The 56,829-nt window shown below is 73.3% G+C and carries 54 protein-coding genes (2 of these 54 cut by a window edge); 26 read left to right on the forward strand and 28 right to left on the reverse strand.

The window, feature by feature from the left end; all coding sequences use genetic code 11:
• The 9 genes from ACFPCY_RS01075 to ACFPCY_RS01115 all read right to left on the reverse strand — a co-directional run.
• Positions 1 to 81 carry the beginning of a serine/threonine-protein kinase gene (locus tag ACFPCY_RS01075; RefSeq protein WP_378251633.1) on the reverse strand. The gene continues 1,632 nt to the left of window position 1, outside the view, so 81 of the gene's 1,713 nt are visible here — the first part of the coding sequence; it begins with the start codon at positions 79 to 81; its stop codon lies beyond the left edge, outside the window.
• A gap of 181 nt (positions 82 to 262) precedes the next feature.
• Positions 263 to 1,267, reverse strand: coding sequence for a ribosome small subunit-dependent GTPase A (rsgA, locus tag ACFPCY_RS01080; protein ID WP_378252545.1), 1,005 nt, complete (start codon positions 1,265 to 1,267; stop codon positions 263 to 265).
• 12 nt (positions 1,268 to 1,279) lie between these two features.
• A complete protein-coding gene (gene aroA, locus ACFPCY_RS01085) occupies positions 1,280 to 2,575 on the reverse strand; it encodes a 3-phosphoshikimate 1-carboxyvinyltransferase (RefSeq protein ID WP_378251634.1) in 1,296 nt (431 codons plus the stop codon).
• A 75-nt stretch (positions 2,576 to 2,650) separates the two neighbouring features.
• On the reverse strand, positions 2,651 to 3,379 hold the full coding sequence (locus ACFPCY_RS01090; RefSeq protein ID WP_378251635.1) for an anti-sigma factor family protein: 729 nt from the start codon (positions 3,377 to 3,379) through the stop codon (positions 2,651 to 2,653).
• Complete coding sequence (locus ACFPCY_RS01095; protein WP_378251636.1) at positions 3,376 to 3,939, reverse strand: sigma-70 family RNA polymerase sigma factor; 564 nt, start codon at positions 3,937 to 3,939, stop codon at positions 3,376 to 3,378. The genes ACFPCY_RS01090 and ACFPCY_RS01095 overlap by 4 nt, the downstream gene beginning before the upstream one ends.
• A 113-nt stretch (positions 3,940 to 4,052) precedes the next feature.
• The gene (locus ACFPCY_RS01100; RefSeq protein WP_378251637.1) at positions 4,053 to 4,283 is read right to left on the reverse strand and encodes a FeoC-like transcriptional regulator; all 231 of its coding nucleotides are present in this window, start codon (positions 4,281 to 4,283) and stop codon (positions 4,053 to 4,055) included.
• A gap of 46 nt (positions 4,284 to 4,329) precedes the next feature.
• Positions 4,330 to 6,444, reverse strand: coding sequence for a ferrous iron transport protein B (gene feoB / locus ACFPCY_RS01105; protein ID WP_378251638.1), 2,115 nt, complete (start codon positions 6,442 to 6,444; stop codon positions 4,330 to 4,332).
• Positions 6,441 to 6,665 (reverse strand): FeoA family protein, encoded by a 225-nt coding sequence (locus ACFPCY_RS01110; protein ID WP_378251639.1) that lies wholly within the window; start codon positions 6,663 to 6,665, stop codon positions 6,441 to 6,443. Before ACFPCY_RS01110 ends, feoB begins: the two co-directional genes overlap by 4 nt.
• 172 nt (positions 6,666 to 6,837) lie before the next feature.
• Positions 6,838 to 7,299: an NUDIX domain-containing protein gene (locus tag ACFPCY_RS01115; RefSeq protein WP_378251640.1), complete on the reverse strand. Its 462-nt coding sequence runs from the start codon at positions 7,297 to 7,299 to the stop codon at positions 6,838 to 6,840.
• A gap of 169 nt (positions 7,300 to 7,468) precedes the next feature.
• Here ACFPCY_RS01115 and ACFPCY_RS01120 point away from each other — a divergent pair, with 169 nt between their 5' ends.
• Positions 7,469 to 8,446, forward strand: a complete 978-nt coding sequence (locus ACFPCY_RS01120; protein ID WP_378251641.1) for a cytochrome c oxidase assembly protein — start codon at positions 7,469 to 7,471, stop codon at positions 8,444 to 8,446.
• Positions 8,447 to 8,525: 79 nt separating this feature from the next.
• Here the strand turns inward: ACFPCY_RS01120 and ACFPCY_RS01125 are convergent, their stop codons facing one another.
• On the reverse strand, positions 8,526 to 9,434 hold the full coding sequence (locus tag ACFPCY_RS01125; protein ID WP_378251642.1) for a DoxX family membrane protein: 909 nt from the start codon (positions 9,432 to 9,434) through the stop codon (positions 8,526 to 8,528).
• Positions 9,435 to 9,485: 51 nt separating this feature from the next.
• Between ACFPCY_RS01125 and ACFPCY_RS01130 the strand changes: the two genes are divergently transcribed.
• Together ACFPCY_RS01130 and ACFPCY_RS01135 are read left to right on the forward strand one after the other, a co-directional pair.
• Positions 9,486 to 10,268, forward strand: coding sequence for an SOS response-associated peptidase (locus tag ACFPCY_RS01130; protein ID WP_378251643.1), 783 nt, complete (start codon positions 9,486 to 9,488; stop codon positions 10,266 to 10,268).
• Positions 10,269 to 10,334: 66 nt separating this feature from the next.
• A complete protein-coding gene (locus ACFPCY_RS01135) occupies positions 10,335 to 10,676 on the forward strand; it encodes a TraR/DksA family transcriptional regulator (RefSeq protein WP_378251644.1) in 342 nt (113 codons plus the stop codon).
• Positions 10,677 to 10,754: 78 nt separating this feature from the next.
• Here the strand turns inward: ACFPCY_RS01135 and ACFPCY_RS01140 are convergent, their stop codons facing one another.
• Positions 10,755 to 11,894 (reverse strand): hypothetical protein, encoded by a 1,140-nt coding sequence (locus tag ACFPCY_RS01140; protein ID WP_465251210.1) that lies wholly within the window; start codon positions 11,892 to 11,894, stop codon positions 10,755 to 10,757.
• Positions 11,895 to 12,209: 315 nt separating this feature from the next.
• Here ACFPCY_RS01140 and ACFPCY_RS01145 point away from each other — a divergent pair, with 315 nt between their 5' ends.
• The 7 genes from ACFPCY_RS01145 to bsaP all read left to right on the forward strand — a co-directional run bounded on the left by ACFPCY_RS01145 (position 12,210) and on the right by bsaP (position 19,383).
• Positions 12,210 to 12,887: a sigma-70 family RNA polymerase sigma factor gene (locus ACFPCY_RS01145; RefSeq protein ID WP_465251211.1), complete on the forward strand. Its 678-nt coding sequence runs from the start codon at positions 12,210 to 12,212 to the stop codon at positions 12,885 to 12,887.
• Between the two features lie 49 nt (positions 12,888 to 12,936).
• Positions 12,937 to 13,242 (forward strand): mycothiol system anti-sigma-R factor, encoded by a 306-nt coding sequence (gene rsrA, locus ACFPCY_RS01150; RefSeq protein ID WP_378251646.1) that lies wholly within the window; start codon positions 12,937 to 12,939, stop codon positions 13,240 to 13,242.
• A gap of 161 nt (positions 13,243 to 13,403) precedes the next feature.
• Positions 13,404 to 14,327: an NAD-dependent epimerase/dehydratase family protein gene (locus ACFPCY_RS01155; protein ID WP_378251647.1), complete on the forward strand. Its 924-nt coding sequence runs from the start codon at positions 13,404 to 13,406 to the stop codon at positions 14,325 to 14,327.
• Between the two features lie 506 nt (positions 14,328 to 14,833).
• Positions 14,834 to 16,345 (forward strand): HD-GYP domain-containing protein, encoded by a 1,512-nt coding sequence (locus ACFPCY_RS01160; RefSeq protein WP_378251648.1) that lies wholly within the window; start codon positions 14,834 to 14,836, stop codon positions 16,343 to 16,345.
• Positions 16,342 to 17,718 (forward strand): HD-GYP domain-containing protein, encoded by a 1,377-nt coding sequence (locus ACFPCY_RS01165; RefSeq protein WP_378251649.1) that lies wholly within the window; start codon positions 16,342 to 16,344, stop codon positions 17,716 to 17,718. The genes ACFPCY_RS01160 and ACFPCY_RS01165 overlap by 4 nt, the downstream gene beginning before the upstream one ends.
• 57 nt (positions 17,719 to 17,775) lie before the next feature.
• On the forward strand, positions 17,776 to 19,122 hold the full coding sequence (locus ACFPCY_RS01170) for an acetyl-CoA carboxylase biotin carboxylase subunit (protein WP_378251650.1): 1,347 nt from the start codon (positions 17,776 to 17,778) through the stop codon (positions 19,120 to 19,122).
• 60 nt (positions 19,123 to 19,182) lie between these two features.
• Complete coding sequence (bsaP, locus tag ACFPCY_RS01175) at positions 19,183 to 19,383, forward strand: biotin synthase auxiliary protein BsaP (protein ID WP_378251651.1); 201 nt, start codon at positions 19,183 to 19,185, stop codon at positions 19,381 to 19,383.
• 6 nt (positions 19,384 to 19,389) lie between these two features.
• Here the strand turns inward: bsaP and ACFPCY_RS01180 are convergent, their stop codons facing one another.
• Positions 19,390 to 21,018: an acetolactate synthase gene (locus tag ACFPCY_RS01180; protein WP_378251652.1), complete on the reverse strand. Its 1,629-nt coding sequence runs from the start codon at positions 21,016 to 21,018 to the stop codon at positions 19,390 to 19,392.
• Between the two features lie 154 nt (positions 21,019 to 21,172).
• Between ACFPCY_RS01180 and ACFPCY_RS01185 the strand changes: the two genes are divergently transcribed.
• From ACFPCY_RS01185 to ACFPCY_RS01205, 5 genes are all read left to right on the forward strand, one after another.
• Positions 21,173 to 22,867: a carotenoid oxygenase family protein gene (locus ACFPCY_RS01185; protein WP_378251653.1), complete on the forward strand. Its 1,695-nt coding sequence runs from the start codon at positions 21,173 to 21,175 to the stop codon at positions 22,865 to 22,867.
• A gap of 292 nt (positions 22,868 to 23,159) precedes the next feature.
• Positions 23,160 to 24,752, forward strand: coding sequence for a chitinase (locus tag ACFPCY_RS01190; RefSeq protein ID WP_378251654.1), 1,593 nt, complete (start codon positions 23,160 to 23,162; stop codon positions 24,750 to 24,752).
• 57 nt (positions 24,753 to 24,809) lie between these two features.
• Entirely contained in the window at positions 24,810 to 25,700 is an 891-nt protein-coding gene (locus tag ACFPCY_RS01195; protein ID WP_378251655.1) for a lytic polysaccharide monooxygenase auxiliary activity family 9 protein, read from the forward strand.
• Positions 25,697 to 26,284 (forward strand): DUF305 domain-containing protein, encoded by a 588-nt coding sequence (locus ACFPCY_RS01200; protein WP_378251656.1) that lies wholly within the window; start codon positions 25,697 to 25,699, stop codon positions 26,282 to 26,284. Before ACFPCY_RS01195 ends, ACFPCY_RS01200 begins: the two co-directional genes overlap by 4 nt.
• Before the next feature lie 5 nt (positions 26,285 to 26,289).
• On the forward strand, positions 26,290 to 28,881 hold the full coding sequence (locus tag ACFPCY_RS01205) for a glycosyl hydrolase family 18 protein (RefSeq protein WP_378251657.1): 2,592 nt from the start codon (positions 26,290 to 26,292) through the stop codon (positions 28,879 to 28,881).
• 69 nt (positions 28,882 to 28,950) lie between these two features.
• Here the strand turns inward: ACFPCY_RS01205 and ACFPCY_RS01210 are convergent, their stop codons facing one another.
• On the reverse strand, positions 28,951 to 29,742 hold the full coding sequence (locus ACFPCY_RS01210) for a hypothetical protein (protein ID WP_378251658.1): 792 nt from the start codon (positions 29,740 to 29,742) through the stop codon (positions 28,951 to 28,953).
• A 208-nt stretch (positions 29,743 to 29,950) separates the two neighbouring features.
• On the opposite strand from ACFPCY_RS01210, the gene bioD reads away from it, so the two are divergent.
• Positions 29,951 to 30,682: a dethiobiotin synthase gene (gene bioD, locus ACFPCY_RS01215; protein WP_378251659.1), complete on the forward strand. Its 732-nt coding sequence runs from the start codon at positions 29,951 to 29,953 to the stop codon at positions 30,680 to 30,682.
• A complete protein-coding gene (bioB, locus tag ACFPCY_RS01220) occupies positions 30,679 to 31,674 on the forward strand; it encodes a biotin synthase BioB (RefSeq protein WP_378251660.1) in 996 nt (331 codons plus the stop codon). Before bioD ends, bioB begins: the two co-directional genes overlap by 4 nt.
• Positions 31,675 to 31,716: 42 nt before the next feature.
• On the opposite strand, the gene ACFPCY_RS01225 is transcribed toward bioB, so the two are convergent.
• Together ACFPCY_RS01225 and ACFPCY_RS01230 are read right to left on the reverse strand one after the other, a co-directional pair.
• Complete coding sequence (locus ACFPCY_RS01225) at positions 31,717 to 32,457, reverse strand: GntR family transcriptional regulator (RefSeq protein ID WP_378252547.1); 741 nt, start codon at positions 32,455 to 32,457, stop codon at positions 31,717 to 31,719.
• A 94-nt stretch (positions 32,458 to 32,551) separates the two neighbouring features.
• Entirely contained in the window at positions 32,552 to 33,769 is a 1,218-nt protein-coding gene (locus ACFPCY_RS01230; RefSeq protein ID WP_378251661.1) for an 8-amino-7-oxononanoate synthase, read from the reverse strand.
• A 64-nt stretch (positions 33,770 to 33,833) separates the two neighbouring features.
• On the opposite strand from ACFPCY_RS01230, the gene ACFPCY_RS01235 reads away from it, so the two are divergent.
• Positions 33,834 to 35,477 carry a sensor histidine kinase gene (locus tag ACFPCY_RS01235; RefSeq protein ID WP_378251662.1) on the forward strand — a complete coding sequence of 548 codons (1,644 nt, stop codon included), beginning with the start codon at positions 33,834 to 33,836 and terminating at the stop codon, positions 35,475 to 35,477.
• A 107-nt stretch (positions 35,478 to 35,584) separates the two neighbouring features.
• On the opposite strand, the gene ACFPCY_RS01240 is transcribed toward ACFPCY_RS01235, so the two are convergent.
• Positions 35,585 to 36,028: a MarR family winged helix-turn-helix transcriptional regulator gene (locus tag ACFPCY_RS01240; protein WP_378251663.1), complete on the reverse strand. Its 444-nt coding sequence runs from the start codon at positions 36,026 to 36,028 to the stop codon at positions 35,585 to 35,587.
• 89 nt (positions 36,029 to 36,117) lie between these two features.
• Between ACFPCY_RS01240 and ACFPCY_RS01245 the strand changes: the two genes are divergently transcribed.
• Complete coding sequence (locus ACFPCY_RS01245) at positions 36,118 to 37,911, forward strand: ABC transporter ATP-binding protein (protein WP_378251664.1); 1,794 nt, start codon at positions 36,118 to 36,120, stop codon at positions 37,909 to 37,911.
• A 213-nt stretch (positions 37,912 to 38,124) separates the two neighbouring features.
• Here ACFPCY_RS01245 and ACFPCY_RS01250 read toward each other — a convergent pair whose 3' ends face one another.
• Complete coding sequence (locus ACFPCY_RS01250) at positions 38,125 to 38,379, reverse strand: WhiB family transcriptional regulator (protein WP_378251665.1); 255 nt, start codon at positions 38,377 to 38,379, stop codon at positions 38,125 to 38,127.
• A gap of 289 nt (positions 38,380 to 38,668) precedes the next feature.
• Positions 38,669 to 39,610, reverse strand: coding sequence for a diacylglycerol/lipid kinase family protein (locus tag ACFPCY_RS01255; RefSeq protein WP_378252548.1), 942 nt, complete (start codon positions 39,608 to 39,610; stop codon positions 38,669 to 38,671).
• A gap of 155 nt (positions 39,611 to 39,765) precedes the next feature.
• Here ACFPCY_RS01255 and ACFPCY_RS01260 point away from each other — a divergent pair, with 155 nt between their 5' ends.
• Positions 39,766 to 40,197 (forward strand): hypothetical protein, encoded by a 432-nt coding sequence (locus ACFPCY_RS01260; protein ID WP_378251666.1) that lies wholly within the window; start codon positions 39,766 to 39,768, stop codon positions 40,195 to 40,197.
• 159 nt (positions 40,198 to 40,356) lie between these two features.
• On the opposite strand, the gene ACFPCY_RS01265 is transcribed toward ACFPCY_RS01260, so the two are convergent.
• The 5 genes from ACFPCY_RS01265 to sodN form a co-directional block, all read right to left on the reverse strand.
• Positions 40,357 to 41,115 (reverse strand): RNA polymerase sigma factor SigF, encoded by a 759-nt coding sequence (locus ACFPCY_RS01265; RefSeq protein WP_067819515.1) that lies wholly within the window; start codon positions 41,113 to 41,115, stop codon positions 40,357 to 40,359.
• Between the two features lie 68 nt (positions 41,116 to 41,183).
• On the reverse strand, positions 41,184 to 41,612 hold the full coding sequence (locus tag ACFPCY_RS01270) for an ATP-binding protein (protein ID WP_378251667.1): 429 nt from the start codon (positions 41,610 to 41,612) through the stop codon (positions 41,184 to 41,186).
• Positions 41,613 to 41,788: 176 nt separating this feature from the next.
• Entirely contained in the window at positions 41,789 to 42,268 is a 480-nt protein-coding gene (locus tag ACFPCY_RS01275) for a GNAT family N-acetyltransferase (RefSeq protein WP_378251668.1), read from the reverse strand.
• 186 nt (positions 42,269 to 42,454) lie between these two features.
• Positions 42,455 to 43,873: a M1 family metallopeptidase gene (locus ACFPCY_RS01280; protein WP_378251669.1), complete on the reverse strand. Its 1,419-nt coding sequence runs from the start codon at positions 43,871 to 43,873 to the stop codon at positions 42,455 to 42,457.
• A gap of 141 nt (positions 43,874 to 44,014) precedes the next feature.
• The gene (gene sodN, locus ACFPCY_RS01285) at positions 44,015 to 44,416 is read right to left on the reverse strand and encodes a superoxide dismutase, Ni (protein WP_465251212.1); all 402 of its coding nucleotides are present in this window, start codon (positions 44,414 to 44,416) and stop codon (positions 44,015 to 44,017) included.
• Positions 44,417 to 44,578: 162 nt separating this feature from the next.
• Between sodN and ACFPCY_RS01290 the strand changes: the two genes are divergently transcribed.
• Positions 44,579 to 44,989 (forward strand): S24 family peptidase, encoded by a 411-nt coding sequence (locus tag ACFPCY_RS01290; RefSeq protein ID WP_378251671.1) that lies wholly within the window; start codon positions 44,579 to 44,581, stop codon positions 44,987 to 44,989.
• Here ACFPCY_RS01290 and ACFPCY_RS01295 read toward each other — a convergent pair.
• Both ACFPCY_RS01295 and ACFPCY_RS01300 read right to left on the reverse strand, forming a co-directional pair.
• Positions 44,973 to 45,530 carry an ABATE domain-containing protein gene (locus ACFPCY_RS01295; protein WP_378251672.1) on the reverse strand — a complete coding sequence of 186 codons (558 nt, stop codon included), beginning with the start codon at positions 45,528 to 45,530 and terminating at the stop codon, positions 44,973 to 44,975. The two genes, ACFPCY_RS01290 and ACFPCY_RS01295, sit on opposite strands and share 17 nt — an antisense overlap.
• A 326-nt stretch (positions 45,531 to 45,856) precedes the next feature.
• Entirely contained in the window at positions 45,857 to 47,053 is a 1,197-nt protein-coding gene (locus ACFPCY_RS01300; protein ID WP_378251673.1) for an NAD(P)-dependent malic enzyme, read from the reverse strand.
• Positions 47,054 to 47,417: 364 nt separating this feature from the next.
• Between ACFPCY_RS01300 and ACFPCY_RS01305 the strand changes: the two genes are divergently transcribed.
• From ACFPCY_RS01305 to ACFPCY_RS01325, 5 genes are all read left to right on the forward strand, one after another.
• Complete coding sequence (locus ACFPCY_RS01305) at positions 47,418 to 48,380, forward strand: ABC transporter substrate-binding protein (RefSeq protein ID WP_378251674.1); 963 nt, start codon at positions 47,418 to 47,420, stop codon at positions 48,378 to 48,380.
• Between the two features lie 4 nt (positions 48,381 to 48,384).
• A complete protein-coding gene (locus ACFPCY_RS01310; RefSeq protein ID WP_378251675.1) occupies positions 48,385 to 49,308 on the forward strand; it encodes an amino acid ABC transporter permease in 924 nt (307 codons plus the stop codon).
• Positions 49,308 to 50,117: an amino acid ABC transporter ATP-binding protein gene (locus ACFPCY_RS01315; protein ID WP_378251676.1), complete on the forward strand. Its 810-nt coding sequence runs from the start codon at positions 49,308 to 49,310 to the stop codon at positions 50,115 to 50,117. Before ACFPCY_RS01310 ends, ACFPCY_RS01315 begins: the two co-directional genes overlap by 1 nt.
• Before the next feature lie 284 nt (positions 50,118 to 50,401).
• Complete coding sequence (locus tag ACFPCY_RS01320) at positions 50,402 to 53,647, forward strand: NACHT domain-containing protein (protein ID WP_378251677.1); 3,246 nt, start codon at positions 50,402 to 50,404, stop codon at positions 53,645 to 53,647.
• A gap of 22 nt (positions 53,648 to 53,669) precedes the next feature.
• On the forward strand, positions 53,670 to 54,638 hold the full coding sequence (locus ACFPCY_RS01325) for a zinc-binding dehydrogenase (protein ID WP_378251678.1): 969 nt from the start codon (positions 53,670 to 53,672) through the stop codon (positions 54,636 to 54,638).
• A 100-nt stretch (positions 54,639 to 54,738) separates the two neighbouring features.
• On the opposite strand, the gene ACFPCY_RS01330 is transcribed toward ACFPCY_RS01325, so the two are convergent.
• The 3 genes from ACFPCY_RS01330 to ACFPCY_RS01340 form a co-directional block, all read right to left on the reverse strand.
• Positions 54,739 to 55,812 (reverse strand): methyltransferase, encoded by a 1,074-nt coding sequence (locus tag ACFPCY_RS01330; protein WP_378251679.1) that lies wholly within the window; start codon positions 55,810 to 55,812, stop codon positions 54,739 to 54,741.
• Positions 55,813 to 55,972: 160 nt separating this feature from the next.
• Entirely contained in the window at positions 55,973 to 56,725 is a 753-nt protein-coding gene (locus tag ACFPCY_RS01335; protein WP_378251680.1) for a PadR family transcriptional regulator, read from the reverse strand.
• A 12-nt stretch (positions 56,726 to 56,737) separates the two neighbouring features.
• On the reverse strand, positions 56,738 to 56,829 hold the final stretch of the coding sequence (locus tag ACFPCY_RS01340; RefSeq protein ID WP_378251681.1) for a DUF4097 family beta strand repeat-containing protein. It continues 715 nt past the right edge of the window; 92 of the gene's 807 nt are visible here — the last part of the coding sequence; its start codon lies beyond the right edge, outside the window; it ends in the stop codon at positions 56,738 to 56,740.

A 56,829-nucleotide genomic window follows, 5' to 3' on the forward strand; every position in this document is an offset into this window, starting at 1 on the left:
GGCGCGCCACACGGCGCCCATGCCGCCGCGGCCGAGCACCTCCAGGAGTTCGTACCGCCCTGCGATCACCTTGGGGTGCATGGCCCCAGACGATACCGATCAGGGCGCATCGCCCCGGCCGATACCGATCAGGGCGCATCGCCCCGGCCGATACCGATCAGGGCGCATCGCCCCGGCCGATACCGATCAGGGCGCATCGCCCCGGCCGATACCGATCGCGGCGCATCGCCCGGCCGATACCGGTACGTCCCCCGGGACGCCGCTACTCGGGTTCGCCCTCGCGGCTGCGCAGCAGGCGGCGCAGCGAGTCGAGGCGGGCCTGGCCCGCGTGCCCGTCGGCGACCCACGAGTCGAGGCCGCAGTCCGGTTGCAGGTGGTCGCAGTGCGGCGGGCAGCGCTCCGCCGCGCCCTCGGCGAGGTCCTCGAAGGCGTTGATGACGTTCTCGGGCTTGACGTGCGCGAGCCCGAAGCTCCGCACGCCCGGCGTGTCGATGATCCAGCCGTCGCCGTCCGGCAGCTCCAGGGCCAGCGCGGACGAGGAGGTGTGCCGTCCGCGCCCGGTGACGGCGTTGACGTGCGAGACGGCCCGCCCGGCCGCCGGGACCAGCGCGTTCACCAGCGTGGACTTCCCGACGCCGCTGTGCCCGACCAGCACGGTCACCCGCCCCGACAGCAGCTCGCGCAGCTCGGCGAGGTCGCCGCCGCGCTCGGTCACCACGTACGGGACGCCGAGCGCCTCGTAGATCTCCAGCAGGGACGCCGGCGGCGCGAGGTCGGCCTTGGTGAGGACGAGCAGCGGGTCCATGCCCGCGTCGTAGGCGGCGACGAGCTGCCGGTCGATCAGCCGCGGGCGCGGCTCGGGGTCGGCGAGCGCGGCGACGATCGCGAGCTGGCCGGCGTTCGCGACGATGACCCGCTCGAACGGGTCGGTGTCGTCGGCGGTGCGGCGCAGCGTGGACGTGCGCGGCTCGATCCGGACGATCCGGGCGAGCGTGTCGGGCTTGCCGGAGACGTCCCCGACCAGCGCGACCCGGTCGCCGACCACGACGCTCTTGCGCCCGAGCTCGCGGGCGCGCATGGCCGTGACCTCGCGGTCGCCGTCCGCGTCGCGGACGAGGCAGCGGTAGCGGCCCCGGTCCACGGCGGTGACCAGGGCGGTGACGGCGTCCTCGTGCGCGGGGCGGATCCGCGTGCGCGGGCGCGAACCGCGCCGTCCCGGCCGGATCCGGACGTCGTCCTCGTCGTAGTCGCGCGTTCGGCGTGCCAGTGGTCCGCCCCTCTATCCGGCCGTCGCGAGCATCGCGCCCCACCGTTCGGTGAAGTCGGGAAGCGTCTTGCCCACCGTGCCCACGTTCTCCACCCGGACGTCCGGCACGGCGAGGCCGAGGACGGCGCCCGCCATGACCATCCGGTGGTCGTCGTAGGTGTGGAACACGCCGCCGTGCAGCGGGCGCGGGTCGATCTCCAGGCCGTCCGGCAGCTCCCGGACGTCGCCGCCGAGGCCGTTGATCTCGGCGACCAGCGCGGCGAGCCGGTCGGTCTCGTGCCCGCGCAGGTGCGCGATGCCGGTCAGCCGGGACGGCCCCTCGGCGAGCGCGGCGAGCGCCGCCAGCACGGGCGTCAGCTCCCCGACGTCGCGCAGGTCGGCGGTGAGCCCCCGCAGGCCGCCGGAGCCGCCGCGCACGGTCAGGCCGTCCGCGCCGAGGCTCACCTCCGCGCCCATCGCGGCGAGCAGCCCGCGCAGCGCGTCGCCGGGCTGCGTCGTCTCGGCGGGCCAGTCCGGCACGGTCACCCGGCCGCCGGTCACCAGCGCCGCGCCGAGGAACTGCGCCGCGTTCGACAGGTCCGGCTCGATGTGCCAGTCGCGGCCCTTGAGCTCGCCGGGCGCGACCCGCCAGACGTCCGGTTCCGAGTCGTCCACGTCGGCCCCGGCCTCGCGCAGCATCGCGACCGTCATCGCCAGATGCGGCGCGGACGGCACGGGCGGCCCCTCGTGCCGCACCTCCACGCCACGCTCGAACCGCGGCGCCGAGAGCAGCAGACCGGAGATGAGCTGGGACGACGCCGACGCGTCCAGCGTGACCGTGCCGCCGCGCAGCCCGCCGCGCCCGCGCACCGTGAACGGCAGCGCGCCGCGCCCGCCGTCGTCGATGTCCGCGCCGAGCGCCCGCAGCGCCCCGATGATCGGCCCCATCGGCCGCCGCCGCGCGTGCGGGTCGCCGTCGATCGCGACGTCCCCGTCGGCGAGCGCGGCGACGGGCGGCAGGAACCGCATGACCGTCCCGGCGAGGCCGACGTCGATCTCCGCGGGGCCGCGCAGCCGCTCGCCGGGATCGACGAGCCAGTCGCGCTCGTCCTCCGAGACGTCCGCGCCGAGGGCGCGCAGCGCGTGCGCCATGAGCCGCGTGTCGCGGCTGGCCAGCGGCCGTCCGACCCGCGACGACCCGGCCGCGGTCGCGGCGAGGATCAGCGCCCGGTTCGTCATCGACTTGGAACCGGGCAGCGGCACCACGGCGTCCACCGGCCCGCGCGCCACGGGCGCGGCCCAGTCGTGCCCGGATTGGGAGAGCGACATGCCCCCCAGGTTATCGGCCCCGCCCCCACCCCCTCAGCGGCACGACCCCCTTCCCCCCTCTCCTCACCATCCCGGCTAGAGCGGGATGGTGAGGAGGGTTCGGGGGGTGGGGCCGTCTACGCGGACGTCGAAGTGGCTGATCTCGGGGCGGGTCAGGGCGGTGCCGCCGTGGATGATCAGGGAGGACGGGGCGCCGGGGACGCCGTAGCCCTTCCGGGGGACCTTCCAGCCGGTGACGACGGTGCGTTCGCCGGTTTTCGAGACCGCTTCCAGGTGGCAGCGGAGGGGGCCCTTCACGCCGCGCAGTTCCAGCCCGACGTGGGTCCCCCAGCCCTTGTTCTCCAGGCCGATCGTGCCCGCGGCGCCGGTCGCCGGGTCGGACGCGGAGTGCTTCTCGCCGGTCAGGACGAGGGCGGTCGCGGGGGAGTGGTCGTGGGTGACCGCCGTGCCGTCGTCGTTCACCTGGGTGCCGACCACCACGCCGGCGGCGAGGACGGCGGCCGCGGCGGCGGAGCCGATCACGAGGGTGCCGCGGCGGTGGCGGCGGTCGGCCTCGCGCCGGCGGCGCAGGAGGTCGACGACGTTGTCCGCGGGCTCGTCGGACGGCTTCGGGGGCGGTTCCTTGGGGACCTCCGCGAGGGGCGAGATGCCCGCCAGCGCGTCGGCCATGCCGGACATCTCGGCCAGCTCGGCACGGCACGGGCCGCACCCGCGCAGGTGGGCCTCGAACGCCCGGCGATCGACGTCCTCCAGCAGTCCGAGGGCGTACGCGCCCACGTCGGTGTGCTCGACCGGACCGGTCATGGGGTGACCCCCCTCTCCTCGAGCGCGACGCGCAGGGCGCGCAGGGCGTAGTAGACGCGGGACTTGGCGGTGCCGACGGGGATGCCCAGGGAGTCGGCGGCCTGGTTGACGGTGCGGTCGCGCAGCACCGTCTCGGTGAGGATCTGGCGGTGCGCGGGGGACAGGGAGTTCAGCGCCTCCGCGACCATGACCTTGCGCAGCAAGCCGTCCACCTCGTCCGTCGCCGGGAGGTTCTCCAGCGGCCCGTCACCGACCTCCGGGGGCCGGACGTCGCGGGAGCGCCGGTGGTCGATGACGATACGCCGCGCCACCGTCGCCAGCCAGGGCATCAGGGACTCCGCGGCGGGATCGAGGCCGGCGGCGCTGCGCCAGGCCCGCACCATGGTCTCCTGGACCACGTCCTCCGCCCAGCCGCGGTCGCCGCCGGTCAGCCGCAGGACGAAGGCCAGAAGCGGACGGTGGTACTCGCGGTACAGCGCGGTGACGAGTTCGTCGCCGTCCGGCGGGGGGCCGCCCGCGTCGCGTCGCGGGCGGCGGACCAGGCCGCGCAGTGCTGCCATGCCGTGCGTCTCCGTCGGGTCGGGAACGGGCGGTCAGCATGCGGTACGTGCCCGCCGGCGGAGAGGGTTCAACGGTTTTTAGTCTGCTTTAAGGTTCTCTTCCGGTTCGCGGCTCACTTCCCGGAGCAGGAGCCGCCCTTCAGCCCGCAACCGGTGCAGGCGGACGGTCCGCAGCCGAGCGTCTCCAGGCGGATCCGGCCGCGGCGGCTGAGATGGTCGAGGATCGCCTCGACTTCCGTCCGGTCCAGGCCGGTCGTGCGGGCGATCTCGGCGGGCGTGGCCGCGCCGCCGGACACCGCGTCCAGCACGCCCCGCAGCGGGCTCGCTCCTCGTGCGGGCGTCACATCGGCTCCCCGTGCGGACGCGTCACATCGGCTCCTCGTGCGGCCGTCACATCAGCCTCCCTAGCTGGAACACCGCGAGCGCCAGAACCCAGGCGATCACGAGTTGCATGCCCATTCCGTACAGGGTCAGCCGGCGGCCGATCGTTTGCCACTGCGTTGCCACGGTCGTCATGCAGGGCGTGTAGGCGAGCAGGAACACCAGGAACGCGAGCGCCGCCGGGGTCGGGTGCCCGTGCGACGTCTTCTCGAAGGTGTCCTTGATCCGCGCGCCGAGGGCGCCCGGACGGTGCCCGTCGCCCGGCTCGGCGACCGTGTAGGTCTGCGCCATGGTCGCGACGACGGCCTCCTTCGCGACGAACCCGGTGACCATCGCCGCGGCCGGATGCCAGTCGCCGAACCCGAGCGGCTCGAACACCGGCGCGGCGGCGCGGGAGATCCCGGCCATCGCGCTGTCCTCGATCGGGCCCTTGCCGAACGCCTCGCCGTGCAGCGAGACCGACGACAGGAGCCACACCGCCGTGACCGTCCCGACGATGATCCCGGACGCGGTCCGCAGGAACCCGCGCAGCCGCACCCACGTCTGCGCCGCCGTCACCCGGACGGTCGGCACCCGGTACGGCGGCAGCTCCAGCACGAGCGGCTCGTGGGTGACGTCCCGGAAGAGGGTGCGGCGCAGCAGCAGCCCGACCGCGACGACCATCACGATCGACAGGACGTACATGCCGAACACGACCGTCCCGGCCATCGAACCGAAGAAGATCGACGCCATCAGGACGTACACGACCAGCCGCGCGCTGCACGACAGGTAGGGGATGACGAGGCCGAGCAGCAGCCGCTGCCGCGCGTTCGGCAGGATCCGCGTCGCCGACAGCGCCGGGACGTTGCAGCCGAACCCGACCAGCAGCGGCAGGAACGCCCGGCTCGGCAGGCCCATCGCGCGCATCAGCCGGTCGGCGAGGAATGCGGCGCGGGCGAGGTAGCCGGAGTCCTCCAGCAGCGTCATCAGGACGAACATGATGATCATCAGCGGCACGAACGACAGCACCTGGCCGACGCCGCCGATCAGTCCCTGCACGATCAGGCCGTCCAGCCAGCCCGGCGCCCAGGCCAGCGCGCTGTTCGCGCCGGAGGTGACCGGGCCGTCGAACAGCGCGGCCAGGCCGTCCTGGAGGGGCTTGGCGAGCGTGGTCGTCGCGGTGAAGACCGTCCACATGACGGCGAGCAGGATCGGCAGGCCGAACGCCCGCGAGGTGAGGACGCGGTCCACCCGGTCGGTGCGGGTGTCGGCGTCGGCGCCCGCCTCCCGCCGGACGGACGCCTCCAGCACCTCGTGTGCCCACGCGTACCGCTGGTCGGCGAGCGCGGCGTCGGCGTCCCACAGGTCGTCGCCGGCGTCGCCGGTCGCGGCGGCGAGCCGGTCGCCCAGCTCCGCCGCGGTCGCCCGGACGGCGTCGGGCGTGTCCTCCGGGACGTCCCCGCTGAGCAGCGCGGTCGCCACCCAGCGGCGCGGCAGGCCGGCCAGCTCCGGCACGTCCGCCACCGCCGCCTCCAGCTCCGCCAGGACCTCCTCGGCCGCGCCGAGCGCCGGCGGGACGGGCGGACGGGGATCGTCGAGCAGCCCGGACACGGCCGCGCCCAGCTCGGGAAGGCCCCGCCCGGACCGGGCGTCGATCGGCACCACCGGGACGCCCGTCCGCGCCGCGAGCGCCGCCGCGTCCACGGCCAGGCCGCGCGCTGCGGCGGTGTCGACCATGGTCAGCGCCACCGCGACCGGACGGCCCGTCTCCAGCAGCTGGGCGAGCAGGTACAGGTTGCGGGCGAGGTTCCCGGCGTCCAGCGCGACGACCACGGCGTCCACCTGGCCGGTCACGATCAGCTCGCGGGTGAGCTCCTCGTCCGGCGAGCAGGGCACCAGGCTGTAGGTGCCGGGCAGGTCCACGACCTCGGCGCGCCGGCCGCCCGGCAGCCGCCACGGCCCGCGCGCCACGTCCACGGTCTTGCCCGGCCAGTTGCCGACGTGCTGCCGCGCCCCGGTCAGCGCGTTGAACACCGTCGACTTGCCGACGTTGGGATTGCCCGCGAGGGCCACGACCGGCGTGCCGGGCGGCGACGCGACCGCCGTCGATCCGCCGTGGCAGCTCGCCGCCTTGACCCCGGTCACGACGCGGCGGCCAGCGGCTCGACGTGGATGACCCGGGCGATCTCGCGGTCCACCGCCATCCGGGCGTCCCCGATCGCGACGATCAGCCCGCCCGTGCCGCCGCGCGCGAGCACCCGCAGCACGGCGCCGGGCACGAACCCGAGTTCCCGCAGCCGGCCGTTGCGCGCGGCCACCCGGCGCAGCCGCACCACCGCGCCGGGGGAGCAGTCCGCCACCGTCATTTCGCCTCCTGCGCAATCCCTTAGGTATGGCTAACCTATGACGGATCACGCGGGCCGGGGAATCCGGGGTCGCCTGTGGTTTGCGGCACAGCGCCCGGCCCGTCCGGTCGGCTCCGGCGGTCGGCTCCGGCGGACGGCTTCGGCGGAGGGCTTCGGCGGAGGGCTTCGGCGGTCAGCTCCGGGTGGTCGCCCCGGCCAGCAGGGCGCGGTGGTTCTCCGAGAGGCCGGCCGGCAGCTCTTCGGCGGCGAACCAGCGCGCCTCCAGGATCTCGCCGGGGTCGAGCCGCAGGTCGCCGCCCGTCAGCCGGGCCGCCCAGTAGGTCTCGACGCGGTAGCGGTAGCCGCTGAAGACCGCGACCGGCGGGCCGGTGACGGCGACCTCCAGCCCGGTCTCCTCGCGGATCTCCCGGGCCGCCGCGTCCTCCAGCCGCTCACCCGCGTTGACGTACCCGCCGGGCAGGCCCCAGGGACGCGATTCGGGCCACAGCCGGTGCCTCAGGAGCAGGACCCGGCCGTCCTCGTCGCGGACGACGCCCGCCGCGTACACGAGGAACCCGTGGTGCCGCCACCGCACCAGCCGCCACTGCCACCGCCCGCTCAGCCTCCGCCAGACCCGGACTCCGATAGCTCGCACCACCCCATCCAACCGGAACCGCCCCGGAAGGCGTCCTATCGGGGGGTTTCGGGGACGTTCACCTGGCGCTTACGGTCGGCGCCCTAAGGTGCGTCTCACGTGGCGGCCGGGTTCGCGGTGCGGGTGTGAGGGAACCCGGCCGCCCGGCTCAACGCGGTGGGGAAGGTCGGTGCGGGAACTCACGGTCAGTAGCGCGCTCGCGAGCTGGACGTTCGATCCCGCCATGACCGTCCTCGTGGTCGCCTCGGGGGTCTGGTACCTCCGGCGCGCCCGCCGCGCGGACGGGTGGCCGCTGTCACGGACGCTGAACTTCGTGGGGCTCGGCCTCGGCAGCGTCCTCGCCGTCACCGTCACGTTCGTCGGCGCGTACGGCACCACGCTCTTCTGGCCGCGCGCCCTCCAGGTCATCACGCTGCTGGCGATCTCGCCGCTGTTCCTCGCCAACGGCGCGCCGTTCACGCTCCTGCTGGAGACCATGCCGGACGGCCCGCGCCGCGACCGGGTGAAGCGCGTCCTGGACAGCCGGGCCGTGGCCGTCCTGACCTCGCCTCCCGCCGGGACGGCGGCGCTCGTCGTGACGCCCTGGGTCCTCTACTTCAGCCCCCTGTACGAGCTGACGCTGCGCGACGCCGCCGCCGGCGAGGCGGTCGAGGTCGCGCTGGTGGTGATCGGGCTCGTCTACTACTGGGCGCGGCTCCAGGTCGATCCGATGCCGCGCGCCTACCCGCACCTGCTGTCGATGGGGATCACGTTCGCCGAGGCCATGTTCGACGGCGCGCTCGGCCTCACGATCATGCTGCGGCACCATCCGCTCGCCCTGGCCTACTACGAGCACGTCCACCGGACGTGGGGGCCGTCGATCCACCGCGACCAGCAGATCGGCGGCGGGCTGCTGTGGATGGTCGGGGACTTCGCCGGGATGCCGTTCCTGGTCGTCCTCGCGGTCCGGATGCTGCGCCAGGACCGCGCCGAGGCCGAACGCGTCGACCGCGAGCTCGACGCCGAGCAGGAGCGGCACGTCGCCGAACGGGCCGCGGAGGGCGTCGTCGTGGCCGAGCCGGAGATGATGCGTCCCTGGTGGGAGACCGATCCGGTGCTCTCTCGACGTTACGGAACCGGAGGACGGCGACCGTCCTCCGGCTCCTGACGTGACCGCGGACGCGGTCCCTGACGTGGTGTCCGTCTCTCTCCGACGCTGATCTGAGCGTGGGGTCGGCGGCGCCTGCTCAGCGGTGCGCGGCCTTCACCAGGTCGCCGCTCCGCTTCGCGGCGCCCTTCGACATCGCCCTCGCCTGCTTCGTGGCCACCTTCGCCTGCTTGGAGGCGATCTTCGAGGCGGCCTTGGCCTGCTTGGACGCCACCTTGCCGCCCTTGGCGGTGGCCTTGCGCGCTCCGGCCAGGCCGCTCTTGACCGACGACGACCTGCTCCCGCCGGACAGCGAGCTCTTCAGGGACGACTTGCCGGATCCGGGCATCGCGCGCTTCAGGGACGACTTGCCGGCGCCGGCGGCGATCGCGCCGCCGAGCAGCCTGGAGAGGCCGGACGACTTCCGGGCGCGGTGGCGGGCCTGCCAGGCCCGGGCCGCCGCGTCCCGGCGGACGGCCCTGGTCTCCGACCGGGCCTGCCGCCGCAGCGCCTTGGTCTCGGTCGCGGCCTGCTTGCGCAGGGCCTCGGTCTCCGCCGCGGCCCTGGTCTGGGCCTCGTGCAGCTGGCGGCGCAGCTCGGCGGTCCGTCCGTCGCGCGGCGTGCCCGAGACCATGAGCAGCGCGCCGAACAGCGCCACGTTCTTCAGCAGGTGGGATCGCTCGCTCGCGCGCCGCTCCGGGTCGTCCTCGGTCCAGTAGCGGTGCTCGGTGGCCAGCGCCGGGAGCAGCTGCACGGCGGCCAGGAGCGTGGTCAACCGGCGGAATTTGCCAGTCAGCAGCAGCGCCCCGGTGCCGAGGCTCACCGCGCCCTGGATCCGCACGAGCGCCACCGGGTCCTTCGTCGGAAGCCAGTCCAGGCGGTCCGCGATGGGCTTGACGGTCGGCGCGACCTGCTCGGCGCGGGACGCGGGATCGCGGAGCGCCTCCAGGCCGGTGATGATGTACGGGGCCGCCACCAACGGGCGGGCCGGGCTCGTGATGGGTCGCATGATGGGCTACATGCCCAGCACTTCGCCGGTCAAGCGCGGGAGGATGAGGCCATGTGCGGACGATACGCCACGACACGGGCGCGGCAGGAGCTGCTCGACCAGTTCGCGATCCAGGCGGACGAGACCGGCGGTGACCTGGAGCCGGACTACAACGTCGCGCCGACCAAGCAGGTCCCGGCCGTCCTGGTCCGGCGGCCCGGCGGCGAGGGCGGGGACGACGAGGAGGCCCTCCGGCAGCTGCGCACGCTGCGCTGGGGGCTGGTGCCGTCCTGGGCGAAGGACCTGTCGATCGGCGCCCGGATGATCAACGCGCGGGTGGAGACGGTCGCGGAGAAGCCCGCCTACCGCCGGGCGTTCGCGCGCCGCCGCTGCCTGCTCCCCGCGGACGGCTACTTCGAGTGGTACACGCTCCAGGACGACCCCGCCGTGGACGAGAAGGGCAAGAAGAGGAAGCCGCGCAAGCAGCCCTTCTACATCCACCCCAAGGACGGGGCGATCATGGCGATGGCCGGGCTCTACGAGCTGTGGAAGTCGCCCGAGGACGAGTGGGTCTGGACCTGCACGGTGATCACGACCGACGCCCCCGACGACCTCGGCCGCATCCACGACCGGATGCCGATGATCGTCACCCCGGACCGCTGGGACGCCTGGCTGGACCCCGCCCTCACCGCCGCCGACGAGGTGCGCGGCCTGCTCACCCCGGCCATGGCGGGCACGATGGACGCCCATCCCGTCTCCACCGCGGTCAACAACGTGAGAAACAACGGCGCCCAACTCATAGAACCCGCCACGAACGGGGATAGTCCTGGCAATACTCCCGGAACCCTGTTCTGAGGCCCCGACACGCGGATCGAAGGCGCGACCCCCCGCGCCCGGGCTCCGGGACGAGAACGGAGCGCCGTGGACACCGTCGACATCGTGGCCGTCCGTGCCCGACTGGAGGAGCAGCGGGCCGCCCTGGACCGGTCGATCACGATCCTGACCGGGGAGCGCCCGGCGACCGAGGGCTCGGTCGCCGACGCGGGCGCCCGGCTCACCGACGCCGACCGCGTCGAGGCGTCCCTCGCCTCGCTGCGCCAGCAGCGCGCGGCGGTCCAGGCGGCGCTGGACCGCATCGCCGCGGGCGGCTACGGGCTCTGCGTGTCCTGCGGCAAGCCCGTCCCGCCCGGCCGCCTGGAGGCCCGCCCCGAAGCGGCCCGCTGCGTCCCCTGCCAGGCGAAACACGACCGGATGCACCACTGAGACGCCCGGCGCGAACGCCCCCCGCGCCCGCCCGACGCCCGCCCGACGCCCGCCCGACGCCCGCGGACGGCCCGGACGTCAGACGCGGACGGCGCTGGCGAGGAGGTGGATGCCCAGGGACTCGTCGCCCGGCGGGACGTTCAGCTCCGTCCGGACGAGCCGGGGCAGCGCGCCCGGCGAGGTCGCGAGGACGTGCTCGACCGTGGACGCCGACAGGGCCGTCCGGGGCCGGATCCACTCCACCTCCAGGCCCGCGTCGGTGAGCAGCTCGCGCAGCTCGTCGCTCTGGAAGCAGCGGGTGATCGTGCCGTCCGGCCAGGGCACCAGGACGACCTCGGCGCGCGGCACGTCCGACAGGTGCGCCCAGCAGTTCTGCTCGGCGAGCAGGGCCATGCCGAGCGTGAGCGAGTCGACGGTGAGCAGGACGCGGCCGCCCGGACGCAGCACGCGCGCGATCTCGGCGACCGTGGACTCGGCGACCAGGTGCCGCGACAGCATCCGGTTCTCCGCGACCACGGCGTCCACGCAGGCGTCCGCCAGGAAGGAGGGCGCGCCCGGATCGCCGACGACGCGGCGCACCCGGCCCGGCGGGACGGCCGGACGCCCGAGGCCGAGCCCCGGCATCCGCGGCGAGCCGGCGGGCGGGCGCGGCCCCGGCGCGACCCCGTTCGGCATCCGCCCGCTCGCGGGGGCGCCGAGGTCGAGCATCCGGGCGGCCCGGCCGTTCGTCCGGACGTGGCCGTCCGCGCCCTGATCATGCGTCCTGTGGCCGTCGGCGCCGCGCTCGCCCGCACCGCGCTCGCCCGCACCGCGCTCATCCGCACCGCGGCCGTCCACGCCGTGGCCGTCCAGGCTGGAGCCGTCCGCGCTGGAACCGTCCACGCCGACGCCGTCCGCGCCATGGTCGTTCGCGCCGCGCACCCCGGCGGACGCGTCGTCGAGCGAGCCGGGAGCGGGCGCGGGGACGCCCGGCGGACGGTCGAGCACCTCGACCACCGTGTGACCCGACCGCGCGGCCTGCTGGGCGAACCGGCCCCCGCCGCCGGACAGGTCGAGCACCCGCCCGGGGTCGCGGGGCAGCCAGCGCGCGAGCTGGGCGGCGGCCACCGCCCAGTAGAACGTCCAGTAGGGACCGAGGGCATCGCCGTCGGCCTCGCCGGAGGCGCCGGGGGCCTCGCGAAGACTGGCGATGGTGGGTTCTGGAGGCTGCGCCGGCACCGGTAGCAACGCTTTGCTCCTGTTCTCGCCGTGTATGAGCTTTCTTCCCCGCCATCCCCGGACATCACCCTCCGTGCAGGTTGGGGGAAGGTGATCCGAACTGTCCGGAAACTTCTTCCCCGCGTCACCCCCGGTAGGGGAATCGACCGGACCCTCCGCGCGTTGTCACGCACTGCTAGTTCTACACAGACGGTCCGCACGCGTCGCGGAGCGAGGCACAGTAGTACAACGGAGGGGCGCTTGATGACCACAGCCGTTGCCGGGGCACGAAACGGTAAAACCGTTCCCCAGCCTCGGGGCACCGCCCCCGGCGGCGTGATGCGCGTCGCCGGACCGATATCGTCTGTGGGGTACGACGCCAAGGGGGGCGTCGCCACAGCCGAGGGGGTGGGTCTGGTAGCGGGCACCGTGGAGACCGTCGAGGAGCGCCAGGAGCGCTTCCAGCGCGACGTGCTCCCGTACTTGGACCAGTTGTACTCCGCCGCGCTGCGCATGACGCGCAATCCGGCGGACGCCGAGGACCTCGTGCAGGAGACCTTCGCGAAGGCGTTCGGGTCCTTCCACCAGTTCCGGGAGGGCACGAACCTCAAGGCCTGGCTGTATCGCATCCTGACCAACACCTTCATCAACTCCTACCGCAAGAAGCAGCGGCAGCCGCAGCAGTCGGCGACCGAGGAGATCGAGGACTGGCAGCTCGCCCGCGCCGAGTCGCACACCTCGTCCGGCCTGAAGTCGGCCGAGGCCGAGGCGCTGGAGCACCTGCCCGACTCCGACGTCAAGCGCGCGCTGCAGGACCTCCCGGAGGAGTTCCGGATCGCCGTCTACCTCGCCGACGTCGAGGGGTTCGCCTACAAGGAGATCGCCGAGATCATGGGCACCCCGATCGGCACGGTGATGTCGCGGCTGCACCGGGGCCGTCGCCAGCTGCGCGGCATGCTGGAGGACTACGCTCAGGAGCGCGGCCTGACCCGCGCGGGGGAGGGGTCGAAATGATCCCCCTGCCGGACCGTGACGGCGTCCGCCCCTGGAAGGTGAATGAGCGATGAGCTGCGGCGATCACCACGAGACCCCCTGCAGTGAGGTACTCGCCCGGGTCTACACCTACCTGGACGGGGAACTCGACGACAGCGGCTGCGGCGAGGTGCAGGAGCACCTGCACGAGTGCGGGCCCTGCCTCCGCGAGTACGGCCTGGAAGAGGCCGTGAAGAAGCTCGTGAAGAAGGGCTGCGAGTGCGAGGCCGCCCCCGACGAGCTGCGCGCCAAGGTCCTCGTCCGGATCGAGCAGATCTGCGTCGAGCTCAAGGAGACCGAGCACGGCGTCAGGCAGGCCGAGCCCGACAGCGTCTGAGCCGGCCCGGCCCGAGCCGGCCCGACCGTCCTGACGTCGCCCGACCGTCCTGACGTGGCCTGACTTGGCCTCGCCCGACCTGGTGTGACGGGGGCCGTCCGCGTCCCGGCCCGTTCCGCGGGCCGGACGCCGGGGCGCACTGCGCCCAGTAGGGTGCTGGAATGCGCGTTCTGGTCACCGGCGCGGCCGGGTTCATCGGCTCCCATCTGGTCGATCGGCTGCTGGCCGACGGCCACGAGGTCGCCGGGGTGGACGATCTGTCCACCGGGCACCACCGCAACGACGCGATCGACCTGTGGCGGGCGGACGTCGCCGACCCGGCGCTCGCGGACCGCGTGGCCGCCTTCGGCCCCGAGGTCGTCTGCCACCTCGCCGCCCAGGTCAGCGTCCGGGTGAGCGTCGGCGACCCGCTCGCCGACGCCCGCACCAACGTGCTGGGCACCGCGAACGTCCTGGAGGCCGCCCGCCGCGCGGGCGCGCGCAAGGTCGTGTTCACCTCCAGCTGCGCCGTCTACGGCGTCCCGGACACGCTGCCCGTCCCGCCGGACGCCGAGCTCCGGCCCGCCTCGCCGTACGCCGCGTCGAAGGTCGCGGGCGAGGTGTACGCCGGGATGTACTCGGCGCTGCACGGCCTCGACCACACGATCCTGACGCTGGCGAACGTGTACGGCCCCCGCCAGACGCCCGAGGGCGAGGCGGGGGTCGTGTCGATCTTCACCGACGCGCTGCTGACCGGGAAGCCCACCCGCGTCTACGGCGACGGCGGGCAGACCCGCGACTACGTCTACGTGCTGGACGTCGTGGACGCGTTCGCCCGCGCCACCGGGTCCGCCGCGTCCGGGCTCCGGCTGAACGTCGGCACCGGCGTCCAGACGACCGACCGCGACCTCCACTCGCTCGTGGCGCGCGCGGCGGGCGCCCCCGACGATCCCGAGTTCGCGCCGCCCCGCCTGGGCGATCTTCCGGCCATGGCCGTCGACGCGTCCCGCACGCGCGAGACGCTCGGCTGGCGCCCCCGGACGACCCTCGCCGACGGCCTGGCCGAGACCGTCGCCTGGGCCCGATCCGCGCAGGCCGGAGCCTGAATGGGGAATGCACGTGCAGGCGTTTTGTGCGTGTACTCAAGGTGAGGGACGGACCCTCTTTCGCGACACAGCGTGACTGATAGTTCACGCTTTGCTCACGATTCCCGGCATGCCTGTGTGACCTGCGTCTCCCGCGTTAGGCTTGGGCCGGAAATCAGCGACGGGAGCACGTACACGCCCGGGAGGGACGGAGACGGGCTCGCCCCGGGCGGAACCGGGCCGCATCCGCGGTCCGGTCGGTCCCGGATGAACGGGGGGAGGCTTGCAGCCATGTTCACATCACCGCAGAGTGCCGGTTCCGGTCGGCTCGGGCATGCCGAGACGTCGTCGCTGATGGTGCCCAAGGGCGTGTCCTGGGCCTAGTGCCCCGGGCGTGAAGTCCCGGGTCCAGGGGCGCGCGTGCGCCCCCGGGCCGGGCGCCCGCGTACGGTCGAGGGGGACGAGACCCCCTCACACGGCCTCCGCCCCCACCGGGGCGGGGGCGTCGACTCCCGGAGGGGGCGGCATTGCGTGGACTACCTCTGGCTGCCTGGGCTTACGTCTGCGGTGTGGTGGCCCTCGCGGTCGGACTCATCGGGACGGCGTCGTACGCGGAGGTGGACTGGCGGACGCTGGCCGTGCTGGCCGTGCTGTTCCTGGTCTGCGACTCCGCGCCCGCGCGGCTGAACGTCGCGAGCGCCCGCGTCTCGCTCAGCTTCGCCGCGAGCCTGGCCTCGGTCGTGCTCGTCGGCGCCGCGGGCGCGGCGCTGCTCGGCGGCTGCGCGCTGGTCACCGGCCAGCGCTTCTTCGCGCCGGTGAAGCGGCTGTTCAACGGCGCGCAGTTCGCGCTCAGCGGGTTCACCGCCGGGACGGTCTTCGCCGTCCTCGGCGGGCACCGCTTCGAGCCGCAGCAGGCGCAGTGGGCCGAGCACGTGATCGGCCCGTTCCTCGGCGCGCTGGTCACGTTCGTGTTCGTGAACATGGCGCTGACCGCCGGGATCCTCGTGCTGTCGCGGCAGGCCGCGCCGCGCGAGCTGGCGCGCGAGTCCGGCACGGTCGTCGTCGGCTTCCTCGGCTACGGCATGTTCGGGCTGCTCATCGCGGGCCTGTGGCCGCGCGTCGGGCCGTTCGCCGCCGTGTTGGTGCTGCTACCGCTGTTCATCGCGCGGTGGGCCTTCGAGCAGGCGCACGACCAGCGGCAGGCGCACGCGGCGACGCTCGCCGCGCTCTGCCAGGCCGTCGAGACCAAGGACTACTACACCCGCGGGCACTCCGAGCGGGTGTCGCGCGGCTCGGTGATGATCGCCCAGGAGATCGGGATGCGGCCGGACCGGGTGGAGGCGATCCGGTACGCCGGGATGCTGCACGACGTCGGCAAGCTCGGCGTCCCGACCAAGGTGCTGCGCAAGTCCGGCAAGCTCACCGAGGAGGAGTTCGCGGCCGTCCAGCTGCACCCGATGCGCGGGCTGGAGATCGTCCGGGAGATCGGCTTCCTGGACGAGGCGCTCGCCGGGATCATGCACCACCACGAGAAGATGAACGGCCGCGGCTACCCGATGGGCCTCGCCGGGGACGAGATCCCCGAGTTCGCCCGCGTGATCTCGGTGGCGGACGCGTTCGACTCGATGACGTCCACCCGCTCCTACCGGGCGGCGCGCAGCATCGACGAGGCGGTCGCCGAGCTGCGCCGGGGCATGGACGACCACTTCGACCCGGTCATGGTCGAGGCGTTCCTGCGCGCGCTCGACCGCGACGGCTGGGTCCCGCCCCAGCCCGCGCCGCCGCCGGACGACGACGTCGTCGAGACCACCCAGCAGGACCACGACGACCCGAGCGTCCCCATCCGCGTCGAGGGCGACGACCGCATCAACGTGAGCCCTCCCGCGTCCCGTCCGACGAGCGTCCCGGCCCCGTCCGACGATCCGGCGGACGGCGCCGCGCCTCCCGCGGCCGGGCCCGGACCGGTGGACGGGCCGCCCGGCCAGGCGGCGCACGGTGAGTGGCCCGGGACGGCCGGGGACGAGGTGTGGCGGCGGTGAGCGCGCCCTCCAGAAGAGCGGCGCCCCAGGCCGCGCCCCCGAGGCAGCCGGCGCCCCGTCCGGCCTGGCAGGCGGTGGACGCGGGCCAGTTGCTGCTGGTGTCGGGCGCCGCGCTGCTGGTGATCGGCGCGGTGACGCAGGTCGCCGCGTCGGGACTGCGGCAGTCGAACATCGCCGTGGTGTTCGGCGTGCTGATCGCGCTCGGCGAGCTGTTCCGCATGGTCATGCCCGGAAACCGGGAGGTCGCGCCGATCGCGACGGCCGGGGCGGTCGGGTACGCGCTGCTCGTCGGCGTCGGTCCGCGCGGCGCGCCGAGGGGCGCGCCGTTCGGCGGCGTCCCGGCGACGCACTCGGCGCTCCAGGTGGTGGCGGTGACGGCCGTCGCCGCGCTGCTCGGGTCGCTGCCGCACGTCGCGGTGGGGCGTCCGCCCCGTCCGGACGCGGTGGCGCGGCGGCTGATCTCGGTCGCGGTGGTGGCGCTGTGCTTCCGGCCCCTGCTCGGCCTGGACCTCGGCTGGCGGGTGCTGCTGGTCGTGATGGTCGTCACGGTCGTGCTGGCCTGCGCGGTCGATCTCGGGCTGGCCGCGCTGATCCGCGCGGAGGCGGTGCGGGCCCGGTTCGGCATCGCCGTCCGGGACGAGTTCAACGCCAAGGCCGGCCTCTGCGCGGCGACCGGCGCGACGGCGATGCTGATCGCGGTCGCGACGACGGCGCTCGGGCCGGTGGCGCTGGCGGTGTTCACCGCTCCGATCCTGGTCACGCAGGTCGCGTTCCGCCGCTACTCGGGAATTCGCGCGACCTACCTGCAGACCGTCCGGGCGCTGTCGCGGGTGACCGAGGTCGGCGGGTACGTGGAACGCGACCACTCCCGGCGCGTGTCGCGGCTGGCCGTCGCGATGGGCCGCGAGCTCGGCATGTCCGAGGGGGAGCTGCTGGAGCTGGAGTACGCGGCGCTGATGCACGACATCGGGCAGCTCTCGCTCGGCGACCCGATCCCCGGCGGCGCGACCGTGCTGGCCTCGCCGGGCGAGCAGCGCCGCATCGCCGAGCTGGGCGCGGGCGTGATCGAGCAGACCGGCGTGCTGGACGGCGTCGCCCGGATCGTCCGGCTGTCGTCGGACCCGTACCGCGCCCCGGCCGCGCCGCCGTCGGACGGCCGGGTCGAGACCGACGGGCAGCTCCCGCCGGGCCCGCCGCTCGCCAGCCGCATCATCAAGGTCGCCAACGCCTACGACGACCTGGTCGGCGACTCGACCGACCGGGACCGGGGCGCGGCCGTGCTGGAGCGGCTGCGGCTCGACTCGGCCGCCGAGTACGACCCGTCGGTGGTGGAGGCGCTGAGCCGCGTGGTGGACCGGCGCCCGCGCACTTAGCCGTTAGGTTGGGACACCCCGGCCCCGAACCGACGATGAGGAAGGGTGTGTCCGCTGGTGTTCGAATCGGTCCTGGTGGCCAACCGCGGCGAGATCGCCAGCCGGATCGTGCACACGGTGCGCGGCCTCGGCCTGAAGGCGGTCGCCGTCTACTCCGAGGCCGACGCCGACCTGCCGTTCGTGCACGAGGCGGACGAGGCGGTCCTGATCGGCCCGCCCGTTCCCGCGCAGAGCTACCTGGACGGCCCGGCCGTGCTGGAGGCGGCGCGGCGGCACAACGCGCGGGCCGTCCACCCCGGATACGGGTTTCTGGCGGAGAACGCCGACTTCGCGCGCGCCGTGGAGGCGGCCGGGCTGGCCTGGGTCGGCCCGCCGCCGCTCGCCATCGCCCGCGTCGGCGACAAGATCAACGCGCGGAACCTGATGAAGGAGGCCGGGGTCCCGGTCGCGCCCGGCGTCTGGGAGCCGGTCCCCGACACCGAGACCGCCGTCGAGGAGGCCGCGCGGATCGGCTACCCGGTGATGGTGAAGGCCGCGGCCGGGGGCGGCGGCATCGGGATGGGCGTCGCGCACGACGAGGCGCGGCTGCGCGCGGTGTACCCGGCGGCCCGGTCCCGGGCGGAGATGTTCTTCACCAGCCCGGACGTCATGCTGGAACGGTACGTGCGCGGCGCGCGCCACGTCGAGGTGCAGATCCTCGGCCTGCCGGACGGCACGGTCGTCGCGCTCGGCGACCGGGAGTGCTCGGTGCAGCGCCGGCACCAGAAGATCGTCGAGGAGGGGCCCGCGCCGGGCCTGCCGGAGCCGACCCGCGCGCTGCTGCACGCGGCGGCGGTCCGGGCGGGCGAGGCGGTCGGGTACCGCAGCGCGGGCACGGTCGAGTTCCTGGTCGACCCGGCGTCCGGCGAGTTCTACTTCCTGGAGCTGAACGCGCGGTTGCAGGTCGAGCACACCGTGACCGAGGCGCTGACCGGCATCGACCTGGTCGAGCAGCAGCTTCGGGTCGCGGCGGGGGAGCCGGTGTCGTTCGGCGACGTCCGCTCCGAGGGGCACGCGATCGAGCTGCGCGTGTACGCCGAGGACCCGTTCCGGTTCGTCCCGCGGCCGGGGAAGATCAAGGTGTGGGAGGAGCCGGTCGGCGACGGCATCCGGATCGACGCCGGGTACGCCGAGGGCAACATGGTCACGCCGTACTACGACCCGCTGCTCGCGAAGCTCGTCGTCCACGCCGGCACCCGGGACGCGGCGTTGGAACGCGCCCGCGCCGCCGTCGCCGCGTTCCGGATCGAGGGCACGCTGACCACGAACCTGCCGTTCCTGGCCGAGCTGCTGGAGAACCCCGAGTTCGTCTCCGGCACGTACGACACGGGGATCGTCGCGCGGATGCGTCCGGCGTCGAACTGAGCGGCGGCGTCGGACTGAGCGGCGGCGTCGGACCGGGCGACGGGCGATACGGTGCATGGCGTGGAGAGCGATGTCTACTGCGACCGCTGCGGGAACGAGCTCGGCGGCGCCTCCGGTGGCGATCATGCCGCGTGCCGGACGGCCCGCGCCCTCGAACCGCCGCGCTACTGCGCGCGCTGCCGGCGCCGCATGGTCGTCCAGGTGACGCCCGCGGGCTGGACGGCCCGCTGCTCCGAGCACGGCACGATCGCCTCGTCCTAGCCCCGGCTAGACGCCCGTGGTCGTGCGGGGGTAGGCGATGTCCGGGTCGGTCACGACGTTGACCAGGTACGGGACGTTCGCGGCGAAGGCGCGGCGCAGCGCCGCGGCCAGGTCGGCGGGGCGGGTGACGGTCTCGCCCGCGCCGCCGAGCGCGCGCACGACCTCGTCGTAGCGGCAGGCCGGTTGCAGGTCGGCGGCCACGTCGTAGCCGTACAGGGCCCGCATCGGGTGCTTCTCCAGGCCCCACGCGCCGTTGTTCCCGACGATGATCACGACCGGCAGCCGGTGCCGGACGAGGGTGTCGGCGTCCATCAGCGACAGCCCGGCCGCGCCGTCCCCGAGCAGGAGCACGACCTGCGCGGACGGCCGGACGATCCGGGCGGCCATGGCGTAGCCGAGGCCGGTGCCGAGGCAGCCGTACGGTCCGGGGTCGAGCCAGGTGCCGGGGCATTTCGGCTCGACGTACCGGCCGGCGTAGGAGACGAAGTCGCCGCCGTCGCCGATGACCACGGCGTCGTCGTCGAGGATCCGGTTGAGCTCGCCGTAGACGCGCAGCGGGTGGACGGGGTCGGCGCCCGAGTGCAGCAGCCCGGCGTCGGCGGCGGACGCGGCGCGCACCGCGTCGCGGAGCCGGGCGAGCCAGTCCGGGTCGGTCTTGAAGCGGGGGAGGGCGGCGAAGACCGCGGACAGGTCGCCCGCGACGCCGGTCGCGTCGAGGTGCGCGGCGAGCGCGGACGGATGGTCCATGAGGTGCACGACGCGGGCGTCGCCGAACACGCCGTAGCCGAGCCGGAAGTCCAGCGGCGTCCCGGCGACGATCACGAGGTCGGCCTCGCCGAACGCGGTGCGGCGGGCGCGGGTGACGAGCAGGTCGTGCCCGGCGGGCAGCACGCCGCGGCCCTGCCCGTTCGCGACGACCGGGACGCGGACCTCCTCGGCGAACGCGCGCGCCGCGTGCTCGGCGCCGTCGGTCCACACGTCGGAGCCGAGCACCAGGACGGGCCGCCGCGCGTTCTGCAGCACCGGGGCCAGCTCGTCCAGCGGCGGGACGCCGGCGGCGCGCGGCGGACGTTCGGGCCGCGGCGCCTGCGGGACGGCCGGGGCGAACAGGTGGTCCATGTGGATGTCGAGGAAGGCCGGGCCGCGGTGCGGGGCGAGCGCGGTGTCGAACGCGCGGGTGACGTCGGCGTCGAGGGTCCCCGGCCCGGACGCGGTGGCCGCGAGCTTGGTGACCGGCGCGACGAGCGGCGGGTGGTCGAGCTCCTGGAGCGCGCCCGAGCCCCAGCGCGCGGCGGGCGCGCGACCGCCGAGCACCACGACGGGCGAGCCGTTGAAGTGCGCGGTCGCGATCGCGCTGACGCCGTTGGTGACGCCCGGTCCGGCGGTGAGGACGGCGAGGCCGGGACGGCGGGCGAGCCGCGCGGTCGCCTCGGCGGCGAACACCGCGGACTGCTCGTGCCGGACGTCCACGATCCGGGTTCCGGTGCGGACGGCCGCGTCGTACAGCGGGAACACGTGCCCGCCGGAGAGGGTGAACATCGTCTCGACGCCGAACCGCAGCGCCGCCGCGAGCGCCGTGTCGCCCCCGTGCCGGGGCCCGTCCGGTGGTCGTCCGCTGTTTTCCGCACCGTCCATCTACGGACGTTAACAAGCGCTTTCTTGCCTGACCAGGCCCGGCGCGCACCCGGTGCCAAAGCGTCCGCGCGGCTTTAGTAGTTAGGGACTTGACGACGTTGATGCCGGACGGGTTGATTGGGATGCGGACACGGGACCCGGAGGGAGCCGCGCCATGCCGATACCCCGTTCGATCCTCACCAAGGACGACCCCGTGGACCTCGATCTGGAGCTGGTCGCCGGAGCCTGGCCGGACGACCTGACCGGCCATTTCGTGGTCAGCTCGTCCGACCAGCGCACCCATCCGGTGCACGCGTTCTTCGGCGACGGGATCCTCGCCCGGCTCGCGCTGCGGCCCGGCACCGGCGGTGCGCCGCCCGCCCGGTTCGCCTGGCGGCCCCGCGTGATCGACACGCCGTCGGTGCGGCTGCGCCGGAAGCGGCCCGACCTGTTCCTCGCCGGCCCGGTCGGGACGAGCTCCCCGTGGGGGTTCGTGAACTGCGCGAACACCGCGCCGCTGCCGTGGGGCGAGCGGCTGTTCGCCACCTGGGACGCGGGCCGTCCGGTCGAGGTGGACCCGGTCACGCTCGGGTTCGTCGCGGAGGTCGGGCACCGCGACGGCTGGAAGCCGACGATCGACCAGGCGGTGCTGCCGCTGGTGTCGTCGTCCGCGCATCCGGTGGTCGATCCGGACCGGGACTGCCTCTGGACGGTCAGCCGCGACGTGATGTCCGGCGTCGTCTCGGTCGTCCGGTACGACGGGCACGGGCGGGACGTCCGCCGCTGGGAGGTCGAGGGCGCGGTCCTGCCGCAGGCCACGCACACGATCACGCAGACGCGGAACTGGCTCGTCCTCGCCGACACCGCGTACAAGGTGGACGTCCAGGAGATCTTCGGGGCGGACCGGACCGTCGCCAACAACCCGGACGGCCCGGTCCTGCTGATCCGCAAGGACGACCTGGACCCGGCCCGCGCGACCGTGCCCTGCCGCGAGTTCCGCATCGCGCCCGAGGTGAACCACTTCTACGCCCGCTACGACGACTCCGGCGGCCAGGTCGAGATCGTCATGGAGCACACGCCCGGCGTGGACATCGGCATGTACCTGCGCGAGGACGACGTGGACGCGTTCGGCCGCCCGGTCGATCCCGCGCTGCGCGGCATGTACTGCCACGGCATGACGCCCGCGCTCACCACCGTCCTGCGCTTCGACCCCGAGACCGGACGCGTCGCCGAGCGGGCCCGCGCCTGCGACCCGTCCCGGTGGTGGCAGGCGGAGCTGTCGGCGATCGACTGGAGCCGCGAGGGCGTCGCGAACCCGACCCGGCACCACATGATCTTCCTGGGCTTCCATCCGGAGGCGGTCAACCAGCGGGCGCTGCGCAACTACGGCGACCGGGTCGACCCGTCGCTGTTCCCGGCCGAGGAGACGCCCGCCGTCCTCGCGACCCTCGACCGGGGCGACCTGAAGCCGCTGTCCGAGTGGACGTTCGCGCTCGACGACTACCCGACGTCGCCCTCGTTCGTCCCGCGCGGGCTCGGCGCGCCGGGCCGCAGCGCCTACGCGGGGGCCGATCCGGGCGGGCACGACGGCTACCTGGTCGTGGCCGTGCACAACGACGACCGCTTCCGCGTCGAGGTGTTCGACGCGGCGAACGTGTCGCACGGCCCGGTCGCGGTCCTGGCGCCGCCGCGCGGGACCGTCCTGCCGTTCCTCGTCCACTCCGCGTGGATGCCCGAGGCCGTCCCCGCCGCGCCCGGCCTGGACCGCCTCCGCTTCGCCGACGACCTGGACGGCCGCCTCGACCGGCTCGACCCGGACCTCGCGGCCGTGGCCCGCGAGGTCGCGGACGAACTGGACGATCGGGGCTAGTCCCGCGCCGGTCCGGACGCCGCCGCCTTGAGCGATCAAGCCAAGGCGGCGGCGTCCGCGTTGGCGGAAGATGCCAAAGTTCGCGCGGGCGCCGCGCTGGTTCGGTGCCCCAACTGGGCTGGTCGCCGGGCGGTGCGGCGGGACCCGGGGACGGGGCTTGCCGGGCGGCGGACGGCTGGTTACGGTGCGGCTTAATTGAAAAGAAACTTTCCTAACTGATCAGTAGCAAGCGCCATCGGGGTTCGGGGATCGGGGTCCACGTCCGTCGTCTCACCGTGCCTCAGGAGTCGCGTTGCGCCTTCTCCCACGCTCCTTCCCACGCTCCCTCGCCGCCGTCGCGGCGCTCGTCGCCGCCCTGCTCGTCCCGGTCGCCGCCGCCCCGGCGCACGCGGACGGCTCGCCCACCGCCACCTTCGCGAAGGTGTCGGACTGGGGATCGGGGTGGCAGGGCCAGTTCACCCTCACCAACGGGTCGTCCCAGCCGGTGAACGGCTGGAAGGTCGCGTTCGACCTGCCCTCGGGCACGACCGTGGGCTCGTACTGGGACGCCCTGCTCACCTCGTCCCCGCCGCACTACACCTTCGCGAACCGGGACTACAACGCGTCCATCCCGCCCGGCGGGACGGTCACGTTCGGCTTCCTCGGCGCGGGACCCGGCGCGCCCGCCAACTGCACGCTCAACGGCGCGTCCTGCACCGGCGGCGGCACCACCCCGCCCGGCGGGCTCGGCGCTCCCGGCACGCCCTCGGTCAGCGCCCGCACCGACACCTCGCTCACCCTCACCTGGACGGCCGGGACCGGCACCCCGACCGGCTACCGCGTCTACGAGGGCTCCGCGCTGAAGGCGACCGTCACCGGCACGACCGCGACGCTGTCCGGCCTCACCGCCTGCTCGTCGCACACCTACACGGTCAAGGCGTACGACGCGAACGGCGAGTCCCCGGCGAGCGACCCCGTCACCGGGACGACCACCGGATGCGCCACCGGCCCGCTGCCCAAGCACTTCCTCACCGGCTACTGGCAGGACTTCGTCAACTCGGCCAAACCGCTGAAGCTCTCGGACGTCCCGAGCGAGTACGACCTGATCGCCGTCGCGTTCGGCGACGCCACGTCCAAGCCCGGCGAGGTCGCGTTCAGCCTCGACCCGGACCTGTCCAAGGCGGTCGGCGGCTACACCGACGCGCAGTTCAAGGCCGACATCGCCGCGCTGCACGCCAAGGGCCGGAAGGTGATCCTCTCGGTCGGCGGCCAGAACGGGACGGTCCAGGTCAGCGACTCGTCGTCGGCGTCGAACTTCGCGACGAGCATGGGGAACCTGATCTCCGCCTACGGGTTCGACGGCGTGGACATCGACCTCGAGAACGGCGTCAACCCGACCTACATGGAGCAGGCGCTGCGGTCGCTGCGCTCCGCGGTCGGCGCGAACCTCATCATCACGATGGCCCCGCAGACCATCGACATGCAGTCCACCGGGGCGTCCTACTTCCAGCTCGCGCTGAAGATCAAGGACATCCTCACCGTCGTGCACACCCAGTACTACAACTCCGGTTCCATGCTCGGCTGCGACCAGAAGGTGTACGGGCAGGGCTCGGTCGACTTCATGACCGCGCTCGCCTGCATCCAGCTGGAGAACGGGCTGCGGCCCGACCAGGTCGCGCTCGGCCTGCCCGCCGGTCCGGGCGCGGCGGGCGGCGGGATCGTCTCGCCGTCCCTGGTGAACAGCGCGCTCGACTGCCTCGCGCGCGGCACGAGCTGCGGCTCGTTCAAGCCGCCGCACACCTACCCCGACATCCGCGGGGCGATGACCTGGTCCATCAACTGGGACGTCTCGGACGGCAACGGCTTCGCGAAGACCGTCCGGCCCCACCTCGACACCCTCCCGTAGCTCCTGCTCCCACCCCGATCCCTCACCCCGATCCCCCACCCCGAAAGAAGGAAGACCATGCGATCCGCCCACGCGAAGATCGCCTTCGCGGTCGCCGCCGTCCCCGCGGCGTCCCTGGTCGCCGTGCTCGCCGCCCCCTCCTCGCCGGCGTCCGCGCACGGCACGCTGTCCGACCCGCCGAGCCGGGTGTTCGTCTGCGAGCAGGAGGGTCCGGAGAACCCCAAGTCGGACGCCTGCAAGGCCGCCGTCGCGGTCGCCGGCACCCAGCCGTTCTACGACTGGAACGAGGTGTCCCGCCTGGACGCCGGCGGACGGTCGCGGGAGATCATCCCGGACGGCCAGCTGTGCAGCGCGGGCCGCGCCAAGTACCGGGGGCTGGACCTCCAGCGCGCCGACTGGCCCGCCAAGGCCGTCCGGCCCGGCCCGCTGACCGTCACCTACTACGCGACCGCCCCGCACCAGGACAGCAACTTCGAGTACTACATCACCCGCGACGGCTGGGACCCGACCCAGCCGCTGCGCTGGTCCGACCTCGTCCCGCTCGCCACCTTCACCGACCAGCACCCGTCCACCTACACGCAGTGGACGCTGAACCTGCCGCAGCGCACCGGCCGCCACCTGCTCTACTCGATCTGGCAGCGCGTCGTCGGCAGTGACGAGGCGTTCTACACCTGCTCGGACGTGGACTTCGGCGGCTCGAACCAGCCCACCCCGCCCCCGACCACCCCGCCCACGACCCCGCCGACCACCCCGCCCACCACCCCGCCCACCACCCCGCCGACCACTCCGCCCACCCAGCAGCCCGGCGACACCTGGACGGCCGGGAAGACCTACGCCGTCGGTGACCAGGTCGGCTACGGCGGCGTGACGTACACCTGCCTTCAGGCCCACACCGCGATCGCGGGCTGGGAACCGCCCAACGCCCCGGCGCTGTGGCGGTCCGCGTGACCGGACGGTGGGCCGTCCTCGCCGTGGCCGCCGCGTGCGCGCTGCTCCTGCTCGGACGGTGCGGAGCGGCTGGTGGCCCCGCATCGCCCGCGGCGGCACGCGGCGGCCCCGGCTTCAACCCCACCGACGTGATGTTCCTGCAGATGATGGCCCCGCACGAGGGCCAGGGCGTGACCCTGGCCCGGCTCGCGACCGGGCGGGGCCGCGTCCTGCGTCCCGAGGTCGCGCGGCTCGCCGCCGCGATCGCGAGCACGCAGCTCACCGAGGTCCGGGCGATGTCGGCGCGGCTGCGCGCCTGGCACCGCCCGGCGACCGCCGCGCCCGGCTCGCACGCCGCGCACGGCGGGCTCCCCACGACCTCGCCCGCCGCCGTCCGGTCCGTCGAGCGCGCCCCGGCGGACCGGTTCGAGCGCGCCTTCCTCAACCTGCTCATCGCCCACCAGGACGACGCCGTCCAGATGGCCCGGATGGAGACCGCCCACGGCGAGGACGCCTGGGCGCGGTCGCTCGCCGCGACCATCGACCGCTCACGTTCGGCGGAGATCGCCGCGATGCTGGCGCTCCTCGACCCCCGAAGTAGGTGACGGCCATGCGCCGACTGCTCGCCGCCCTGATATCCGCGCTCACCGTCGCGGCGCTGGCACTGACGCCCGCGCACGCGGCGGACGGACGCCTCACCGCCGCCTTCAGCCTGTCCGGGACGACCGGGAAGTACGTCGTCTCCAACCCCGGGACGACCGCCGTGTCCGGCTGGACGCTGGTGTTCGACCTGCCGTCCGGGGTGACCGCGTCCAACCCGCAGAACGCGACGATCACCCAGAACGGCACGAAGGTCACGCTGAAGCCCGCGTTCTACATCGCCACGGTCCAGCCGGGCAAGAACACCGAGCCCTACAGCCCGACGTTCACCCTCAGCTCCGCCGTCCAGCCGACGTCGTGCCTGCTCAACGGCGCGAACTGCGACGGCTCGGGCGCGCCGCCGCCGACCCTGACCGGGGTCACCGCCGACTACTCGGTCAGCGGCTCGACCGGCACGTTCGTCGTCGCCAACCACGGCACGACCGCCGTGAACGGCTGGACGATCGTGTTCACCCTGCCGTCCGGCGTCACCGCGAGCAACGCGAACAACGGCTCGATCAGCCAGACCGGCACGACGGTGACGCTCACCCCGGCCTACTACAACACGACGATCCAGCCGGGGAAGACCACCGATCCCTACAGCCCGACGTTCACGCTCAGCTCGTCCGGGGCGGAGCCGACGTCCTGCCGGGTCAACGACGCGAACTGCGACGGCACCCCGGACACGCCGCCGTCCGCGCCGACCGGGCTCAAGGTCGTCGTGAAGACCACCAAGTCGGTCACGCTGAGCTGGGACGCGGCGAAGGCCGGCAGCCTCCCGGTCAGCGCCTACGACGTCTACAACGGCTCGGCGGTCGCGACGACGGTCTCCGGTACGACCGCCACGGTCGGCGGCCTCACGCCGAACACCGCCTACACCTTCACCGTGAAGGCCAAGGACCGCAAGGGCAACGCGTCCCCGGCGAGCGCGGCCGTCTCGGTCACCACCAACAACCCGTCGGACGACACGACGCCGCCGTCCGTCCCCGGGAACCTGCACAGCACCGGCAAGGACTCCGGCAGCGTCAAGCTCGCGTGGGACGCCTCGACCGACAACACCGGCGTCGCGAACTACGACGTCCTCGTCAACGGGAAGACCGCGACGACCGTCACCGGGACGAGCGCGACCGTGACCGGGCTGTCGCCGTCCACGACGTACTCGTTCACCGTCCTCGCCCGCGACCAGTACGACAACGTGTCGGCGCAGAGCGCGCCGGTCCAGGTCACGACCGACGACGTGGTCAGCGGGTACGCGCGCGTCGGCTACTTCGTCCAGTGGGGGATCTACGGGCGGCAGTACTTCGTCAAGAACCTCGACAGCACCGGCAACGCCGCCAAGCTCACGCACGTCAACTACGCGTTCGGCAACATCGACCCGACGAACCTGACCTGCCTCGAAGGCGTCACCAAGGGCACCTCGTCCGACCCGGAGGACCCGAACCAGGGTGACGGCGCGGGCGACGCGGACGCCGACTACGCGCGCCCGATGTCGGCGGCGCAGTCGGTGGACGGCCAGGCCGACACCGGCTACGAGGCGCTGCGGGGCAACTTCAACCAGCTGAAGAAGCTCAAGGCCAAGTACCCGAACCTCAAGGTCCTGATGTCGATCGGCGGCTGGACCTACTCCAAGTACTTCTCCGACGTCGCCGCGACCGACGCGTCCCGCAAGAAGTTCGTCTCGTCCTGCATCGACACCTACATCAAGGGCAACCTGCCGTCCTACAACGGCGCGGGCGGCCCGGGCACGGCCGCCGGGATCTTCGACGGCATCGACGTCGACTGGGAGTGGCCCGGCGCGGACGGCCACCCCGGCAACCACGTCAGCCCCAACGACAAGGCCAACCTGACGCTGCTGCTCGCCGAGTTCCGCACCCAGCTCGACGCGCTCGGCCAGCAGACCGGCAAGCGCTACCTGCTCACCGCGTTCACGCCCGCCGACCCGGCGAAGATCACCGCCGGCTGGGACCTGCCCGGCACCGCCAGGTCGCTCGACATCTTCAACGTCCAGGGCTACGACTTCCACGGCTCCGGCAGCGACAACTCGTGGGAGCCGAACCGGACCGGCCACGCGGGCAACCTCTACACCGACACCAACGACCCCTACCCGTTCCACTTCAGCGTCGAGAACGCGGTCAACGCCTACCTCACCGCCGGGGTGAACCCGCGCAAGCTCACGGTCGGCCTCGCCTACTACGGGCGCGGCTGGCAGGGCGTCACCGACGGCGGCGTCCACGGCCAGTGGCAGGCCGCGCAGGGGGCGGCGCCCGGGCAGTTCCAGGAGGAGGCCGGGACGCGCGGCTACGCCAACCTCATCGCCGGCGTCCCGAACTGCACCGTCTACCACAACGAGCAGGCCGTGGCGACGTACTGCTTCACCGGCGACAAGGGCCAGTGGTGGACGTTCGACGACCCGTGGTCGATCGGCAAGAAGACCGCGTGGCTCAAGAGCAAGGGCCTGCTCGGCGCGATGATCTGGGAGATGTCCGGTGACACCGGCAGCCTCACCACCGCGCTCGACACCGGCCTGAACCAGCCCGCCGCGAAGAAGGCCGTCCAGAAGTAGCGGACGGCCGAAGGCTCCCGCCCGGTCGCCACCGTCCCCGGCGACCGGGCGGGTTCGTCTTTCCCGGCCCTAGGCGAGGGCGGCGCAGGACTTCTCGTCCGGCAGCAGCGGACGGACCCGGACGGTGTAGACCGCGCCGCCGCTCGTGAACCGCGTGCCGAGCGGCGTCCGCGCGGCCAGGTCGCGGACGGTCGCCGCGTCCTTGCCGGAGTACACCGTGCACAGCCCGCCCGGCATCTTCCGGCCCTCGCCCAGCGGCGACAGCGGCCAGGCGGGCATGCCAGCCGCCGGGTGCTCGCCGGTGCCGAGCGCGTTCACCGCGACGCGTTCGGGCTGGTAGGCGTCCGGTGGGGACTGCTGGTCGCTCTTCGGCCACTGCTCGGGCTGGAGCTTCTTCCACAGCCGGGTGGCCGGGACGTCCTGCGACTCGGGCTGGACGATCTCCGTCTGCGCCGACCCCATCTGCATCACCAGCACCATCGCGTCGGCGATGTGGGCGTCCGTGCCGATCCTGCGCGACTGCTGGAGCCCGGCCCTGCGCGCCTCGTCCACCAGCCGCTGGACCGCGGGCTGCTTCAGGTGGTACCGCCTGAGCTGGGCCTTTCCCCGGCCCGTGGGGACGATCGCCGTCCCGTCGGGGTAGAGGGAGAAGTCCGGGACCGCCATGGGGCCGCCGATGCCCGCGATGCCGCCGGTCATCCGCCAGCGCAGCACCGGGCCGTCGCCGCCCTTGGTGGAGGACGCCCCGGTCACGGAGGTGGAGTCGTGCACGCCGTCCCCCTTCGCGTCACCGGACCTCGATCCGCAGCCGGTGAGCAGGATCGCGCCCACCAGCACCGCGGTCACGCCACGGGCCATCATGCCCGCCGATCGTACGGAGGGAACCGCCATGCCGGTTGGACGCCGCGCCGCCCGCCCCGGTTCCGCCCGCGCGGGCCGAGGACGTTCACGCGGGTGGGGGCACGCATGCGCGGGGCGGGGTGCGTCCGGGGGCGGTACAAAACGGGCCGTCCAACACTGTGGGAATCCGCGAGCGATCGGCCGGGTGCGGCGCGCTAGGGTGCCGGACGTGAGCGTGCTCGTGGTGACCGGGACCTGCACCGGAGTCGGGAAGACCGTGGCGACCGCGGCGGTGGCCTCGCTCGCCGCCGCCCGCGGATCGGCGGTGGCCGTCGTCAAGCCGGGCCAGACCGGCGCGCGGCCCGGCGAGGACGGCGACCTGGCCGAGATCGGACGCCTGGCGGGTGTGACCGACCTGCACGAGTACGCCCGCTTCCCGGATCCGCTGTCCCCGGCCGCCGCCGCCCGGCTCGCCGGGGTGCCGCCGCTCGACCTGCCCTCGGCGGTCAACCGGATCACCGGGCTGGCCGCGGACCGCGAGCTGGTGCTGGTGGAGGGCGCGGGCGGGCTGCTCGTCCGCTACGACGACGACGGGAACACGGTCGCCGACCTCGCCCGCTGGCTCGGCGCGCCGGTGCTGCTGGTCGTCCGGCCGGACCTCGGCACGCTCAACCACACCGCGCTCACCCTGGAGGCGATGGCGCACCGCGGCCTGAACCTCGCGGGCGTCGTGATCGGCTCCTGGCCGGACGAGCCGGACCTCGCCATGCGCAGCAACATCACCGACCTGGAGACGCTCGCCGCGCGCCCGCTCGCCGGGGCGCTGCCGGCCGGGATGGGCGCGCTCGACCCCGCCGAGTTCCTGGTGGCCGCCCACCGGGGGCTGTCCCCGGCGTTCGGCGGCTCCTTCGACGCCGCCTCGTTCCGCGGCGCCCACGCCCCGACCAAGGAGAGCCCGTGACCGACATCCTCGACATCGCCCGGCGGCAGGTCCTCGACGAGGGGCGCGGCCTGGACGAGGCGCAGACCCTCCGGGTGCTGACCCTGCCCGACGACCGCGTTCCGGACGCGCTCGCCCTCGCGCACGAGGTGCGGATGCGCTGGTGCGGCCCGGAGGTCGAGGTCGAGGGCATCGTCTCGCTGAAGACCGGCGGCTGCCCGGAGGACTGCCACTTCTGCTCGCAGTCGGGCCAGTTCACCAGCCCCGTCCGGGCGGTCTGGCTGAACATCCCCGAGCTGGTCGAGGCGGCGAAACAGACGGCGAAGACGGGCGCGACCGAGTTCTGCATCGTCGCCGCCGTCCGCGGCCCGGACGAGCGGCTGATGTCCCAGGTCCGGGACGGCGTGAAGGCGATCAACGAGGCGGTCGAGATCAACATCGCCTGCTCGCTCGGGATGCTCACCCAGGCGCAGGTGGACGAGCTCGCCGCGATGGGCGTGCACCGCTACAACCACAACCTGGAGACGGCCCGCTCCCACTTCCCGAACGTGGTCACCACCCACACCTGGGAGGAGCGCTGGGAGACGCTGCGCATGGTGAAGGAGGCGGGCATGGAGGTGTGCTGCGGCGGGATCGTCGGGATGGGCGAGACCGTCGAGCAGCGCGCCGAGTTCGCCGCGCAACTCGCCGGGCTCGACCCGGACGAGGTGCCGCTGAACTTCCTCGCGCCGCGTCCGGGGACGCCGTTCGCCGACTACCCGGTCGTCGAGGGCGCGGAGGCGCTGAAGACGATCGCCGCGTTCCGGCTGGCGCTGCCGCGCACGATCCTGCGCTACGCGGGCGGGCGCGAGGTCACGCTCGGCGACCTCGGCACCCGCGACGGGATGCTCGGCGGCGTCAACGCGATCATCGTCGGCAACTACCTCACCACGCTCGGCCGCCCGGCCGAGCAGGACCTCGACCTGCTGGCCGAGCTCCAGATGCCGATCAAGGAGCTGTCCAAGACCCTCTGACCAGCGCGGACGCGCCGGGGGCGTCTCCGGGCGGGGGGGGGCTCAGTCGCGGCGCAGGCGGGTGATGAACTTGTACCGGTCGCCGCGGTACAGCGACTGGGCCCACTCGACGGGCTGTCCCGTGGCGTCGAAGGCGTGCCGGGACAGCAGCAGCATCGGCAGGCCCACGTCCACGCCGAGGAGCTGCGCGTCGTGCGGCGTCGCGAGGACGGTCTCGATCGTCTCCTCGGCCTCGGTCAGGTGCACGTCGTAGGCCGTGGCGAGCGTCTCGTACAGCGACCGGTGCCGGGCGAACTCGCGGCGCAGGCCGGGGAAGCGGCGCGCGGGCAGGTGCGAGGTGTCGATCGACATCGGCTCGCCGTCCGCCAGCCGGAGCCGGTGGATGCGCAGCACGCGCCCGCCGGGGCGGATCGCGAGCAGCGTGGCCAGGCGCTCGTCGGCGCTGAGGTAGCCGGCGTCCAGGATGCGGGTCTCCGGGTGCAGGCCGTGATGGCGCATGTCCTCGGTGTAGCTGACGAGTTGCAGCTCCTGCGACACCTTCGGCTTCGCGACGAACGTGCCCTTGCCCTGGATGCGCTGGAGCCGCCCCTCCACGACCAGCTCGGCGAGCGCCTGCCGGACCGTCGTGCGGGACGTCTCGTACTTCTCCGCCAGGGTGCGCTCAGGCGGCAGCGGGCTGCCCGGCGGGAGCGACAGGATCAGCTCGACGAGCAGTTCCTTCAGCTTGTAGTACTTCGGTATGCGCGGGGCGGAGGCCGAGTGCCGGCGGCCGATGTCGCTCAACGGCGTCCGCTCGTACCCGCCTGCGTGGCGGGACGGCGTGCCCCTGACCTCCGTCACGGCCTCTCCTCACGTTCATCATCGGTTGTCCCCGATGTTACGTGTGCAGACTACGGCCGGTAGAGCGCGCGATCATCTCCAGGGCACCCCCGAGGACGGTGAGTTCCGCCTCGTCCAGGGTCGCGCGCGCGGTCAGCCGCAGGCAGGAGCGGCCGTCCGGGACCGACGGTGGCCGGAAGCAGCCGACCTTCAGCCCGTGCTCGCGGCAGAGCTCCCGGGCGCGCAGGGCGTCCTCGGGGGCGCCGAGGAAGACGGGCACGACGGCCGCCGCCGGATCGCGGGTCGTCTCCAGGCCGAGCCCGGCGGCGAGCGAGGCGATGCGGCGGGCGCGTTCGCGGGCGCGTCCGGGCAGGCCGGGGTCCGCGGCGAGGACGTCCAGGGCGGCGAGCGCGGCCCCGACCGCGGCGGGGTTCAGGCCGGTGTCGAAGATGAACGCGCGGCTCGCGTCCACCAGCGTGTCGATCACCTCCGGCGCGCCGAGCACCGCGCCGCCCTGCGACGCCAGCGACTTCGACAGCGTGAGGGTGAGCACGACGTCGGGCTCCCCGGCGATCCCGGCGGCGTGCGCCGCGCCGCGTCCGCCGTCGCCGACGACGCCGAGCGCGTGCGCCTCGTCCACGACCAGGATCGCGCCGTGCCTGCGGACGACCCGGTGCAGCGCGGCGAGCGGCGCGACGTCGCCGTCCACGGAGAACACGGCGTCGGTGACGACGAGGGCGTGGGGTTCGTCACGTCCGGCGAGGGCGCTCTCGACGGCCGCCACGTCCCGGTGCGGGGTGATCGCGACGCGGGAGCGGGAGAGGCGGCACGCGTCCACGATCGAGGCGTGGTTCGACCGGTCGGACACCACCAGGACGTCCCGCCCGCCGAGCGTCGCGACCGCGCCGAGGTTCGCCAGGTAGCCCGAGGAGAAGACGAGCCCGGCGGCCGTCCCGGTCAGCCCGGCGAGGCGGCGGTCCAGCTCGGCGTGCAGCTCGGTCGTGCCGGTGACCAGCCGGGAACCGGTCGCGCCCGTCCCGTACGCGCGGACGGCCCGGGCCGCGCCCGCCGCGAGCCGCGGATCCCGGCAGAGCCCCAGGTAGTCGTTGGACGCCAGGTCGACCAGCCCGCCGTGGCCGCCGTCGCGGGGGAGCAGCGTGCGGCGCAGCCCGGCCGCCTCGCGGGCCCGCCCGGCCGCGCGCAGCCGCTCCAGCGGATCGGCCCCCGCCGTCCCGTACCCCGTCGCCGTCCCGTACCTCGCCACGACCTCGGTCATGTCCGGCATCCTGCCAGGTCAACGGGGAGTCCGGAGCACAGGATCGGTAGGCCATGATTGGTGCGTGCCTACCTTGACCGATCTGGTTCGCGATCACACCGACCTGACCGACGAGGACCTGGAGTGGCTGCACGCGCTGGTCTCCGACTGGCAGCTGCTCGCCGACCTGTCCTTCGCGGACCTGGTGCTGTGGGTGCCGCTGCGGTCCGACGCCCTGCTGCCGCCCGCCGACCGGCGGGGCCGGCCGCAGCCGCCGGGATCGGTGCCCGGCTGGGTCGCGATCGCGCAGATGCGGCCGACGACCGGACCGACCGCCTACCCGGACGACCTGGTCGGCAAGGTCGTCCGGACGGGACGGCGCGGGCTGATCGACGTCGCGTGGCGCGAGCGGCGGATCGTCCGGGAGGGCGACCCCGAGTGGGGCAGCGGCATCCCGGTCCGGGAGGAGTCCATCCCGGTCCGGCGCGGCGCGAAGATGCTCGGGGTGATCCAGCGGAGCACGAACCTGTCGTCCGCGCGGACCCCGTCCCGGCTGGAGCTGACCTACCTGCAGAGCGCCAGCGACCTCGCGCAGATGATCGCCGAGGGCCGGTTCCCGGTGCCGGGGGAGGAGGCGGGCCTGGTCCGCTCGCCGCGCGTCGGCGACGGGCTGATCCGGCTGGACCGGTCCGGGCACGTCACCTACGCCAGCCCGAACGCGCAGTCGGCGTTCCGGCGGCTCGGCCTCGCCACCGACCTGGTCGGGGAGTCCCTCGGCCGGGTGACCGGCGACCTGTGCGACACCGGCGAGCCGATGGAGGAGGCGCTGACCGTCGTGCTGTCCGGCCGCGCGCCGCGCGAGGTGGAGGTCGAGGCGCACGGCTCGGTCATGCAGCTGCGCACGATCCCGCTGGTCGTCGGCGGCAACCGGATCGGCGCGATCGTGCTCTGCCGGGACGTCACCGAGCTGCGCTGGCGCGACCGCGAGCTGATGACCAAGGACGCCACCATCCGGGAGATCCACCACCGGGTGAAGAACAACCTCCAGACCGTCGCGGCGCTGCTGCGGCTCCAGGCCCGGCGGCTGCGCATCCCCGAGGGCCGCGCCGCGCTGGACGAGGCCGTCCGGCGGGTCGGCTCGATCGCGATCGTGCACGAGACCCTCTCGCACACCCCGGACGAGCTGATCGACTTCGACGACATCGCGGACCGCGTGATCACCATGGCCGGGGAGGTCTCCACCCCCGAGTCCAAGGTCGCGCCGAGCCGCACCGGCAGCTTCGGCGTGCTGCCCGCCGAGATCGCCACCCCGCTCGCGATGGCGCTGACCGAGCTGCTGCAGAACGCGCTGGAGCACGGCCTCGCCAACCGCTACGGCACCCTGGAGGTGCGCGCCTGCCGGTCAGGCGAGGGCGTCCCGGTCGCCGCGCAGGGCGGCATCCGCGTCTGGGGCGAGTGGCCCGCCGACGAGCCCGCCGAGCCGGCGCCGGACCCCGCCGCCGCCGACGGCCGCCGCCTCGTCGTCACCGTCTCCGACGACGGCGTCGGCCTCCCCGAGGACTTCGACATGGACGCCAGCAACAGCCTCGGCCTCCAGATCGTCCGCACGCTGATCGTCGGCGAACTGGGCGGCAAGCTGGAGTTCCACGCCCGCGAAGGCGGCGGCACCGAGGTGGTCGTGGACGTCCCCCTCGACCCCCACCACCGCCCCCCGTCCCCCCTCCCGTAACCCGCCCGTCCCGTCCCGCGGGCGCGGCGGTTCTACGTGCGGGGTGCACGTTCTGCGCGCGGCCCGGCGCGGCCGGGGGCCGTGCCGGGCCGCTGGTTCTCGGCGGGTCAGTCGGGGTCGATGGCGGCCAGGAGGGCGCGGAGGGTCTCGCGCTGGTCGGGGGAGAGGGGCGCGAAGAGCTCCTCGGCCGCGCGGATGCGGGTCTCGTGCATGCGCTTGAGGGTGTTGCGGCCGATCTCGGTGAGCACGACCCGCGTCGCCCGGCGGTTGGACGGGTCGGGCTCGCGCCGGATGAGGCCCGCCTCCTCCAGGGCGTCCACGAGCGTGGTCGCCGAGCGGGGGACGATGCCCAGCCGGTCGGCGAGCTCGGCCATGCGCGGCGGCTCGCCGCACTTGCCGATGGTGCGCAGCGCGCGGCCCTGGGCGGGGGTGAGGCCGAGCGGCGCGAGCCGTCCGGCCATGCCGCGGTGCACGCGCCTGGCGGCCCGCAGGAACAGTTCGCCCAGCTCCGGGCGCTCACCGGCGTCGGGGCGCGTCGGGTCCTCCCTCATAGGGCTGAGTGTATCTCACTGTTCAGCGGAATAATTGTGAGCTAGGCTCAGTTATTCGCGGTGTCGAACCCCCTGCAGAGGAGCCGCCTGTGCCGAGCCCGTCCGATGAGACCCAGACCCGCAAGCCCCGCCAGCTCGTCCGCATCGTCCGCCTGTTCCGGCCGTACCGGGCCAGGCTCGCCGCCGTCGGCCTGCTGGTCGGCCTGTCCGCGGTCGTCTCGCTCGCGTCGCCGTTCATGCTGCGCGAAGTCGTGGACGTCGCGCTGCCCCGCAGCCGGACGGGCCTGCTCACCCTGCTCGTCCTCGGCATGATCGCCGTGTCGGTGCTGACCAGCGTGTTCAGCGTCCTGCAGACCTACATCTCGACCGCGGTCGGGCAGCGCGTGATGCACGACCTGCGCACCGCCGTCTACGCCCATCTCCAGCGGATGCCGCTGGCGTTCTTCACCCGGACCCGCACCGGCGAGGTGCAGTCCCGCATCGCCAACGACATCGGCGGCATGCAGTCCACCGTCACGCAGACCGCCACGCAGCTCGTCTCCAGCCTGACCACGGTCGTCGCCACGCTCGCCGCCATGGTCGCGCTCGACTGGCGGCTGACGCTCGTCTCGCTCGTGGTGCTGCCGTTCTTCGTCTGGATCAGCCGCCGCGTCGGCAACGAGCGCCGCAAGATCACCTCGGCCCGGCAGAAGCAGCTCGCCGCCATGTCGGCGATCGTCGAGGAGTCGCTGTCGGTCAGCGGCGTCCTGCTCGGCCGGACGATGGGCCGCTCCCGCGCGCAGACCGACCGGTTCGCCGCCGAGTCCGAGGGCCTGGTGGACCTGGAGGTCCGCGCCAACATGGCCGGACGCTGGCGGCAGTCCACCATCTCGATCGTGATGGCCGCGATGCCCGCGATCGTCTACTGGGCCGCCGGGCTGACCGTCTCGCAGGGCCACCCGCTGGTCACCATCGGCACGCTCGTCGCCTTCACCACGCTGCTGACCGGCATGTTCCGGCCGCTGATGATCCTGCTCCAGACCGGCGTGGAGGTGCAGAGCTCGCTGTCGCTGTTCGACCGCGTCTTCGAGTACCTCGACATGGTGCCCGACATCCGGGAGCCGGACGTCCCGGCCGTGATCGCCGGCCGTCCGCGCGGCGAGGTGCGGTTCGAGCACGTCGGGTTCTCCTACGACCCGGACGGCGCGCCCGCCCTGCGCGACGTCGACCTGACCGTCCCGGCCGGGACGAGCCTCGCGGTCGTCGGCGAGACCGGCTCCGGCAAGACCACGCTCAGCTACCTCGTCCCGCGCCTGTACGACGTCACCGAGGGCCGCGTCACCATCGACGGCGTGGACGTCCGCGACCTGTCCTTCGAGGACCTCTCCGACACCGTGGGCGTCGTCTCCCAGGAGACCTACCTGTTCCACGCGTCCGTGGCCGACAACCTGCGCTTCGCCAAGCCGGACGCCACCGACGAGGAGCTGGTCGCCGCCGCCCGCGCCGCCCGGATCCACGACCACATCGCGGCCCTCCCGGACGGCTACGACACCCTCGTCGGCGAGCGCGGCTACCGCTTCTCCGGCGGCGAGAAGCAGCGGCTCGCGATCGCGCGCACCATTCTGCGCGACCCGCCCGTCCTCGTTCTGGACGAGGCGACCAGCGCGCTCGACAACCAGACCGAGCAGGCCGTCCAGCGGGCCATCGACGCCCTCTCCGAAGGCCGCACGACCATCACCATCGCGCACCGGCTCTCCACCGTGCGGGACGCCGACCAAATCGTCGTGCTGAACCGCGGCCGGGTGGCCGAGCGCGGCACGCACGACTCGCTAATGGCGGCCGAAGGCGCCTACGCCGCCCTAGTGACGCGGGACGCGTCGCTAACTCCGGCGACCGCCGCCTGAAACCCGATCGGCTCCTTTCCCGGAACCTGACAGGTGGCTTTTCGGAGAATGGGGAAAGGCGTGCGGAAAAAGAAAACGCCGGTCCCGTGGGGAACGGCCGCCCGGACGGGGCGGTCGATCTCCACGGGACCGGCGTGAGGCGATGGCGCGGCGCGGGCCGTTCCGACCGAGTGGGGGTTCGGCGGACCCGTGCCGGGTCGTCCTCCTCGACGTTCAGGCGGTGGCGCGGGCGCGGGCCCGGGCGTTGCGGCGGCGCAGCGCGCGGCGCTCGTCCTCGCCCATGCCGCCCCACACGCCGGATTCCTGGCCGGAGGCCAGGGCCCAGCGCAGGCAGGCCTCGGTCACCTCACAGCGGCGACATACCTGCTTGGCCTCCTCGATCTGCAGGATCGCGGGCCCGGTGTTGCCGATCGGGAAGAACAGCTCGGGGTCCACGTCACGGCAGGCTGCCTCGTGGCGCCAGTCCATGCGTCCACTCCTTCGTCAGCGGTGGCGGAATCACTCCACTTGTGAACGGATTCACATGTCGCGAACACCCCGGAACGGTCAAGGTTTCGTCAGGGGTGACAGTTCGGCGGCGCTGCGATCAGGTGGCTGCCTCATTGGGCACCTGACTACCGGCGCACTTTGAGCGTGTCAGGGGGGCGTGGACGGATGCAAGACCCTTGAGAAAGGTTTCTCAAAGTATGAGTGTCGCATGTGTCACACGGGTGGGTCGGCGGTGTGACTTTGTTGTTAACACATCGGCCGAACGGGCTCAAATGACGATGCGTATCGCCTTGGGCACCGACCGGAACGTGATGCGCTCCACCTCACCGAGATAATCGCCGTCCAGCTGGTAGGCGGTCGGACGGTCCGCGGTCAGCGTGACCTCGGTCGCGTCGTGCACGTTCAGCACCCGGCGGCCGCGCACCGGACGGGTCCGCGCGGCGAACATCCCCGCCAGCGCCCCGAGCGTCGGCAGGACGTCCAGGGACCGCATCCCGAAGACGTCCAGGCCGCGCGAGAAGCTCGCCTTCGGGCTCGGGTTCACCGGGAACGGCCCGGCGAACGTCCAGGGAGCCGTGTTCGAGACGAACGCCAGGTACAGCTTCCCCTTCGCCGCCCTCGGGTCGCGCCCCGGCAGCTCGACCGTGAGCGCCGGACGCCGCCGGTCGGTGCCCGTGAAGAACTGCCGCACCCCGGTCCGGACGTACAGCAGCGGATCGGCCTTCGCACCGGCCAGCCGAGCCCGCTCCACCTCCCGGATCACCTCGGCGTCCAGGCCGACGCCCGCGCAGAAGGTGAAGTACCGCTCCGACGCGTCGGGGAGGACGGCCGCGCCGAGACCGACCGTCCGATACCGTCCCGCGCGCAGCGCCGCGAGCACCTGCCGCGTCGCCGTGCTCGTCTCGTTCGGCAGGCCCAGCGCGCGGGCGAACACGTTCGCGCTGCCGAACGGCAGCACCGCCAGCGCCGGGACGTCGGCGGACGGCCCGTCCGCGAGCAGCCCGTTGACGACCTCGTTCACCGTGCCGTCGCCGCCGATCGCGATCACCAGGTCGAACCGCTCCGCGGCGGCCCGCGCGGCCAGCTCGGTCGCGTGGCCCCGGTACCCGGTCTCGGCGGTCTCCAGGTCGAGGTCCCCGGCGAACGCCCGGACGAGCAGGTCACGGGCGCGCCGGCTGGTGGAGGTCGCCTTGGGGTTGGCGATCAGCATCGCGCGCACGGCGCAAGGTTACCCAGCCCTCCCGGCCACCGCCGAGCCGCGCCCCGTCCCGGCGCCGCCGACCGTCCCTCCTCCGCCCTCGCGAACCGCTCGCCGCAGGTGGGTCGGAGCGGAGGTCGCGGGGGTGGCCGGTAGGGTTTCGGGTTGTGTCGAAGCGTCCCAGCATCGTGATCGCCGCCGCCGGGCTGCAGGGCCTGGAGGGCCTCGCCGCCGTCGGCTTCGGGCTGTTCTCCGGCGTCGAGACGGCCCTCGGCGAGGCCGTGGACCCGACCAGCGCGGTCGCGGTGACCGTCCTGGCGCTCGGGGGCGGCCTGGCCATGCTCGCCTGCGCCCGGATGCTGCTGAACGCCGACACCCGGAGCCGCGCGCCGATCGTCCTCACCCAGCTGTTCGCGCTGCCGATCGCCTGGTCGCTGTGGCAGAGCCACCAGCCCGCCTACGCGATCCCCCTCGGCGTCGTCGCCGTCCTCGCGCTCGTGCTCGTCCTCAGCCCGCCGGTCACCGCCTGGCTCGCCCCCGAGGACGGCGATGACGACGACAGCGAGGACGCCGGCCAGAAGGCCGGTTCCGGCTCCTGACCTCCCCGGCGCCCGCCCCCGGACGACGGCTCGAGCTCGGACGCCGTGCGCCCGGAGGCGACGGGCCCGGACGGCTCTAAAGCTCGGAGGGCGCGAGCCCGGACGCGACGAGGCCCGGGCGACGCGGGGTCGGCCGGGCCTCGGGGCGGGCGTGGCGGGTCACTCGTCCGCCGTCAGGCCCTCGCGGAGCTGCGCCAGCGTCCGCGCCAGCAGGCGGGACACGTGCATCTGCGAGATGCCCAGCTCGGCGGCGATCTGGGACTGGGTCATGTTGCCGAAGAAGCGCAGCAGCAGGATCTTCTTCTCCCGGGCGGGGAGCTTCTCCAGCAGCGGCTTCAGCGACTCGCGGTACTCCACGCCCTCCAGCGACTCGTCGATCATGCCGAGCGAGTCGGCGACCGCCGGGGCGTCCTCGTCGCCGGAGTCGGGCGCGTCGAGCGACACCGTGGAGTAGGCGTTGGCGGACTCCAGGCCCTCCAGCACCTCCTCCTCCGACATCTGCAGGTGCGCGGCGAGCTCGCTGACCGTGGGGGCGCGGCCCTCGCGCTGCGCGAGATCGCTGATCGCCTTGGTCAGCGACAGCTTCAGCTCCTGGAGCCGGCGCGGCACCCGGACCGCCCAGCCCTTGTCGCGGAAGTGCCGCTTGATCTCGCCGACGATCGTCGGGGTCGCGTAGGTGGAGAACTCCACCCCCCGGCCCAGGTCGAACCGGTCGATCGACTTGATCAGGCCGATGGTGGCGACCTGGATCAGGTCGTCCAGCCACTCGCCGCGGTTCCGGAACCGCCGGGCGAGGTACTCCACCAGCGGCAGGTGCAGCTCGACGAGCTGGTCGCGGATGCGTTGCCGCTCGGGGTCGCCCTCGGGCAGCTCCGCGAGCCGCTCGAACAGGGCGCGGGCACGCGCGCGGTCCGGCACCGCGCTGCCTTCGCGCTCGTTGCCGGGGTTCCCGGGGGTGTCGCCCGCGAGCGTCGTCCTGTTCTCCGTCACTGGGCCCCCGCAGCGCCGCGGCGCTTCTGCAGCGTCACGATGACCCGGTCGTCGGCGCCGACCCGCGCGTCCACCTCACCCGCCAGCGACGACAGGACGGTCCAGGCGAAGGTGTCACGGCTCGGCTCGGCGCCGTCCATCGTGAGCACCGACACCGAGATCCGCATCGCGTCTCCGGTGAGCTCGAACTCGCAGGTCAGGTCGGTGCCGGGCACGGCCTGCGCGAGCAGCATCGCGCACGCCTCGTCGACCGCGATGCGCAGGTCCTCGATCTCGTCCAGGGTGAAGTCCAGACGCGCGGCGAGCCCCGCGGTCGCCGTCCGCAGCACCGAAAGGTAGGCGCTCGCGGCCGGCAGCCGGACGGTCACCACGTCACGCACGGACAACTTGGTACTGGCCGCCATGGCAGCGGTTTCCTCGGTCACGTCTCTCCCTCTTGGGGTGGTCCCGCTGATTCGAAACTACCGCTTGCGAGCCGTGTCCGGAGCGTCCGGCGCGCGCGGGTCGCGCACCGAAACGGCGGGCGAGCCGGTCGTTCGCGCCGCAAACCCCGTCAGGACGAGAAAATCCTCACTCGCCGTGTATGGGACCGGCTTCGCGACTACGCCTCGCGACCGCGGGCGAGCTCGGGGATCGCGTCGCCCGTCAGGCGGTAGACGGTCCATTCGTCCTGGGGACGGGCCCCGAGCGACTTGTAGAAGCCGATCGCGGGAGCGTTCCAGTCGAGAACGGACCATTCGACCCGTCCGTAACCGCGCTCGTCCGCGATCCGGGCCAGCTCGGCGAGCAGCGCCCGGCCGAGGCCGTGCCCGCGCGCCTCCGGATCGACGTACAGGTCCTCCAGGTAGATGCCGTGGCGTCCCAGCCACGTGGAGTACGAGAGGAACCACAGCGCGAAGCCGGCGACCTCGCCGCCGCGCTCCGCGACGTGCGCGAAGACCTTCGGCTCCGGGCCGAACAGGGACCGGCGCAGGTCCTCCTCGGTCGCCTCCACCTCGTGCGCGGCGCGCTCGTACTCGGCCAGGTCGCGGACCAGGCGCAGGATCGACGGGACGTCCTCGGGACGGGTGGGGCGGATCATGTTCTCCAGGCTAACGAACCCCGCCGCCCCCGCCGAACGCGCTCACGACCAGCACGCTCCGGAACCGGCACCGCGGACGCGACGGCGGGCGGACGAACCGGCACCGCGGCCGAGACGTCGGGCGGACGCGGCGGCGGCGCCGTCCCGGCCGGGACGGCGCCGCCGATGGCTCGCGGGGCGGTCAGCTCACCACGTGGTGGGCTTGCCCTTCGTGTACAGCCACGTCTTGAACAGGCCGTCCAGGTTCCGGTGCGAGATCTTCTCCGCGAGCCGGACGAACTCCGGCGTCGAGACGTTGCCGTTCCGGTGCTGCGCCACCCATGCCTTGAGCAGCGCGAAGAACGCCTTGTCGCCGATCCGGCCGCGGAGCGCCTGGAGCGTCATGCCGCCGCGGTAGTACGGCGGGAGCGTGAACATCGTCGGCGCGCCCGGGTCACCGGCCGTGTTCCGGTTCCACAGCTGGTCGTAGTACTTCCAGGTCTTCGGCTGGTTGTAGTACTTGTCGAACGTCGCCTGCGCGGTCGGTCCGCCGTGCTGCTCGTCGTACAGCCACTCGGCGTAGGTCGCGAAGCCCTCGTTGAGCCAGATGTCCGGCCAGCGCCGCACGCTGACGGTGTCGCCGAACCACTGGTGCGCCAGCTCGTGCACGACGGTCGCCACGTCCGGCGAGAAGCCGTAGATGGGGCGGCCCTGCGTCTCCAGCGAGAACTCCACGTCCACGCCGACGCGGATGCCGCCGACCGACCGGAACGGGTACTTGCCGAAGACGGTCTCCTCCCAGTCGATCGCCTTGACGGTGTTCTCGTGGAGCGGCTTCAGCTCCTTGGTCCGGTTGAGGGCCGCGCCGGTCAGCACGGGCACGCCGCTCTTCGTCCGCCCGGTGAGGGTCCGGTACCTGCCGATCGCGAGCATCGCCAGGTAGCTGGCCATCGGCGTCCGCTCGTTCCAGGTGAACGTCGACCTGGAGCCGCGGGTGACGACCGGGCTCTGCTCGCCGTTCGAGAGCACCTGCGTGCCCTTCGGGACGGTCACGCGGAACGTGTAGGTCGCCTTGTCGGACGGGTGGTCGTTGCTCGGGAACCAGGACGAGGCGCCGTCCGGCTCGGACACCGCGTACGCGCCGTCCGGGGTCTTGATCCACCCGAACTTGCCGATGTCGGGGCGGCTCACCGGCTTCGGGTCGCCGCCGTAGGCGACCGCCACCGTGAAGGTGCGCCCCTTCGGCAGCCCCTTGGCGGGCGTGACCACCAGTTCCTGGCCCTTGCGGACGAACTTCGCGCGCTTCCCGTTCACCTTCACCGAGGTGACCTTGAGCTGCTTGAGGTCCAGGTCGAACCGCGAGAGGTTCTGCGTCGCGCGGGCCGTCAGCGTCGCGTCGGCCTTGAGCGCGTTGGACGAGGGCGTGTAGTCCAGCCCGAGGTCGTAGTGGAGGACGTCGTATCCGCCGTTCCCTTCGAGCGGGAAGTAGCGGTCACCGACGCCGGACGCGCCCGGCGTGAAGCGCGGGCGCGCGGCCGCCGAAGCGGGCGACGCGACGGCGAGGAGGCACGCGGACGCCGTGAGGGAGGCGGCGACGCGCGTGCGCGTGGATGTCCTGGGGGGCATGGACCGTCCTTTCTATGACTGAAGCGTCATAGAACACCAGGACTTGCCCCAGTTTCTAGAGTGATGCCCGAATCAACGCGAGCAAGGCCCGCCGCACCCAGCCGCGGGGTGAGACGGGCCTCGTCAGGCTGCCAGCGGGGCTCAGCCCTGCTTGGTCTCCCAGAAGATCTTCGAGATCTCCTCGATCTTCTCGAGCAGCTTGTCGGCGGCCTCGGTGTCGAGGGCGCCCTTCGTGCCGCCCGCGCCCGCGAGCTTGGTCGCCTCGTTGAACAGCGTGTGGAGCTGCGGGTACTTCTCGAAGTGCGGCGGCTTGAAGTAGTCGGTCCAGAGCACCCACAGGTGCTCCTTGACCAGCTGGGACCGCTGCTCCTTGATCACGATGGCGCGCGCGCGGAACGCCGGGTCCTCGTTGGCGTTGTACTTCTCGATGATCGCCTTCACGGACTCGGCCTCGATCCGGGCCTGCGCCGGGTCGTAGACGCCGCACGGCAGGTCGCAGTGGGCGGAGACCGTGGTCTTCGGGCGCAGAAGGTTGACCAGCACCTGCGTTCCCTTCCCTCGATTACGGATCATGCTCAGGGCACCGACATTACTCTGGTGCCCGGTGGCGCGTTCGGCCAGGGCACTCGGTCTTTCGGCGTAGGTCCCCGATGCGGGCGCGTCCATGCGGGGTCCTGCCCGCGAGTGACGAGGCGAGGAGAGGCGATGCGGATGCGTCCGGGACGCGCGGCGGCGACGGCCGGCGCGTTCGCCGCCGCGGCGGGGCTCGCGGCGGTGGCGTGGCGGCGCGGCCGGCTGCGCGCGGTCGCGGTGACCGGCGAGTCGATGCTGCCCGCCCTGCGCGCGGGGGACTGGCTGCTCGTGCGCGTGGGCGCCCCCGTGCGGGCCGGGGACGCCGTCGTCGCCCGGCACCCCTGGAACGAGGACCAGCTCATCGTGAAGCGCGCCGTCCGCGAGGACTCGGGCGGCTGGTGGCTGGAGAGCGACAACCAGCGCGCGCACGGCCGCCAGGACAGCTGGGACTTCGACACCGTCCCGCACCGCCTGGTGCTGGGCCCGGTCGTCGCCCGCTACTGGCCCTTCGACCGCATCGGCCTGCTCACAGGGAGGCGGTGACGCGGACGCGGCCCGGCGCGTCGACGGCCGCCGCGACGCTCGGACGGCGTCCGGCGCACTCGGGCGAGCAGTAGCGTCCGGAACGTTCCCCGCCCGGGGCGAGGAAGGCCAGGCCGCAGCCGTCGGCGCGGCATAGGCGCAGGCCGTCCATGCCGTGCTCGGCGACCCGGACGGCCAGCCCCATCGCCGCGCGCGCCGCGTAGATGTCGGCGACCGCGCCGCTGTCGTTGAGGTGCAGGTGCCATGCCTGGCCGTCGTGCGCGGACAGCTGCGGATGGACGGGATGCTGGATGAGCAGCTCGTTCAGCCGCTCGGCGGCCAGCTCGTGGTCGCCCGCGGCGGACGCGCCGAACACGGCGCGGAGCTGGCCGCGCAGTTCGCGCATGCCGTCCAGGTCGCGCTGCCGCAGCGTGCCGCCGAGGTGCGGGCGCCCCGCGAGCAGTTCGCGGAGCCGGTCCAGATCGCGCAGCCCGTCCCCGTCCGGCCGGTGGCCGCTGTTCACGAGATCGATCGCCAGATCGGCGTAGGAAGCGAGGTCCACGTGCACTCCTGACGGAGTAGACCCGATGGTGCGATTCGCCGTACTGCATTCCCCCACGCCGAGTATTACACCTCGGACGGCTGCCGGGACCGGTCGAATAGGGGAAATCATTCGGCCCGAGCTGTCCGAAACCGGCGATCTGATCGTGGCCTGGTCCGGCCACCACAAGAAACACGGATTTATGGGAAAGACCGGATTTCCGAATGCGGACGGCCCGCCCTCCGGGTGGGGAGGACGGGCCGTCGTGGAGAACGCGCGGCCGGGCCGTCGTGCCGGCCGGGCCGGGTTCGCCGGCCGGACCGCGTGCCGGCCGGACCGGGCTCGGGTCAGGCGCGGGCGACGCCGTCCGCGCGGGCGGCGGCGGCCACCGCCGCGGTGACGGCCGGGGCGACCCGCGGGTCGAACGGGCCGGGGATCACGTAGTCGGCGGTCAGGTCGTCCCCGACGATCGCGGCGAGCGCGTCGGCGGCGGCGAGCTTCATGCCCTCGGTGATCGTGTGCGCGTGCGCGTCGAACGCGCCCCGGAAGATGCCGGGGAAGGCGAGCACGTTGTTGATCTGGTTCGGGAAGTCGCTGCGGCCGGTGGCGACCACGCGGGCGTGCCGGCGGGCGACGTCCGGGTGGACCTCGGGCGTCGGGTTGGACAGCGCGAACACGATCGCGTCGTCGCTCATCGTCGCGACGCAGGACTCCTGGACGGTGCTGCCGGACAGGCCGATGAACACGTCCGCGCCGCGCAGCGCCTCCTCGGTGGAGCCGGTGAGATGCGACCGGTTGGTGATCTCGGCGATGCGCTGCTTCACCGGGTTCAGGCCGTCCCGGCCCTCGTGGATGAGGCCCTTGCTGTCCGACAGCGCGATGTCGCCGATGCCCGCCTCGATGAGGATCTTGGAGACCGCGATGCCGGACGCGCCCGCGCCCGCGACCACGGCGCGCAGGTCCGACAGCGGGCGGCCGACGAGCCGGGCGGCGTTCTTCAGCGCGGCGAGCGCGACCACGGCGGTGCCGTGCTGGTCGTCGTGGAAGACCGGGATGTCGAGGGCGGCGCGCAGCCGGTCCTCGATCTCGAAGCAGCGCGGGGCGCTGATGTCCTCCAGGTTGATGCCGCCGAAGCTCGGCGCCATCCGGATCACCGTCTCGACGATCTCGTCCACGTCGGTGCAGTCGAGCGCGATCGGCACCGAGTCGACCCCGGCGAACTCCTTGAACAGCAGCGACTTGCCCTCCATGACGGGCATGGAGGCGGCCGGTCCGATGTCGCCGAGCCCGAGCACGGCGGTCCCGTCGGTGACCACGGCGACGACCCGGGACGTCCAGGTGTAGTCGCGGGCGAGCTCGGGGTTGTCGGCGATGGCGCTGCAGACGCGCGCCACGCCCGGCGTGTAGGCGAGCGAGAGATCGTCGGCGTTGCGGACCGGGACCGACGAGCGGACCTCCAGCTTGCCGCCCACGTGCAGGGCGAACGCCGGATCGTCGTCGAGTTCGGTGTGAGAGATGGGATGAGTGATGGGCTCGGCAGCCACAGCGACCCCTGTCAGATTCTTCGTTTCCGGCGATACGGACGATGCCGCCGCGGGTGGCGCTGGTCTGGTGGCCAGGGCCGGTCGGGGTGCATCTCGCGACGTACGGGGGTCACCCGTTGTCCGATTGTGCCACACCGGGCCCCGGCGGCCGGGGAACACCCGGGATGACCCCGGTCACCCCGCGACACGGCGTGTAATACCGATCACACAGGGTCAATTTACGCGTGTTCATCTGGATTTCGAGCACTGCCTTGTTGTCCGATTGTTTCGGAGCCTTAATCAAGGCCACGCACACTGTGCGCCAAAATGTGCCTTCTACCCCGGGCCGGGACGCGGTCCGACGAATCGACTTGGAGGGGGACCAGTGAACACCGGTTCTCTGGGACGTCGCACCGCCGCGGCGGGCGCGCTCGTGCTGTCGGCGGCGCTCGCCCTTTCGGCCTGTGGCGGCAGCAAGAAGGACACCGGCGCCCAGGGCAAGGACGTCGGCGACATCTTCTCGGCGATCAAGCAGGACCCCGCGCTGCACGACCAGCTCGGTCCGGCGGTCAAGTCGTCCGGCAAGATCATCGTCGCCACGGACCCGTCCTACGCGCCGAACGAGTTCTTCGGCAACGACAACAAGACCCTCGTCGGGATGGACCTCGACCTCGGCAAGGCGCTCGGCAAGAAGCTCGGCATCGACTTCGCCTTCCAGAAGGCGAGCTTCGACGGGATCATCCCGGGCCTGCAGAGCGGCCAGTACCAGGCGGCCATGTCGTCGATCACCGACAACAAGGAGCGGGAGAAGACGGTCGACTTCGTGACCTACTTCACCGCCGGCACCGCGCTGATGGTCAAGAAGGGCAACCCCGGCGGCTACAAGCCGGACGACCTGTCGCTGTGCGGCAAGAAGGTCGCGGTCGAGAAGGGCACCGTCCAGCTCGACGAGGTCTCGGCGACCGTGGACGCCGAGAAGGGCACCGGCAGCCGCACCAAGAAGTGCAAGGACGCCGGCAAGCCCGGCCCGATCGGCCAGGCCTTCCCGGACCAGAACGGCGCGAACCTGGCGCTGTCGTCCGGCCGCGCCGACGCCGTGCTCGCCGACTCGCCGGTCATCGACTACGCCGTGAAGCAGTCCAACGGCCAGTTCGAGACCGCTGGCGCGACCTACGACACCGCCCCGTACGGCATCGCCCTCAGCAAGCAGCTCGGCACCACCAAGGACGCGGTGCTCGGCGCGCTGAAGGCGCTCCAGACCGACGGCACGTACAAGAAGATCCTGGAGAAGTGGGGCATCGAGCACGGCGCCCTCGACACCCCGGGACTCAACCAGGCGCAGAGCTGACCGCATGACTCTGACTGACAAGACGGTGTCGCGGGAAAGGCCCGGCGAGATCCGGGCCGTTCCCGTCCGGCACTACGGCCGGTGGGTGGCGGCGGCCCTGATCCTGTACATCGCCATCTGGGCGGTCTACAGCGTCGCGAACAACGACCGGTTCGGCTGGGACACGATCAACGCCTGGTTCTGGGACGGCTCGATCCTCGACGGGATCGTGATGACCCTGGAGCTGACGGTCATCGCCATGCTGATGGGCGTGGTCGGCGGCGTCCTGCTGGCGGTGATGCGGCTGTCGCCGAACCCGCTGATCTCGGGCGTGGCCTGGCTGTACGTGTGGGTGTTCCGGGGCACTCCGGTGCTGGTCCAGATCATCCTGTGGTTCTACGTGAAGGCGCTGATCCCGACGTTCTCGCTCGGGATCCCGTTCGGCCCGACGTTCGTCCATTTCAACGCCAACGACCTGATCACGGCGTTCGTCGCGGGATGCCTCGGGCTGGGGCTGAACGAGGCCGCGTACATGTCGGAGATCGTCCGCGCGGGCATCCTGTCGGTGGACCCCGGGCAGAGCGAGGCGGCGACCGCGCTCGGCATGAGCCGGGCGAAGATCATGCGGCGGGTGGTGCTGCCGCAGGCGATGCGGGTGATCATCCCGCCGACCGGCAACGAGACGATCTCCATGCTGAAGACGTCCTCGCTGGTGTCGGTGATCGCGCTGGCCGACCTGCTGTACTCGGTGCAGATCGTGTACAACCGGACCTACCAGACGATCCCGATGCTGCTGGTCGCGAGCATCTGGTACCTGATCATGACCTCGATCCTCACCGTCGGCCAGTTCTACCTGGAGCGCTACTTCGGGCGGGGCACCGCGCAGCGGCAGACCATGCTGGAGCGCTTCGTGGCCAACCTGCGGATCCGAGCGGGGAGGAGGGCCTGATGGCGAGGCCGAACGTCGCCGCCCCGACGGACGCGGGTGTCGAGCCGCCCGAGTACATGGTCCGGGCCGAGGACGTGCACAAGAGCTTCGGCCGCCTGGAGGTGCTGAAGGGCATCGACCTCGCGGTGCGGCCGGGCGAGGTGATGTGCGTGATCGGGCCGTCCGGCTCGGGGAAGTCGACCTTCCTGCGCTGCATCAACCACCTGGAGAAGATCAACGGCGGCCGGCTGTGGGTGAACGGCCACCTGGTCGGCTACCGGCAGAAGGGCGCCCGGCTCTACGAGATGCGCGAGCGCGAGGTCGCCGCGCAGCGCCGGGACATCGGGATGGTGTTCCAGCGGTTCAACCTGTTCCCGCACATGACCGCCCTCGGCAACGTCATGGAGGCGCCCGTCCAGGTCAAGGGGCTGCCGAAGTCGGAGTGCCGGGAGCAGGCGCTGGCGCTGCTGGAGCGGGTCGGGCTGGCCGACAAGACCGACGTCTACCCGGGGCAGCTGTCCGGCGGGCAGCAGCAGCGGGTCGCGATCGCGCGCGCCCTGGCGATGGAGCCCGCGCTCATGCTGTTCGACGAGCCGACCTCCGCGCTGGACCCCGAGCTGGTCGGCGAGGTGCTGGAGGTCATGAAGCAGCTCGCGCTGGACGGCATGACGATGATCGTCGTCACCCACGAGATCGGCTTCGCCCGCGAGGTGGGCGACTCGCTGGTCTTCATGGACGGCGGCGTGGTGGTCGAGAAGGGCCGCCCGCGCGACATCATCGAGAACCCGCAGCACCCGCGCACGCAGGACTTCCTGTCGAAGGTGCTCTAGCCGCGACGGCCGGACCCCGGCACGCGGTGCCCGGTGCGCCCGGTGTCCGGTGTCCGGTACGCGGTGCCCGGTACGCGGCGCCCGACGCCCGGTACGTGGGCCCGGCGCCCCGGCGCGCGGCGGGGGGCCGGTTCCGGCCGCCCTGATCGCCGATTAAGGACAACGGCCCGTCCCTTTGGGGACGGGCCGTTTCCGGTTGGGGCGAACCGGTGGCCCTTCCGGGGCGTCTGGGAGAGAGTGTCCCTCCGGGATGATCAACGACGGGTGCGGGAGGCGGGTCCTCGGTGGCGGAGGTGCACCACAACGAGATCAGCGGCAATCCCGAGAACGCCATCCAGATCGGGACGATCGGCGGCGACGCCAACTTCAACATCGGGACGCGGTACGAGCTGGACCTGCGCCCGAACCGTCCGGTCGTCCCGCTGCTCGTGCTGGGGCCGCTGGCGGGCGGGGCCGGGGCGTTCCTGCTCCAGTCGCGCGGCTGGCCCGGCGCGGTCGGCGTGCTCATGGTCGCGACCGGCCTGCTGCTCACCGGCGCCGGCGTGTGGTGGTTCTGGCGGAACCGCTGGGAGAAGTGGTCGATCACCGAGGAGCGGCTGGCCCGGCAGGTCGCGAACCTCGCGCCGGCCGTCCTCGCCGGGTACCGGCGCGAGCTGGAGCAGGCGGGCGCGGACCCGGACAGCGCGATCGCCGTCCGGTGGGGCGTGCCGGACGGCGTCCGGCAGGCGTCCGGCGCGGGTGACTTCCGCCGGTCCGGCGAGATCGGCGAGGCGGCGAAGCTGCTGCGGAGCGTCCCGTCCCGCCGCCTGGTGATCCTCGGCCCGGCCGGCGCGGGCAAGTCGGTGCTGGCGACCGCGCTGGCCGCGCAGCTCCTGGAGGACCGCGGCAAGAAGGATCCGATCCCGGTCGTGGTCTCCCTGGCGGGCTGGGTGCCGAGCCGCGAGCGCCTGCTGAAGTGGGCCGCGCGCCGGCTGGCCGCCGCGCATCCCGACCTCGGACGATCGGTGGCCGACGCCCGGCTCGTGGCGGCCCGGCTGCTGGAGAACGGCCGGATCCTGCCCGTCCTGGACGGCCTGGACGAGATCCCCGCCGAGGCCCGCGCGGCGGCGCTCGCGGAGCTGAACCGGACCGGCGCGGCCAGGCTTCCGCTGGTGCTGACGAGCCGTCCGGACGAGTACACCGGCGCGGTCGAGGCCGCCGGGACGCTGCTGGCGAGCGCGGCGGTGGTCGAGCTGCGTCCGCTGGTCGCGGGGCAGATCCTGGCGTCGCTGCCGCTCGCCGACAGCAGTCCCGGCGCGGACGAGCGCTGGCGGCCCGTTCTCGACGCGCTGGCGGCGGGCGAGGCCGAGCCCCTGCGGGAGGCGCTCGCCTCGCCGCTGATGGTCGGCCTGGCGCGCGCCGCGTACGCGCGGACGGCGGACGACCCCGCCGAGCTGCTCGACCTCCCCGACGCCGAGAGCGTGGAGAACCGGCTGCTGGAGCGGTTCGTCCCGGCGGCGTACGCGGACGCCGACGGGGAACGCGGCGAGGACGCGCGCCGCTGGCTCGGCTACCTGGCCTGGCACCTGCGCGAGAACGACGAGAACGACCTGGAGTGGTGGCGGCTCGACGAGGCGCTCCCGGCGACCGTGCGCGCGCTCGCGCCCGCGTCCGCGCTGGTCGTGACCACGGCCGTGATCTGGGCGCTCGACTACCGCGTCCCCCACCGGTACTGGATGGCGCGCGTGCTGGCCCCGGACGCGGCGTCGGTGGCGGTCTGGGCGATGTTCCCGGTCCTCGCCTACCTGTGCCTGCTGACCTGGTCGCAGATCGCGCGCGAGGGATGGCTGATGCCGCCGAAGCGGCTGCGCTCCCTCGGCGAGGTGCGGCGGACGGCGAACGCGCGCGAGGGCGCGGGCGCCGGCGGGCACGCCGCGATGCCGCTCGTCGCGGCGGTGCTCGCGGCCCTCGGGATCTGGCTGGACGGTCCGCTCGGCCGGTACGCCGCGGCGTCGCTGCTGCTGGCCGCCGTGATCGTGTTCTGGCGGTTCGCCGCGCGGTTCGGTGTCACCGCCGATCCGGCCGAGGAGTCCGGACCTCCCGGGCTGCTCCGCGCGGACCGGCGGGCGGCGCTCGGGCTCGGTTGGAGCCACGCGCTCGGGGAAGTGTGGCCGCTGCCGCTGCTGCTCGGCGCGCCGTTCCTGCTGGCGCTGCGCTGGGAACACCGCTTGGACCCGGCCGCGCTCGGCCTGGCGCTCGTGCTGGACCTGGCCGTCTTCTGGTACGCCGGGATCGTGCTGTCGTCCTGGGGGCGGTTCCGGGTGGCGCACGCCTGGCTCGCGCTGCGCGGCAGGGTGCCGCACGACCTCATGGGCTTCCTGGAGGACGCGCGCGAGCGGGGCGTCCTGCGGCAGTCGGGCGGCGGCTACCGGTTCCGGCACGGCGCGCTCCGCGACCGGCTCGCCGAGCGGTACGCCGAGGAGGCTCGGCGTCCGCCGCGTCCGCAGACCGAGCCTCAGCTCCTTTGGGACGGGCGGGCGCTGCTGGGCATGGAGCTGCTCTGCCTCGTGATGCTGTACCTGATCGTCCTGCCCGGCGCGGACGGCGGCAGGGTGCTCGGCTTCGTGCGGTGGGGAGTGGGCGCGCACGACGTCTACCGGGCGGAATCGGTGTGCGAGCTGGTCCGGCCCCGGCTGGCGGGCGACTTCTCGGTGCCGGTCCGGGTGCCGGACCGCTCGAAGGTGCGGTGCGAGTTCGTCGAGGGCGATCCGCTCCGTCCGGGGCTGCGCCTCACCATCGGCGTCACCTCGGCGGCCAGCTTCAGCACCGACCCGAGCCAGAGCGGCACCGTCGACTTCGTGCCGGACGCGAAGGCGGAGATCCGCTCCGCCGGTCCGTTCCACGCCAAGGCGGACGCGACCTGGGTGGGGAACACCTACAGCCTGGAACTGTTCCGCGAGGAGGCCGACCCCGGACTCGGCGTGCGCGCGAGATATGACCTGGACCAGGCGCTCGCCCGGGGTTTCACCGGCGGGGCGAACCATTACGCGCCGACGGCCTCCCCGCCCGGCCGGCCGCCGGCGCCGTCCGATGCTCGGTTCGTTCTGTATGACCGGAATCGTCCGGCGCGGGTGGTGGTCGGGCCGACCTGGACGGCGGACGACTGGTCGCGGCTGTGGGCGCTGGACGGGCTCGGGTTCGCGTTCCGCGGCCCGGAGTTCGGCCAGTGCGTCCGGGACGGCGGACGCTGGTACTGCGTGCGGCCCCACGACGCGCCGTCCGGACGGCGGTCCGGGCCGCTCCAGTTGGAGATCGAGCAGCGGCCGTGCGCGGGCGCGTGCCCGCCGCCGCGGACGGGGACCGAGGCGCAGTGGTGGCGGCGGGACGCGGCGACCTGGTACGCCGAACGCTGGGACGGCCACGCCTACACGCTCGACGTCCACGCCGTCCGCGGCGGCGACACCCTGGACCTGCGCGTCACGACCGTGGACACGCTGGCCGACGTCGCCCGCAAGACGGTCAACGACATATCCGCCCAGTCGTCGCGGTGAGCGCCCCCCTTAAGGTGGCGGCATGTTCGCTGTCACGGCCACGAGCCTCGATGCAGACCATCCCCTGAACGGCCTCACGCTGGGCGAGCGACCCGAGCCGGACGTCCCGGACGGCTGGACGACGATCACCGTCCGCGCCGCCGCGCTCAACCACCACGACCTGTGGTCGCTGCGCGGCGTCGGCCTGCCCGCCGACCGGCTCCCGATGATCCTCGGCTGCGACGCGGCCGGGGTGGACGAGGACGGGAACGAGGTCATCGTCCACTCGGTGATCGGCGACCCGGCGCGCGGCGGCGGCGACGAGACCCTCGACCCGAAGCGGTCGCTGCTCTCCGAGGCGTACCCGGGGACGCTCGCCGAGAAGGTCGCGGTGCCGCGCCGGAACCTGGTGCCGAAGCCCGCCGAGCTCTCCTTCGAGGAGGCGGCGTGCCTGCCCACCTCCTGGCTGACCGCCTACCGGATGCTGTTCGACAAGGCGCGGCTGGAGCCGGGCGCGTCCGTGCTGGTGCAGGGCGCGGGCGGCGGCGTCTCCACCGCGCTGATCGCGCTCGGCTCGGCGGCGGGCTACCGCGTCTACGCGACGAGCCGCAGCGAGTCCAAGCGCAAGCGGGCCGTCGAGCTCGGCGCGGACGAGGCGTTCGAGCCGGGCGCGCGGCTGCCCGAGCGGGTGGACGCGGTCATGGAGACGGTCGGCCAGGCGACCTGGGCGCACTCGCTGAAGTCGCTGCGTCCGGGCGGGCGGATCGTGGTGTCCGGCGCGACGAGCGGGCAGGTGCCCCCGGCCGAGCTGAACCGGGTGTTCTTCCTCCAGCTCTCGGTCGTCGGCTCCACGATGGGCACCCGCGACCAGCTCGAACGGCTCGCGCGGTTCCTGGTGAAGACCGGGGTGCGGCCGCGGATCGATCGCGTCCTGCCGCTGCGCGAGGCGCGCGAGGGCTTCGCGGCGATGGCCGAGGGCGACCTCTTCGGCAAGATCGTCTTCACCGTCTAGCCGGCCCCGCCTCAGGCGGCGCCCCCCCGCCTCAGGCGGCGGACTTTGCGCCAGGCGGCGGACGCTGCGTCAGGCGGCGGACTGTGCGCCAGGCGCTGGGTCAGGCGGCGACGAGCCGCCACAGGGACGTGGTCTCGGCCGCGCGGGCGGCGTGCAGCGGATCGTCGGCGTCCGCGGCGCGGGGGTGGACGGGCCGGGCGTCGAGCCGGCCCGCCACCCGCAGCCCCGCGCGGTCGAACCGCTCCAGCAGCTGCTCGCGCGTCCGCAGCCCGAGGTGCTCGGCCAGGTCCGACAGCACGAGCCAGCCCTCGCCGCCGGGCGCCAGATGCGCGCCGAGGCGGTCGAGGAAGCCGTGCAGCATCCGGCCGCCCGGATCGTAGACCGCGCGGTCCAGCCCGGACGCCGCCTTCCCCGGCAGCCACGGCGGATTGCACACCACCACGTCAGCGCGTCCGCGCGGGAACAGGTCGGCCCGCTCGACCTCGACGTCCAGGCCGAGCCGCTCGGTGTTCTCGCGCGCGCACGCGAGGGCCCGCGGGTCGGTGTCGGTCGCGACGACCCGCCCGACGCCCCGGCGGGCGAGGACGGCGGCGAGCACGCCCGTCCCGGTGCCGATGTCGAACGCCGCGTCCTCGGACGGCAGCGGAGCCCGCGCGACGAGATCGACGTACTCCTGCCGCGTCGGCGCGAACACGCCGTAGTGCGGATGGATGCGTCCGCCGACCGCCGGCACCACGACGCCCTGCTCGCGCCACTGCTCGGCCCCGAGGATCCCGAGCAGCTCCCGCAGCGGGATCAGCGACGGCTCGCCCGGCTCGTACACCCGCCCGACCGCCTGCCGGACGTCCGGCGCGCGCCGCAGCGGCACCGCGTTGCCGGCGTCCAGCGGGACGACCAGCCTGCTGAGCAGGCTCGCCTCCCGCGTCCGCGCCTCCCGGTAGGCGTAGAAGACCGACCGCGCGTCGCCCTTCGGCGGCTTCCCGCTCTTCCGGACACGCCGTCCGAGCGCGCTCAGGAGCTGCCGGGCGTTCTGGAAGTCGCCGCGCCACAGCAGCGTCGTGCCCTGCCTGACCATCCGCTGCGCCGCGTCGGCGGTGAGCCGGTCATCGACCTCGACGACGTCCTCGGGCGGCGCCCAGCCGCCCTCGCACAACCACCGCGCCCCGCCGTCCACGATTCCGGCCCCCCGCTCCACGCGTCAGGCCGCGTTCGGATCGGCGCCGCGCAGGATGTCCACGTCGTCCTCGAACACGGCGTTCACCTGCAACTCACCCCCGAGCGCCCGGACGTAACGTACGCCGACTATACCGGCGAGGTTGGGCGGGGGTGTTCGGTCAGTCTCGGTGGAAGACCTCGGTGCGGAGGCGGGTGCGGGTTTCGGAGAGGAGGGTTTCGACGGCGGTGAGGTCGAGGGTGTCGAGGGACGCCTTCTCGGCGTCCTTGCGGACGTCCTCGACGAAGCGGCGCATCAGGCGCTCCAGCTTGAGGCGGGCGATCTCGTCGTCGGAGCCGGTGACGTTGCGCCAGGCGTCCTCCCAGTTGAGCCGCCACTCCTCCTTCCAGGCCTCCTTCTGCTCGCGCCAGTACTCCTTCTGGCGCTCGGTGGCCTCCTTCCAGTGCTCCTTCTGCCGCTTCCACTCCTCCTTCTGCTGCCGGGTCGCCTCCTTCCACGCCTCGCGGGAGGTGGCGTTGCCCGGCTCGCGCATGGTGCGGGCGGCGGCGGTCAGCTCCTCGCGCAGGGTCCGGACGGTCTGCCGGACGTCCTGCTGCACCTCGCGGGCGAACTCCTGCGCGGACGCGGTGATCTCGTCCTCCAGCTCGGCCAGCTCGTCCATCCGCCGCTCCAGCTCGGCGCGGCCCTTGTCGGTGAGCGAGTAGACCTTCTTGCCCTTGACGACCTCGTGGCTGACCAGGCCCTCGGACTCCAGCCGGGCCAGCCGCGGGTAGATCGTGCCGGGGGACGGCGAGTACACGCCGAGGAAGCGGTCCTGGAGCAGCCGGATCACCTCGTAGCCGTGCCGCGGGGACTCCTCCAGCAGCTTGAGCAGGTACAGCCGGAGGCGGCCATGGCCGAAGACGGGGCTCAACTCGGGACTCCTTCAGTCTTCCAGCGCGTCGTGCGCGGGACGCGACAGCAGCGTCACGTTGCCGGAGATGGTGTTCACGGTGAGGTTCGCCGACCCGTCGCCCA

It is taken from the genome of Actinomadura gamaensis (assembly GCF_042652125.1).
Lineage (GTDB): Bacteria > Actinomycetota > Actinomycetes > Streptosporangiales > Streptosporangiaceae > Spirillospora > Spirillospora gamaensis.

Excerpts from the sequence above, each read along its gene's own strand:
- ACFPCY_RS01185 (WP_378251653.1), top strand. The coding sequence starts at position 21,173 with ATGCCGATACCCCGTTCGATCCTCACCAAGGACGACCCCGTGGACCTC.
- ACFPCY_RS01280 (WP_378251669.1), bottom strand. The coding sequence starts at position 43,873 with ATGCCCCCCAGGACATCCACGCGCACGCGCGTCGCCGCCTCCCTCACG.
- ACFPCY_RS01090 (WP_378251635.1), bottom strand. The coding sequence starts at position 3,379 with ATGACCGGTCCGGTCGAGCACACCGACGTGGGCGCGTACGCCCTCGGA.
- ACFPCY_RS01255 (WP_378252548.1), bottom strand. The coding sequence starts at position 39,610 with ATGCTGATCGCCAACCCCAAGGCGACCTCCACCAGCCGGCGCGCCCGT.
- ACFPCY_RS01240 (WP_378251663.1), bottom strand. The coding sequence starts at position 36,028 with ATGAGGGAGGACCCGACGCGCCCCGACGCCGGTGAGCGCCCGGAGCTG.
- ACFPCY_RS01250 (WP_378251665.1), bottom strand. The coding sequence starts at position 38,379 with ATGGACTGGCGCCACGAGGCAGCCTGCCGTGACGTGGACCCCGAGCTG.
- ACFPCY_RS01230 (WP_378251661.1), bottom strand. The coding sequence starts at position 33,769 with ATGACCGAGGTCGTGGCGAGGTACGGGACGGCGACGGGGTACGGGACG.
- ACFPCY_RS01095 (WP_378251636.1), bottom strand. The coding sequence starts at position 3,939 with ATGGCAGCACTGCGCGGCCTGGTCCGCCGCCCGCGACGCGACGCGGGC.
- ACFPCY_RS01195 (WP_378251655.1), top strand. The coding sequence starts at position 24,810 with ATGCGATCCGCCCACGCGAAGATCGCCTTCGCGGTCGCCGCCGTCCCC.
- ACFPCY_RS01290 (WP_378251671.1), top strand. The coding sequence starts at position 44,579 with ATGCGGATGCGTCCGGGACGCGCGGCGGCGACGGCCGGCGCGTTCGCC.
- ACFPCY_RS01155 (WP_378251647.1), top strand. The coding sequence starts at position 13,404 with ATGCGCGTTCTGGTCACCGGCGCGGCCGGGTTCATCGGCTCCCATCTG.
- rsrA (WP_378251646.1), top strand. The coding sequence starts at position 12,937 with ATGAGCTGCGGCGATCACCACGAGACCCCCTGCAGTGAGGTACTCGCC.
- ACFPCY_RS01110 (WP_378251639.1), bottom strand. The coding sequence starts at position 6,665 with ATGACGGTGGCGGACTGCTCCCCCGGCGCGGTGGTGCGGCTGCGCCGG.
- ACFPCY_RS01210 (WP_378251658.1), bottom strand. The coding sequence starts at position 29,742 with ATGATGGCCCGTGGCGTGACCGCGGTGCTGGTGGGCGCGATCCTGCTC.
- ACFPCY_RS01205 (WP_378251657.1), top strand. The coding sequence starts at position 26,290 with ATGCGCCGACTGCTCGCCGCCCTGATATCCGCGCTCACCGTCGCGGCG.
- ACFPCY_RS01315 (WP_378251676.1), top strand. The coding sequence starts at position 49,308 with ATGGCGAGGCCGAACGTCGCCGCCCCGACGGACGCGGGTGTCGAGCCG.
- aroA (WP_378251634.1), bottom strand. The coding sequence starts at position 2,575 with ATGTCGCTCTCCCAATCCGGGCACGACTGGGCCGCGCCCGTGGCGCGC.
- ACFPCY_RS01125 (WP_378251642.1), bottom strand. The coding sequence starts at position 9,434 with ATGCGACCCATCACGAGCCCGGCCCGCCCGTTGGTGGCGGCCCCGTAC.
- ACFPCY_RS01275 (WP_378251668.1), bottom strand. The coding sequence starts at position 42,268 with ATGATCCGCCCCACCCGTCCCGAGGACGTCCCGTCGATCCTGCGCCTG.
- ACFPCY_RS01180 (WP_378251652.1), bottom strand. The coding sequence starts at position 21,018 with ATGGACGGTGCGGAAAACAGCGGACGACCACCGGACGGGCCCCGGCAC.
- ACFPCY_RS01130 (WP_378251643.1), top strand. The coding sequence starts at position 9,486 with ATGTGCGGACGATACGCCACGACACGGGCGCGGCAGGAGCTGCTCGAC.
- ACFPCY_RS01325 (WP_378251678.1), top strand. The coding sequence starts at position 53,670 with ATGTTCGCTGTCACGGCCACGAGCCTCGATGCAGACCATCCCCTGAAC.
- ACFPCY_RS01310 (WP_378251675.1), top strand. The coding sequence starts at position 48,385 with ATGACTCTGACTGACAAGACGGTGTCGCGGGAAAGGCCCGGCGAGATC.